Source organism: Haloferax sp. S2CR25 (genome assembly GCF_031624535.1).
Lineage (GTDB): Archaea > Halobacteriota > Halobacteria > Halobacteriales > Haloferacaceae > Haloferax > Haloferax massiliensis.
Map to the genome: position 1 here is coordinate 55,285 of NZ_JAMQOO010000012.1, position 56,183 is coordinate 111,467.

At 68.6% G+C, this 56,183-nt stretch carries 52 protein-coding genes and 1 tRNA gene (2 of these 53 only partly in view); 20 read left to right on the top strand and 33 right to left on the bottom strand.

Annotated elements, in window-relative coordinates; translation table 11 throughout:
• Positions 1-631, top strand: partial view of a phosphoglucosamine mutase gene (glmM, locus tag NDI65_RS19475; protein WP_089777096.1) — the 3' end only. Its footprint begins 734 nt before the window's first position; 631 of the gene's 1,365 nt are visible here — the last part of the coding sequence; the start codon falls outside the window, past its left edge; the stop codon is at positions 629-631.
• Between the two features lie 45 nt (positions 632-676).
• On the opposite strand, the gene NDI65_RS19480 is transcribed toward glmM, so the two are convergent.
• From NDI65_RS19480 to NDI65_RS19520, 9 genes are all read right to left on the bottom strand, one after another.
• Positions 677-928: a hypothetical protein gene (locus tag NDI65_RS19480; protein ID WP_089777097.1), complete on the bottom strand. Its 252-nt coding sequence runs from the start codon at positions 926-928 to the stop codon at positions 677-679.
• 87 nt (positions 929-1,015) lie between these two features.
• Entirely contained in the window at positions 1,016-1,396 is a 381-nt protein-coding gene (gene hisI / locus NDI65_RS19485; RefSeq protein ID WP_264371783.1) for a phosphoribosyl-AMP cyclohydrolase, read from the bottom strand.
• 70 nt (positions 1,397-1,466) lie between these two features.
• Complete coding sequence (locus tag NDI65_RS19490) at positions 1,467-2,507, bottom strand: A24 family peptidase (RefSeq protein ID WP_089777099.1); 1,041 nt, start codon at positions 2,505-2,507, stop codon at positions 1,467-1,469.
• 73 nt (positions 2,508-2,580) lie between these two features.
• Positions 2,581-3,522: a hypothetical protein gene (locus tag NDI65_RS19495; protein ID WP_089777100.1), complete on the bottom strand. Its 942-nt coding sequence runs from the start codon at positions 3,520-3,522 to the stop codon at positions 2,581-2,583.
• A 119-nt stretch (positions 3,523-3,641) separates the two neighbouring features.
• Entirely contained in the window at positions 3,642-4,031 is a 390-nt protein-coding gene (gene fer, locus NDI65_RS19500) for a ferredoxin Fer (protein WP_089777101.1), read from the bottom strand.
• A 140-nt stretch (positions 4,032-4,171) separates the two neighbouring features.
• Positions 4,172-5,293, bottom strand: coding sequence for an inorganic phosphate transporter (locus tag NDI65_RS19505; protein WP_193310925.1), 1,122 nt, complete (start codon positions 5,291-5,293; stop codon positions 4,172-4,174).
• Between the two features lie 154 nt (positions 5,294-5,447).
• Positions 5,448-6,740, bottom strand: coding sequence for an O-acetylhomoserine aminocarboxypropyltransferase/cysteine synthase family protein (locus tag NDI65_RS19510; protein ID WP_310894124.1), 1,293 nt, complete (start codon positions 6,738-6,740; stop codon positions 5,448-5,450).
• A 130-nt stretch (positions 6,741-6,870) separates the two neighbouring features.
• Positions 6,871-8,118, bottom strand: coding sequence for a homoserine O-acetyltransferase (metX, locus tag NDI65_RS19515; RefSeq protein ID WP_310894125.1), 1,248 nt, complete (start codon positions 8,116-8,118; stop codon positions 6,871-6,873).
• Positions 8,115-9,434: an O-acetylhomoserine aminocarboxypropyltransferase/cysteine synthase family protein gene (locus NDI65_RS19520; RefSeq protein ID WP_089777105.1), complete on the bottom strand. Its 1,320-nt coding sequence runs from the start codon at positions 9,432-9,434 to the stop codon at positions 8,115-8,117. Before NDI65_RS19520 ends, metX begins: the two co-directional genes overlap by 4 nt.
• A gap of 172 nt (positions 9,435-9,606) precedes the next feature.
• On the opposite strand from NDI65_RS19520, the gene NDI65_RS19525 reads away from it, so the two are divergent.
• The 4 genes from NDI65_RS19525 (at position 9,607) to ligA (ending at position 14,219) form a co-directional block, all read left to right on the top strand.
• On the top strand, positions 9,607-10,260 hold the full coding sequence (locus NDI65_RS19525) for a helix-turn-helix domain-containing protein (RefSeq protein WP_089777106.1): 654 nt from the start codon (positions 9,607-9,609) through the stop codon (positions 10,258-10,260).
• A gap of 98 nt (positions 10,261-10,358) precedes the next feature.
• On the top strand, positions 10,359-11,711 hold the full coding sequence (locus NDI65_RS19530; RefSeq protein WP_089777107.1) for a cytochrome P450: 1,353 nt from the start codon (positions 10,359-10,361) through the stop codon (positions 11,709-11,711).
• A 96-nt stretch (positions 11,712-11,807) separates the two neighbouring features.
• Entirely contained in the window at positions 11,808-12,026 is a 219-nt protein-coding gene (locus tag NDI65_RS19535) for a hypothetical protein (RefSeq protein WP_089777108.1), read from the top strand.
• A gap of 93 nt (positions 12,027-12,119) precedes the next feature.
• On the top strand, positions 12,120-14,219 hold the full coding sequence (gene ligA / locus NDI65_RS19540) for an NAD-dependent DNA ligase LigA (RefSeq protein ID WP_089777109.1): 2,100 nt from the start codon (positions 12,120-12,122) through the stop codon (positions 14,217-14,219).
• A gap of 39 nt (positions 14,220-14,258) precedes the next feature.
• Here ligA and NDI65_RS19545 read toward each other — a convergent pair whose 3' ends face one another.
• The 3 genes from NDI65_RS19545 to NDI65_RS19555 form a co-directional block, all read right to left on the bottom strand.
• Positions 14,259-15,182: an ABC transporter permease gene (locus tag NDI65_RS19545; protein ID WP_089777110.1), complete on the bottom strand. Its 924-nt coding sequence runs from the start codon at positions 15,180-15,182 to the stop codon at positions 14,259-14,261.
• On the bottom strand, positions 15,179-16,159 hold the full coding sequence (locus NDI65_RS19550) for an ABC transporter ATP-binding protein (RefSeq protein WP_089777111.1): 981 nt from the start codon (positions 16,157-16,159) through the stop codon (positions 15,179-15,181). Before NDI65_RS19550 ends, NDI65_RS19545 begins: the two co-directional genes overlap by 4 nt.
• A gap of 132 nt (positions 16,160-16,291) precedes the next feature.
• Positions 16,292-16,567 (bottom strand): hypothetical protein, encoded by a 276-nt coding sequence (locus NDI65_RS19555; protein WP_007274665.1) that lies wholly within the window; start codon positions 16,565-16,567, stop codon positions 16,292-16,294.
• Positions 16,568-16,688: 121 nt separating this feature from the next.
• Between NDI65_RS19555 and NDI65_RS19560 the strand changes: the two genes are divergently transcribed.
• Positions 16,689-17,225, top strand: coding sequence for a VIT1/CCC1 transporter family protein (locus tag NDI65_RS19560; RefSeq protein WP_310894126.1), 537 nt, complete (start codon positions 16,689-16,691; stop codon positions 17,223-17,225).
• Between the two features lie 22 nt (positions 17,226-17,247).
• Here NDI65_RS19560 and NDI65_RS19565 read toward each other — a convergent pair whose 3' ends face one another.
• On the bottom strand, positions 17,248-18,774 hold the full coding sequence (locus NDI65_RS19565; RefSeq protein WP_089777113.1) for a methyl-accepting chemotaxis protein: 1,527 nt from the start codon (positions 18,772-18,774) through the stop codon (positions 17,248-17,250).
• Between the two features lie 132 nt (positions 18,775-18,906).
• Here NDI65_RS19565 and NDI65_RS19570 point away from each other — a divergent pair, with 132 nt between their 5' ends.
• Complete coding sequence (locus NDI65_RS19570) at positions 18,907-20,646, top strand: excinuclease ABC subunit C (RefSeq protein ID WP_089777114.1); 1,740 nt, start codon at positions 18,907-18,909, stop codon at positions 20,644-20,646.
• A gap of 6 nt (positions 20,647-20,652) precedes the next feature.
• Here NDI65_RS19570 and NDI65_RS19575 read toward each other — a convergent pair whose 3' ends face one another.
• Together NDI65_RS19575 and mdh are read right to left on the bottom strand one after the other, a co-directional pair.
• Positions 20,653-21,579, bottom strand: a complete 927-nt coding sequence (locus NDI65_RS19575; RefSeq protein WP_089777115.1) for a CPBP family intramembrane glutamic endopeptidase — start codon at positions 21,577-21,579, stop codon at positions 20,653-20,655.
• A 111-nt stretch (positions 21,580-21,690) separates the two neighbouring features.
• Positions 21,691-22,605 (bottom strand): malate dehydrogenase, encoded by a 915-nt coding sequence (gene mdh, locus NDI65_RS19580; RefSeq protein ID WP_089777116.1) that lies wholly within the window; start codon positions 22,603-22,605, stop codon positions 21,691-21,693.
• A gap of 206 nt (positions 22,606-22,811) precedes the next feature.
• On the opposite strand from mdh, the gene NDI65_RS19585 reads away from it, so the two are divergent.
• Entirely contained in the window at positions 22,812-23,516 is a 705-nt protein-coding gene (locus NDI65_RS19585; protein WP_089777117.1) for an Sjogren's syndrome/scleroderma autoantigen 1 family protein, read from the top strand.
• A gap of 81 nt (positions 23,517-23,597) precedes the next feature.
• Complete coding sequence (locus NDI65_RS19590; RefSeq protein ID WP_089777118.1) at positions 23,598-23,987, top strand: universal stress protein; 390 nt, start codon at positions 23,598-23,600, stop codon at positions 23,985-23,987.
• Between the two features lie 24 nt (positions 23,988-24,011).
• Here NDI65_RS19590 and NDI65_RS19595 read toward each other — a convergent pair whose 3' ends face one another.
• The 4 genes from NDI65_RS19595 to NDI65_RS19610 all read right to left on the bottom strand — a co-directional run bounded on the left by NDI65_RS19595 (position 24,012) and on the right by NDI65_RS19610 (position 28,980).
• Positions 24,012-26,561 (bottom strand): DEAD/DEAH box helicase, encoded by a 2,550-nt coding sequence (locus tag NDI65_RS19595; RefSeq protein WP_089777119.1) that lies wholly within the window; start codon positions 26,559-26,561, stop codon positions 24,012-24,014.
• Positions 26,562-26,907: 346 nt separating this feature from the next.
• A complete protein-coding gene (locus NDI65_RS19600) occupies positions 26,908-27,891 on the bottom strand; it encodes a Zn-ribbon containing protein (protein WP_089777120.1) in 984 nt (327 codons plus the stop codon).
• A 48-nt stretch (positions 27,892-27,939) separates the two neighbouring features.
• The gene (locus NDI65_RS19605) at positions 27,940-28,332 is read right to left on the bottom strand and encodes a DUF2073 domain-containing protein (RefSeq protein ID WP_042663591.1); all 393 of its coding nucleotides are present in this window, start codon (positions 28,330-28,332) and stop codon (positions 27,940-27,942) included.
• Positions 28,333-28,338: 6 nt separating this feature from the next.
• Entirely contained in the window at positions 28,339-28,980 is a 642-nt protein-coding gene (locus NDI65_RS19610; protein WP_042663592.1) for an Era-like GTP-binding protein, read from the bottom strand.
• 1,433 nt (positions 28,981-30,413) lie between these two features.
• Between NDI65_RS19610 and NDI65_RS19615 the strand changes: the two genes are divergently transcribed.
• Positions 30,414-32,123 (top strand): ORC1-type DNA replication protein, encoded by a 1,710-nt coding sequence (locus tag NDI65_RS19615; protein WP_089777122.1) that lies wholly within the window; start codon positions 30,414-30,416, stop codon positions 32,121-32,123.
• A gap of 42 nt (positions 32,124-32,165) precedes the next feature.
• Here the strand turns inward: NDI65_RS19615 and NDI65_RS19620 are convergent, their stop codons facing one another.
• The gene (locus tag NDI65_RS19620) at positions 32,166-33,005 is read right to left on the bottom strand and encodes a S26 family signal peptidase (RefSeq protein WP_193310921.1); all 840 of its coding nucleotides are present in this window, start codon (positions 33,003-33,005) and stop codon (positions 32,166-32,168) included.
• A gap of 78 nt (positions 33,006-33,083) precedes the next feature.
• Here NDI65_RS19620 and NDI65_RS19625 point away from each other — a divergent pair, with 78 nt between their 5' ends.
• Positions 33,084-34,670 (top strand): DNA-directed DNA polymerase II small subunit, encoded by a 1,587-nt coding sequence (locus NDI65_RS19625; RefSeq protein ID WP_042663594.1) that lies wholly within the window; start codon positions 33,084-33,086, stop codon positions 34,668-34,670.
• A gap of 138 nt (positions 34,671-34,808) precedes the next feature.
• Positions 34,809-35,936, top strand: a complete 1,128-nt coding sequence (locus NDI65_RS19630; RefSeq protein ID WP_310894127.1) for an NADH:flavin oxidoreductase — start codon at positions 34,809-34,811, stop codon at positions 35,934-35,936.
• Positions 35,937-36,058: 122 nt separating this feature from the next.
• Here the strand turns inward: NDI65_RS19630 and NDI65_RS19635 are convergent, their stop codons facing one another.
• Complete coding sequence (locus tag NDI65_RS19635) at positions 36,059-36,868, bottom strand: ZIP family metal transporter (RefSeq protein ID WP_089777306.1); 810 nt, start codon at positions 36,866-36,868, stop codon at positions 36,059-36,061.
• Between the two features lie 162 nt (positions 36,869-37,030).
• Positions 37,031-37,459, bottom strand: a complete 429-nt coding sequence (locus NDI65_RS19640) for a hypothetical protein (RefSeq protein ID WP_042663596.1) — start codon at positions 37,457-37,459, stop codon at positions 37,031-37,033.
• Positions 37,460-37,646: 187 nt separating this feature from the next.
• On the opposite strand from NDI65_RS19640, the gene NDI65_RS19645 reads away from it, so the two are divergent.
• Both NDI65_RS19645 and NDI65_RS19650 read left to right on the top strand, forming a co-directional pair.
• Positions 37,647-38,825 (top strand): aspartate kinase, encoded by a 1,179-nt coding sequence (locus NDI65_RS19645; RefSeq protein WP_042663597.1) that lies wholly within the window; start codon positions 37,647-37,649, stop codon positions 38,823-38,825.
• A gap of 239 nt (positions 38,826-39,064) precedes the next feature.
• On the top strand, positions 39,065-40,411 hold the full coding sequence (locus NDI65_RS19650; protein WP_089777125.1) for a tryptophanase: 1,347 nt from the start codon (positions 39,065-39,067) through the stop codon (positions 40,409-40,411).
• 29 nt (positions 40,412-40,440) lie between these two features.
• On the opposite strand, the gene NDI65_RS19655 is transcribed toward NDI65_RS19650, so the two are convergent.
• Positions 40,441-41,100 carry a metallophosphoesterase family protein gene (locus NDI65_RS19655; protein ID WP_089777126.1) on the bottom strand — a complete coding sequence of 220 codons (660 nt, stop codon included), beginning with the start codon at positions 41,098-41,100 and terminating at the stop codon, positions 40,441-40,443.
• Between the two features lie 47 nt (positions 41,101-41,147).
• A complete protein-coding gene (locus NDI65_RS19660) occupies positions 41,148-41,720 on the bottom strand; it encodes an IMP cyclohydrolase (protein WP_042663601.1) in 573 nt (190 codons plus the stop codon).
• Positions 41,721-41,852: 132 nt separating this feature from the next.
• Here NDI65_RS19660 and NDI65_RS19665 point away from each other — a divergent pair.
• Positions 41,853-41,925, top strand: a tRNA-Gln gene (locus tag NDI65_RS19665).
• A gap of 160 nt (positions 41,926-42,085) precedes the next feature.
• On the opposite strand, the gene cgi121 is transcribed toward NDI65_RS19665, so the two are convergent.
• Together cgi121 and NDI65_RS19675 are read right to left on the bottom strand one after the other, a co-directional pair.
• Positions 42,086-42,580, bottom strand: coding sequence for a KEOPS complex subunit Cgi121 (gene cgi121, locus NDI65_RS19670; protein WP_089777127.1), 495 nt, complete (start codon positions 42,578-42,580; stop codon positions 42,086-42,088).
• Positions 42,577-45,048, bottom strand: a complete 2,472-nt coding sequence (locus NDI65_RS19675; protein ID WP_089777128.1) for an ATP-dependent DNA helicase — start codon at positions 45,046-45,048, stop codon at positions 42,577-42,579. The genes cgi121 and NDI65_RS19675 overlap by 4 nt, the downstream gene beginning before the upstream one ends.
• A gap of 109 nt (positions 45,049-45,157) precedes the next feature.
• On the opposite strand from NDI65_RS19675, the gene NDI65_RS19680 reads away from it, so the two are divergent.
• Both NDI65_RS19680 and NDI65_RS19685 read left to right on the top strand, forming a co-directional pair.
• Positions 45,158-45,403: a ferredoxin gene (locus NDI65_RS19680; protein WP_042665300.1), complete on the top strand. Its 246-nt coding sequence runs from the start codon at positions 45,158-45,160 to the stop codon at positions 45,401-45,403.
• Positions 45,404-45,656: 253 nt separating this feature from the next.
• Complete coding sequence (locus NDI65_RS19685) at positions 45,657-46,508, top strand: hypothetical protein (RefSeq protein ID WP_089777129.1); 852 nt, start codon at positions 45,657-45,659, stop codon at positions 46,506-46,508.
• Between the two features lie 21 nt (positions 46,509-46,529).
• On the opposite strand, the gene NDI65_RS19690 is transcribed toward NDI65_RS19685, so the two are convergent.
• Together NDI65_RS19690 and NDI65_RS19695 are read right to left on the bottom strand one after the other, a co-directional pair.
• A complete protein-coding gene (locus tag NDI65_RS19690; RefSeq protein ID WP_089777130.1) occupies positions 46,530-47,108 on the bottom strand; it encodes a hypothetical protein in 579 nt (192 codons plus the stop codon).
• 95 nt (positions 47,109-47,203) lie between these two features.
• On the bottom strand, positions 47,204-47,662 hold the full coding sequence (locus NDI65_RS19695) for a DUF2391 family protein (RefSeq protein ID WP_089777131.1): 459 nt from the start codon (positions 47,660-47,662) through the stop codon (positions 47,204-47,206).
• Positions 47,663-47,791: 129 nt separating this feature from the next.
• On the opposite strand from NDI65_RS19695, the gene NDI65_RS19700 reads away from it, so the two are divergent.
• Positions 47,792-48,472 (top strand): class I SAM-dependent methyltransferase, encoded by a 681-nt coding sequence (locus NDI65_RS19700; RefSeq protein WP_042663608.1) that lies wholly within the window; start codon positions 47,792-47,794, stop codon positions 48,470-48,472.
• A gap of 32 nt (positions 48,473-48,504) precedes the next feature.
• On the opposite strand, the gene NDI65_RS19705 is transcribed toward NDI65_RS19700, so the two are convergent.
• The 3 genes from NDI65_RS19705 to NDI65_RS19715 form a co-directional block, all read right to left on the bottom strand.
• Positions 48,505-49,632 carry an ABC transporter ATP-binding protein gene (locus NDI65_RS19705; RefSeq protein ID WP_089777132.1) on the bottom strand — a complete coding sequence of 376 codons (1,128 nt, stop codon included), beginning with the start codon at positions 49,630-49,632 and terminating at the stop codon, positions 48,505-48,507.
• Between the two features lie 115 nt (positions 49,633-49,747).
• Positions 49,748-51,469 (bottom strand): iron ABC transporter permease, encoded by a 1,722-nt coding sequence (locus NDI65_RS19710; RefSeq protein ID WP_089777133.1) that lies wholly within the window; start codon positions 51,467-51,469, stop codon positions 49,748-49,750.
• 9 nt (positions 51,470-51,478) lie between these two features.
• A complete protein-coding gene (locus NDI65_RS19715; protein WP_089777134.1) occupies positions 51,479-52,606 on the bottom strand; it encodes a thiamine ABC transporter substrate-binding protein in 1,128 nt (375 codons plus the stop codon).
• 129 nt (positions 52,607-52,735) lie between these two features.
• On the opposite strand from NDI65_RS19715, the gene NDI65_RS19720 reads away from it, so the two are divergent.
• Entirely contained in the window at positions 52,736-53,773 is a 1,038-nt protein-coding gene (locus NDI65_RS19720; protein ID WP_310894128.1) for an AI-2E family transporter, read from the top strand.
• A 9-nt stretch (positions 53,774-53,782) separates the two neighbouring features.
• On the opposite strand, the gene NDI65_RS19725 is transcribed toward NDI65_RS19720, so the two are convergent.
• Positions 53,783-54,559: a rhodanese-like domain-containing protein gene (locus tag NDI65_RS19725; protein ID WP_089777136.1), complete on the bottom strand. Its 777-nt coding sequence runs from the start codon at positions 54,557-54,559 to the stop codon at positions 53,783-53,785.
• Positions 54,560-54,810: 251 nt separating this feature from the next.
• Between NDI65_RS19725 and NDI65_RS19730 the strand changes: the two genes are divergently transcribed.
• Positions 54,811-55,671, top strand: a complete 861-nt coding sequence (locus tag NDI65_RS19730; RefSeq protein WP_042663616.1) for a sulfurtransferase — start codon at positions 54,811-54,813, stop codon at positions 55,669-55,671.
• 52 nt (positions 55,672-55,723) lie between these two features.
• Here NDI65_RS19730 and NDI65_RS19735 read toward each other — a convergent pair whose 3' ends face one another.
• Positions 55,724-56,183, bottom strand: partial view of a TIGR00366 family protein gene (locus tag NDI65_RS19735; protein ID WP_089777137.1) — the 3' end only. It continues 983 nt past the right edge of the window; the window shows 460 of its 1,443 coding nt (coding positions 984-1,443); its start codon lies beyond the right edge, outside the window — the gene reads right to left on this strand; its stop codon occupies positions 55,724-55,726.

Sequence of the window (56,183 nt, forward strand, 5' to 3'; positions counted from 1 at the left end):
CGTGAACGAGCGCGGCGAGTGCATCTCCGGCGAGGCGTCGCTTGCCGCCCTCGCGGCCGCCGCCCTCGAACCGGGCGACGCGACCGTCTCCGCCGTGAACGTCTCCCAGCGGCTCGTCGACGTCTGCGAGGAGGTCGGTGCCGACCTCGAACTCACGCCCATCGGCGCGACGAACCTCATCACCCGCGTCCGCGAACTCTGGCGCGAGGGCCGGAACGTCCCCGTCGCGGGCGAGGGCAACGGAGGGGTGTTCTACCCCAACTACCGCCTCGTCCGCGACGGCGCGTACATCGCGGCGAAGTTCCTCGAACTCGTCGCCGAGCGCCCGCCGAGCGAACTCGTCGCCCCGTATCAGGACTACTACAACGTCCGCATCAACCTCGAATACGACGAGGAGTCCGAGTTGACCGCGATGCTCAACGCCGCCGCCGACTACGCCGAATCCGCCGACGCGACCCCGAACACGACCGACGGCTACCGCCTCGACTACGGCGACGCGTGGGTGCTCGTCCGACCCTCGGGGACCGAGCCGAAGGTCCGCGTCTACGCCGAAGGTCGCTCCGAGGAGCGCGCGAGCGAACTCGCCGAGGACGCCGCCGACGCGCTCCGACACGCGGTTGCGACGCTATAACTCGACCGCAAAACCGACCGAAAAGAACCTCTTTTCACCCGCCGCTCACAGGCTAATCGCCGCGAACAGGAGCGCCAGCGCGCCGAACACCAGAAGCATGAAGCCGCGTTCGAGGTCGTCGCCGTCGAGTTCGTCGTCCGGCGGGTCCTCGCGGGTCGGGTCGAGGACGAACTCCGGGTCGTCGGAGCGGGCGACCCGGCGGGCGGCCGCGGCGCTCTTGAGCAGTCGGCCGCCGAGGGCGAAACAGCTCAGCCCCACGACGATGGCGACCACCGAAATCGGACTGACGTTCACCATCGCCTCGGGACCGCGGTCATCGGTCGGTCGCCACGGGGGTCGCCGTGGTCACGCCGGTCGCGCCCGTCATCGGTCGGCTCGCATCGGTCACTCGTCGTCGTAGACCGCGTCGGGGTCGAAGACGCGCTCGCCGACGTGCTCGCCCTCGACGGTGCGGTAGAAACACGACCGGTGACCGGTGTGGCACGCGCCGCCGGTCTGGTCGACGAGGTACAGCAGGGTGTCGGCGTCGCAGTCGACGCGGACCTCCCGAATCTCCTGTGTGTGGCCGCTCGAAGCACCCTTCTCCCAGAGTTCGTCTCGGCTCCGCGAGTAGTAGTGCGCCCGGCCCGTCTCGACGGTTCGGTCGAGCGCCTCGGGCGAGACGTACGCCAGCATGAGCACCTCTCCGGAGTCGGCGTCCTGCGCCACGGCGGGGACGAGGCCGTCCTCGCCGAAGTCGACATCGACGGTCATGGTTCGGGCCACGCGGTGGCGGGGGTTATCTCTTGTGCGTCGCCGCGCGGGAGGCGCGCCCGACCCGGCTCTCCGCGAGTTCTCAGACGATGCCGAGCGCGCCGAGGACGCCGAAGAGGACGTCGCCGTAGACGAACGCGACGACGAGGCCGACGAACATGGGTACGAGAAACGGGATGCCCGGCGAAATCCACACCGACTCGCGGGTCGTCACGAGTTCTAGTCCGCCGCGGAGTTTCTCGGGCGACGTGCCGTAGGCGGTGCCCTCGATGCTGTCGAGGAACCGGGCCGCGCCCCACGGGTCGTCGGACGACGCGTCCGCGTCCCCGACGCCGGGGGCGTCTCCGTCGCCGGCGTCCGCGGCCGCGTCGTCGCCGTCGAAATCGGCCGACGTGCCGCCGTCGGTCGCCGCGCGGTGGACCGCGCCGTCCGTCGGGTCGAACGTCTCGTCGATGCTGTCGGGGTCGCGGAGCGTGTCCGGGTTCGAACGCAGGTCCGAGAGCGTCAGGCCGCGCCAGCGGAGGTACATCCGGAGCGCGTCGAGGTCGAGGCCGTTCCGCGTGACGCCCTCGGGCGACTCGAACAGGCGGCCGTGGGCCGTCGAGAGCGACGCCACGGAGACGCGGCGGCCGACGAACGAGATGGGGAACTCGAACTCGCCGTCGGCGAGGTTCCGGGCGGCGAGGAAAAGCGGGTAGGCGAGGCCGACGATGACCGTGTTCGTGAGAACCGTCATCGAGAAGACGCCGAGGCGGGTGGCGGCGAGCGGGAACTCCGTCCCGGCGAGGGTGTAGCTGGGGAACGTCGGGAGCAGGACGGCGAACACCATGAGCGCCTTCGCGTCCGCGCCGCCGAAGCCGCCGAGCCGCCAGAACAGGTACGAAAGCGGGACGACGAGACAGACGCTCACGCCGACGCGAATCAGATAGAGCCGGTCGAAGACGGTCTCGGGCGGGAGGTGGCCGACCAGTTCCCACGCGAGCAGGACGAGACCCAGCGCGGCCAGCGGATACCAGACGACGTTGGGGACGCGCCGCGTGCGAACGTCGCGTACCGCGGTCCACGCGAGAATGGGGAGCACCGCCAACCGCAGGAGGTCGGGGAGCGTGCCGATACCGAACATACCCGCAGACTGGGGGCAGGGGAGTTAGGTGTTCGGGACGGGTATCAATCCTGAAACCGACCCCGCCGACGGGTCAGAACGCCGCGAGTTCCACGAAGCCGACGAGTCGAACCGAAATCGAGAACAGCGCCAGCGCGGCCGCGGGGACCCACACCGACTCCGCGCGGGCGTAGCCGAAGGCGGCGACGCCGAACGCGAGCGCTCGTAGGAGGTGCTCGACGCCGCCGGGGAACTCGGCGAAGACGGTCCCGAAGGCGACGAGACCGAGCAGTCCGAAGGCGAACAGGGGGGCGAGCGCCGGCCGCGAGACGGGGCGGAGCGACCGCTCGACCGCGCTTCGGTACGTCACGCCGGCGGCGACGCAGCCGCAGACGGTAGCGACGAGGAGAAGGGAGACGGTGGCGACACGCCACGGTTTCGGGAAGACGACCAGCGTGAAGGCGGCGTCGCGGAGCACCGAGCGAAAGAACGTCACGAGCGCGGCCGTCGCGGCGACCGCGCGAGCGGGCGAGAGGCCGACCCGCGACGAGCCGAGGTCGAACACGACCGCGACGAGGAGCCCGAACCCGAGGCCCGCGAGCGCCGCGTCTTCGGCGGCCCGAACCGCCGCCGTTGCGACCGACGCCTCGGGGTGGTACGTCCACCCGACGAGCGCGGCGTACGAGGCGTCGAAGCCGACCGCGAGGAGGGCGCTCGTGGCAACGACGGCGAGTCCCGGCGCGAGGGCCGTCGCCAGCGCGTCGGCGAGTCGGGACCGCTCGGGCGGGCCGAACGGGAGCGAGACGCCGCGATAGCTCGCGTATGCGAGCGTCGGAATCGCGAGTCCGGAGACGTTCGGCGACGAGAGCGCGCCGACTATCGGGACGCCGCGGAGCCTGAGCGCGACCCAGTAGCTGACCGCGCTCGCCACCGCGAGACAGGCGAGAAACAGTCCGAGCCGTCCGACTTCGGTCGCTTCGGACGGAAGCGAGCGGTCAGAACGGAGTTCCCGGGCGACGGTCGTGAGACTCGACACGAGCGAAGCGACTGCGTCGCGGGACAAATCGCTGTCGGCCTCGCAGTTCACGGGGCGGACAAACGGCGCACCCGCGGGTCACGGGTCGGCGCGTCGAAAGAAATGTGCGGGTGAGCGCCTCAGATGACGCGGTTCTGCAGGTAGTCGAGGTGCTTCGCGTTGTAGACGATCTTGACCTCGTCCTCGATGGGCGAACCGATGCAGGTGAGACGGACGTTCTTGTCGTTGACCTCCTCGTCGGAGAGGATCTGCTGCATGTCCATCTCGATTTCGCCCTCTTTCAGGATGGCCGCACAGTTCGCGCAGGCACCTGCGCGGCAGCTGAAGGGCCAGTCGTAGCCCTGGGCCTCGGCGGCTTCAAGGATGTACTCGCCCTGGTTGACTTCCATCTCACCGTAGTCTTCGGCGTCGAGACCGGCGTCGGCCGCCTCTTCGAAGAGGTTGTCGTCGTCGAGGTCCCAGCCGTTGTCGTCGAGAACTTCGTAGTTGAGGTAGGTTACCGTGGGCATCGACAGAGGATTCGAAGGCCACCCCATTAGACTTTGCTGTTCCGTGCGCCGAATTCGATCCGCACCGGGGCGATGGCCGCCCGTTTGTTTCATTGTTGACCGTGATGGTTTCGGAACGGCCGGCGGGTCGGGCGAGCGCTTCAGATAATGTCAGCCGAGAACAACGCGTACGACGCGATGGCCGAAAGCGAGGGCGTGAGCATCCAGAAGAAGATGACGCGCCCGGTCGTGCCGGGGTCGAACAGGTCCTGCGCGGAGAGTTCGTCCGGCGCTTCCTCGCCCATCTTCGGTACCTCGTCCTCTCGCTCAGCGGCGAGCGCGTTGACCGACACCTTCGGGGCCTCGCCGCCGCTCAGGGCCTCGCCGATGGTGACGGTGCGGGTCGCCCGACCCCAGCCGAGACCGACGATGCACATCGTCGCGCTCACGGCGAGGCTGGCGGGGATGCCGATGGCCGACAGGAAGGAGATGAGCGACGCGCTCACCGTCTCGACGATGAGCGCCGCGAGGATGGGCAGTTGCGTGAGGTCGTTGCCGACCGTGTCGAGCGTCCGGCGGGCGATGGTGAACGCGCCGAGGCCGATAGCGCCGCCGGCGACGAGGATGCCGGTGTTCATTTCGAGCGCGCCGTTGCCGACGAGCGGAGCGACCGCGTTGGCGACGTTCGACGCGCCCGCGGAGAACGCCATGTAACAGGCGACGACGACGACGAGGACGGTGCTCCCGAACTCGCGGTAGGTCGTGTTCGGCCCGAGTCGCGGGCGCGGGACGCCGCCGTCGCGGTCGAGTTCGACCAGCGCGCCGGGGCTCCGGTCGAGTTTGAGCCACGCGTCGAGGTAGGGGTAGACGTACCGCCCGATGACCGCGCAGACCCAGAAGGCGATGACGGGCGCGACGATCCACCACGAGATGATTTCGAGCATCACGCCGGCGTCGAGCGACCCGTGGGCGAGGCCGAGGCCAGCGATGGCCCCGACGGCCGTCATCGACGTGGAGGCGGGGACGCCGAAGGTGTTGGAGACCAACAGCGCGAAGCCGACGAAAAAGAGGACGGCGACGCTCGCCGCGAGGGTAAACTCGCTTTGCGGGACGATTTCGCCGCCCATCTTGGCGACGACTTCCCGGCCGAGGGTCCACCCGCCGAGGAGCGCGAACCCGGTCATCAGGGCCGCGGCGGCGAGCTTTCCGAGCACGTCGCTCCCGACCGCGGGGCCGAAGGCGACCCCCGTGGACGAGCCGCCGATGTTGAACCCGACGAACACTGCCACCAGGAGACCGACGAAGAGGAGTGCTTCTACCACGCAGTCACCTACTGGCGCAGGCACAAAAGGGACGGCGGTCGGTCGCCGACTCGTCCGCCGAGGCCGACCCGACGCGGCGACCGAGAGCGGTTCGTCCGAGGCGAGCCGACTCGGTTCAGTTCGACGCGGCGCGAATCGCCTGGTCGAGGTCGTCGATGATGTCGTCGACGTCCTCGATGCCGACCGACAGGCGGACCATGTCGGGCGTGACGCCCGCGGCGGCCTGCTCGTCTTCGGTGAGTTGCTGGTGCGTCGTGGACGACGGGTGGATGACGAGCGTCTTCGCGTCGCCGACGTTGGCGAGGAGCGACGCGAGTTCGACGTTGTTGACGGTGCCCTTGGCGGCCTCGTAGCCGTCGGTGAGGCCGAAGGTAATCATGCCGCCGTAGCCGCCGTCGAGGTACTTCGCCGCTTCCTCGTGGGTCTCGTGGGATTCGAGGCCGGGGTAGTTCACCCACGACACCTTCTCGTGGTCGTCGAGGAACTCCGCGACGGCCTGCGCGTTCTCGCAGTGCGCGCGCATCCGAAGCGGGAGCGATTCGAGCTTTTCGAGCGTCTGCCACGCGTCGAACGGCGACTGGGCGTTTCCGAGGTCGCGCAGGCCGCGGGCGATGGCGGCGTAGGTGAAGCCGGCGGGGCCGAACGTCTCGTCGAAGTTGACGCCGTGGTACGCCGGGTTCGGCTTGGCGATTTCGGGGTAGTCGTCGGCGTACTCGTCCCACGGGAAGGTCCCGCCGTCGACGAGGATGCCGCCGATGGTCGTGCCGGCCCCGTGAATCCATTTCGTCGTGGACTGCCAGACGAGGTCCGCTCCGTGTTCGATGGGGTTGCAGAGGTACGGCGTGGCGAACGTGTTGTCCACGAACAGCGGCGTTCCGTGGTCGTGGGCGATCTCGGCGATGGCCTCGATGTCGGGCGTCACGAGCGCCGGGTTGCCGATGGTTTCGAGGTGGACGAAGGCGGTGTCGTCGTCGATGGCCTCGTCGTAGGCGTCCACGTCGAGGGTGTCGACGAACCGGGTCGTGACGCCGCGGCGCTCGACGGTGTGGGTGAGGTAGGTGTAGGTCCCGCCGTACAGCGACGACGCGGAGACGATGTTGTCGCCGGCCGAGGCGAGCAGGAAGGTGGCGAGGTCGAACGCGGCCATCCCGGACGACGTGGCGACCGCGCCCACGCCGCCTTCGAGCGAGGCGAGGCGCTCCTGCAGCATCCCGACGGTCGGGTTCATCAGCCGCGAGTAGATGTGGCCCGGCTTTTCGAGGGCGAACTGCGCGGCGGCGTCGGCGGCGTCCTCGAAGACGTACGAGGTGGTCTGGTACAGCGGCGGGGCGCGCGCGCCCGTCGCCGAGTCGGGGCTCTGTCCGGCGTGGAGGCTCCGCGTGTGGAAGCCCGGGTTGTCGTCGCTCATACCTCGACCGTCGAAGCGGACGGGCGTAAATCGCGGTGGCGGTCGCAATTCCCGCCGGGTTCTGCGACGCGGTAGCGACCCACATGTGAAAACCCCGAAAACCAAGGGAAGCGCGCGACTCGCCCGCGTCTCAGCGCGAGAACAGCGAGGAGTGAACGGGCGCGAAGTCCTCGTCGTCGTCGGATTCCCCGCCGTCGGGGGCGGTGTCGGTCACCGCGCGACCCGCGACGCCCTCGTCGACGAAATCGCCGAGCGGCGGCCCGACCTTCTCGGGTTCGACGAGGAAGGCGTCGTGGCCGTGGTCGGATTCGACGACGTGGTGGGCGACCGGCACGTCGACGCGGCGGAACGCGCCCGCCAGCGACTCCGACTGCTCGGTCGTGAAGTGCCAGTCGCCGGTGAAAGAGACGAGGAGCGACTCGCCCTCGAAGGCGGCGAGGGCGGCCGCGTCGGACTCGTAGCCCTCCGAGAGGTCGAAGTCGTCCATGGCGCGCGTGAGGTACAGATACGCGTTGGCGTCGAACCGCTCGGCGAACTTCTCGGCCTGGTAGTCGAGGTAGGACTCGACCTCGCGGTACGGGAAAAACGAGGCCGCGGGGTCCGAGGGGAAGGCGTCGCCGCGGTCGCCGCGGCCCGCCGAGCGCCGGCCGAACTTGCGCTCCATCGAGTCCTTCGAGAGGTACATCAGATGGCCGAGTTGGCGGGCGAGGCCGAGGCCCGCGTCGGGCGAGGGGCGGTCCTCCCCGTAGTAGTCGCCGCCGTTCCAGTTCGGGTCCGAGGTGATGGCGCGGCGGGCGACGGCGTCGATGCCGAGACACTGCGAGTCGAGGCGGGCCGCCGAGGCGACGACCGCGAGGCGTTCCACGTCGTCGGGGAACTGCACGGCCCAGTCGAGGGCGTTCATGCCGCCGACGGAGCCGCCGACGACGGCGTGTAAGCGACCGACTCCGAGGTGGTCGAGCAGGCGGCGCTGGGCGCGGGTCCAGTCGTGGACGGTGACCGGCGGGAAGTCCGTGCCCCACGGCTCGCCGTCGGGGCCCTCGCTCGCCGGGCCGCTCGTGCCGTAACACGACCCCGGGACGTTCACGCAGATGACGTAGTAGTCGTTCGTGTCGAGCGCCTTGCCCGGCCCGACGATGTCGCCCCACCACGCGCGGGCCTGCCCGGAGACGCCCGACTCGGTTCCGTGGCCGGCGACGTGCTGGCTCCCGGTGAGGCCGTGGCAGACCAGAACCGCGTTCTGCCCGTCGAACTCGCCGTAGGCCTCGTAGGCGACTTTCAGGTCGGGCAGTATCTCGCCCGACTCGAACTCGTGTTCGCCGACGTCGACGACGTCCGATTCGACCCGGCGACCGGGCGTGGTTCGCGTGCGGCTCATGTATCCTCCGAGTCCCCGTCGGCCTGCCGACGAAGGGCGCGTTCGATTGCCTGGTCGAGGTCGGCGACGATGTCGTCGGCGTCCTCGATGCCGACCGACAGGCGGAGCATGTCCGGCGCGACGCCCGCGGCGCGCTGTTCATCCATCGAGAGTTGGGCGTGCGTGGTCGACGCGGGATGGATGAGAAGCGTCTTCGCGTCGCCGATGTTGGCGAGGAAGCTCACGAGGTCCACCGACTCGCAGACGGTCTTTGCGGCCCCGTAGGCCGCCTCGTCGTCCTCGCCGTCGAGGCCGAACGTGACCATGCCGGCGTAGCCGCCCTGTAGGTACTCCGAGGCGAGGTCGTGGGTCTCGTGGTCCTCGAAGCCGGGGTAGGTGACCCACGCGACGCCGTCGCGGTCGCGGAGGAACTCGGCGACCCGGCGGGCGTTCTCGCAGTGGGCGCGCATCCGGAGCGCGAGCGTCTCGACGCCCTGCAAGGTCTGCCACGCGTCGAACGGCGACTGGCAACTGCCGGTGCTCCTGACGGCGCGCTGGCGGACGGCCTCGGCGAAGGCGCGCTCGCCGAACCGCTCGACGAAGTCGACGCCGAAGGCGGGGTTCTCGCCCGAAAGCTCGTCGTAGTCGGCCGCGTCCCACGGGAAGGTGCCGCCGTCGACGACGACGCCGCCGACGGTCGTGCCGGAGCCGTGGAGCCACTTGGTCGTGGACTCCCAGACGATGTCCGCGCCGTGTTCGATGGGCCGACAGAGCGCGGGCGTGGCGAACGTGTTGTCCACGACGAGCGGGACGCGGTGCTCGTGGGCGACCTCGGCGATGGCCTCGAAGTCCGGCGTCTTCAGCGAGGGGTTCGCCACCGTCTCGACGTGGACGAAGGCGGTGTCCTCGTCGATGGCCGCCTCGTAGGCGTCGACGTCGAGGGTGTCGACGGTCCGGGATTCGATGCCGCGCCTGACCGCGGTCTTCGAGAAGTACGAGGCCGTGCCGCCGTACATGTCCTCCGAGAGGACGACGTTATCGCCGACGGACGCGAGGACGGTCGTGAGCGCGTCGAGCGCGCCCATGCCCGAGGCGGTGGCGACCGCGTCGACGCCCGCTTCGAGGGCGGCGAGGCGGCGTTCGAGGATGCGGGTCGTCGGGTTGGAGATGCGGGAGTAGACGTCGCCGTCGGCTTCGAGGGCGTACAGGTCCGCGGCGTGGTCCGCGTCGTCGAAGACGTACGACGTGGTCTGATAGAGCGGCGGGGCGCGGGCCCCTGTCGCCGGGTCCGGGTCCTGTCCGGCGTGGAGGCCGAGCGTGCGGAAGCCTCGATTCATGTATCAGGTGCATAATCTTCGACAGAGGAATAACCGTCAGTTACGGCAAGCGTTGCCCGTGGTTAGCGGCGGAGAGCGGCGGGGACCGACGACCGACGGGGACCGACGACCGACGGGGACCGCGTCGGAGAGTAACTTGCATACCTCGGCGGCGCGAGAGGGGAACTAACGCATGAAGTGTCTCCGGGCCCACTTCGACGCCGAGGAAAACCCGTTCGGGAGCCCGTACGACGTGTTCGCGGTCGACGGCCGCCACCCGTGCGGGGAGCTTCGCGACCTGCGGCTCCGGCCCGACGGAACCGTGGTCGAACTCTGCGTCCTCGAAGACGTGCCGCCGGACATCGAGGCGCGACTGGCCGACCACCCCGATATCGTCGACTTCGACGCCGACGAGACGGCCGACGGCGGCGTCGTCTGCCACGTCCATCTCGTCCCCGACGACGCCGTGCGGCGACTGCTCGAACTCGTCGACGAACACGACCTGCTTTTGGACATGCCGATTCGGCTCACCCGCGAGGGCGTCGTCGTCAACGTCCTCGGGAGCCACGCGCAACTCACGGGCGCGGTCACGTCGCTCCCCGACTCGCTCACAGACGCGTTCTGCGTGGACGGCCTCTCGGACTACGAGCCGGTCCGCGGCGGCGTCCGCGCGGACCTCACCGCCCGCCAGCGCGAAGTGCTCGACGCCGCCGTCGAGCGCGGCTACTACGACATCCCGCGCCGGGTGTCGGTCGAAGAACTCGCCGCCGAACTCGACTGCTCGCAGAGCACCGTCTCGGAACACCTCCGAAAGGTTGAGTCGCGCGTGATGAACCGCCTCGGGTGACCCCGCCGTCGTCGCGTCGCCGACTTGGTGGGCCACTATATAAAGGGCCGGCGGGCATCGGCAGCAGCGCCATCCCGCCTCCGCCCGTAGCTTCACCTATGTCAGAAGCGACGCAACGCGGTCGAGAACGACCGCCGAGTCCCCCGTCGAAGCCCGTGGTTCACCACACCCTCCGGTACGCGGACGACCCGCTGGCGTTCGTCACCGAGGTCGCCCGCGAGTACGGTCCGGTCGCGGAGTACGACATCGGCGGCATCTCGTTTTACCAGCTGAGCGACCCCGAACTCGTCGAACACGTCCTCGTGCAGGAGAACCAGCGGTATATCAAAGGCGAGCTGTTTCAGGAATCGCTCGGGACGGTCCTCGGCGACGGCCTGCTCACGAGCGAAGGCGAGTTCTGGCGGCGGCAGCGCCACCTGATGCAGCCGGCGTTCCTCCCGCAGATGCTCCGGCGCTACAGCGAGGTGATGGTCGACTACACGGAGCGCATGCTGTCGTCGTGGGAGGACGGCGAGACGCGCGACATCCACGGGGACATGATGAGCCTCACCGTCGAAATCGCCGCGAAGACGCTGTTCGACGTGGACATCCGCGAGGAGGAGTCCGCCGTCGGCGACGCCCTCGAAACCGTCATGGACTACTCGTCGACCTCGATGAAGCGCCCGGTGGACGTGCCCCGGTGGGTACCCACCCCGCGCAACCGCCGGTACCAGCGGGCGCTGGACGACCTCACCGAGGTCGTCGGCCGCATCGTGACCGAACACCGCGAGGACGGCCCCGACCCCGAGGCCAACGACGTCGTCTCGCTCCTGTTGACGTTCCGCGACGACGACGGCGAACCCCTGCCGGACGAGCAGATACGCGACGAGCTCGTGACCATCCTCCTCGCCGGCCACGAGACGACCGCGCTGGCGCTCACCTACACGCTCCACCTCCTCGGGACGAACCCCGAGCAGGCGGCGACGCTCCGCGAGGAACTCGACGCCGTCCTCGGCGGCGACCGGCCCGGCTTCGGCGACCTCGACGACCTGACCTACACCGAGCAGGTCGTCAAGGAGGGGATGCGCGTCTACCCGCCGGTGTGGGAACTCATCCGCGAGGCCGCCGAACCCGACACCGTCGGCGGCTACCGCGTCGAACCCGGTCAGACCGTCGCGGTCCAGCAGTGGGTGCTCCACCGCGACCCGCGGTTCTACGACGACCCCCTCGACTTCCGGCCGAGTCGGTGGACGAAGGACTTCGAACGCGACCTCCCGAAGTACGCGTACTTCCCGTTCGGCGGCGGCCCGCGGCGGTGTATCGGCGACCGCTTCGCCATGCTGGAAGCGCGCCTCGCGTTGGCGACGATTGCCCAGTCGTGGACGGTCGACCCGACCCACGACCTCTCGTTCGACCCCTCGATTACCCTCCGGCCCGAGGGGTCGGTCGAGATGGTCGTGAACCGCCGGTAAGCGCCGGTGGCAATCGCGGCGGCGCGTAGTCTCAGCCCCGGTTTCGCCCGCCGTCGTCGCCAACACCCTTATTCTCCGAGGCCGTGGACCGGTTCCATGGCCGGAGACTTCCTCCTCGTCGCCGCCGTCTTCCTCGCCGTCGGCCTCCCCGCGGCGGCGTTCCCCTACCGCGTGTCGAAACTCGGCGAGCGGGTCGACGCCATCGGGAGCAAAACACCCAAAGACGAGGTCGAACCCGCCGAGTGGAACGTGACGCTCACGCGGTTCGTCGGCGCCTTCATGTCCGCGCTCGGGGTCGCCTACCTGTTCGCGTGACGCGGGTCGGCACGAGCCGTCGCCGCCGGCCGCACCGGCCGACCCGCCACCACCCCGGAGCGTTTACCCGCCGTCCGGCCGACACCCGAACCAATGAGCGACGCCGATGTCGACGCCGAGTCGAACCCCTATCTCCGCGACCCGCCGACCGAGTTCGAGCCCGCCGAGTCGCTCTCGCGCGAGGCGGCCGAGGAGCAGGCCGCGCTCCTCCGCGAGGCCGTCCGCGAACACGACCACCGCTACTACGTCGCGGCCGACCCGCTCGTCTCCGACGCGGCCTACGACGCGCTGTTCTCCCGGCTGGTCGCGCTCGAAGGCGCGTTCGACCTCGACACGACCAACAGCCCGACGAACCGCGTCGGCGGCGAACCCATCGACGCGCTGGAGACGGTCGAGCACGTCGCGCCCATGCTCTCTATCGACCAGAGCACCGAGGCCGCCGACCTCCGCGAGTTCGACGAGCGGGTCCGCCGCGAGGTCGGCGACGTCGACTACGTCTGCGAACCCAAGTTCGACGGCCTCTCGGTCGAAGTCGTCTACGAGGACGGCGAGTTCGTCCGCGCGGCCACCCGCGGCGACGGCCGGCGCGGCGACGACGTGAGCGCGCAGGTGAAGACGATTCCGACCGTCCCGCTGTCGCTCCGCGGCGACCACCCGGACCGACTCGCCGTCCGCGGCGAGATTTACATGCCGAAGTCCGACTTCAGCGACCTCAACGCCCGGCGCGTCGAGGCCGGCGAGGACGCCTTCGCCAACCCCCGGAACGCGGCCGCCGGGACGCTCCGCAACCTCGACCCCTCGGTCGTCGCCGACCGCCCGCTCGCGGTGTTCTTCTACGACATCCTCGACGCGAGCGCGCGCCCCGACAGCCAGTGGGCGGCGCTCGACCGCCTGCGCGAGTGGGGCCTCCGCGTCGCCGACCGCATCGAGCGCGCCGCGGACGTTGAGGGGGCCATCGACTACCGCGACCGGATGCAGGCCGCCCGCGACGACCTCGACTACGAAATCGACGGGACGGTCATCAAGGTGGACTCGCGGGAGGCCCGCGAGCAGTTGGGCGAAAAGAGCCGCTCGGTCCGCTGGGCGTTCGCCTACAAGTTCCCCGCGCGCCACGAGGTGACGACCGTCCGCGACATCGTCGTGCAGGTCGGGCGGACGGGGCGGCTCACGCCGGTCGCCATCCTCGACCCCGTGGACGTGGGCGGCGTGACGGTCTCGCGGGCGACGCTCCACAACCCCGACGAGATAGCCGCCCTCGGCGTCGCGGTCGGCGACCGCGTCCGCGTCAAGCGCGCCGGCGACGTGATTCCGCAGGTGGTCGAGGTCACCGAAGACGGCGGCGGAAGCTACGAGTTCCCCGACGAGTGTCCCGTCTGCGGGAGCGCGGTGGACCGCGACGGCCCGCTGGCGTTCTGCTCGGGCGGGCTGTCGTGCCCGGCCCAGCGGGAGGCCTCCATCGGCCACTTCGCGGTCAAGGGCGCGATGGACATCGACGGCCTCGGCGAGGAGCGCGTCGCCCAACTCGTCGACGCGGGCCTCGTCGAGACGGTCGCCGACCTCTACGACCTGACGGCCGACGACCTCGCCGAGTTGGAGGGGTGGGGCGAGACGAGCGCCGAGAACCTCGTGGCCGCCGTCGAGAACGCCAAGCATCCGTCGCTCGACTCGTTTCTCGTCGGGCTGAGCATCCCCGAAGTGGGCGAGGCGACCGCCCGCGGCCTCGCCCGCGAGTTCGGCGAAATCGGGGCGTTCCCCATCGAGGCCGACGCCGAGGAAGGCGAGTTCGATGCGTTCGAAGACCGCCTGACGACGGTGCCCGACGTGGGCGGGACGGTGGCGCGTCGCGTCCGCGACTTCTTCGAGAACGCGGACAACCGCGCCGTGATTCGCGCGCTCCTCGACCGCGGCGTCGACCCCGAACCCGTCGAATCCGGCGGCGACGAACTCGACGGCCTGACGTTCGTCGTGACCGGGACGCTCGCCGTCAGCAGAGGTGACGTGAAAGAGCTCGTCGAATCGCACGGCGGCAACGTCACGGGGTCCGTCTCGGGCAACACCGACTACCTCGTCGTCGGCGAGAACCCCGGCCAGTCGAAGCGCGACGACGCCGAGGCGAACGACGTGCCGACGCTCGCGGAAACCGAGTTCGAGGACCTGCTCGCTGAGCGCGGCGTGGCGTACCCGCCGGAGTAAAACAGTCGGCGTCGCCGAGGCGGTGCTGGCGCGACCGCCTCAGAGGTCCGTCTTCTCGAACGCCCGGTAGCCGAGCAGCGGCGGGACGACAATCCACGCGAGGAGGATGGCGAGGATGAACGGCCCGGTGAAGTAGAACGGAAGCGACTCATTGAACGTCGATTGGATCACGAGTTGCTCGCCGAGACCGGCCTTGAACAGGCGGGCGGCGACCGCGGGGCCGTACAGTTCCGCGACCAGCGTCTCGTAGGCCCGAAGCGGGTTCAGATACTTGATGAACAGTCTCATCTGGACGATTTGCGGCGCGGTCAGTGCGGTGAGACCGAGCTGTTCGACGACCCAGTTGACGAGCCGCGGGACGCCCGTGGCGACCGTCGACCAGAGGACGGCGAAGATGAAGTACAGCCCGACGGTGCCGAACAGCGCCTGCCGCTGGGAGGCCGAGGTCGCCGAGAGCCAGACGCCGATGGAGACGAACGCCGTGGCGAGGAGTCCCGAGAGGGCCACCTGTCCCGCGTAGGAGACGAACATGACCTGCCCGCCGGTGAACAGCATCGCAAAGAGGGCGACGACGAAGCCGACGAGCATCGAGATGATGACGACGAGCGTGCGGCCGACGAGCTTTCCGAACACCACGTCGCGCCGGGAGTTCGGAAGCGACAGCAGGAGCTTGATGGTGCCCGACTCGCGCTCGTCGATGAGCGAGCCGTGGGCCGTCACGAGCGCGATGAGCGCGAGGACGAACCCGAGCATACCCGCGTACGAGAAGTTGAACAGCCCGCCCGGCGCGGTGGTGAGGCCGAACAGCGTCTCGGAGTTCGCGCCCGCGCCGGAGAGCAGGACGCCGTAGAACAGCGCCGTCGACCCGCCGATGAGGAGGGCGAAAAACAGCGTCAGGCCGAGGAGCCACCGCGACCGGAGGGCGTCGCGGAAGTCCTTGCGCGCGACGGATTCGAGCGTCACGCCGCCACCTCCGGTTCGTCGGCCGAGTCGTCGCCCTCGGTGTACGCGAGGAAGATGTCTTCGAGCGACGCCGAGTCGGTCTCGAAGTCGGCGACGGTCGCGCCGCCGGCCTCGACGGCCTCGATGACGCGCGTCTTCGCGTCGTCGGTACAGCCGACGACGAGGCGGTCGCCGTCGGTCTCGACCGAGGAGACGCCGTCGAGCGCTCGGACCGCGTCGAGGTCGGCGTCGCCGTCGACGTCGATGCGGAGAGTCGCCTCGGCGTCGACGCGGTCGCGGAGGCCCTCGATGGTGTCCTCGGCGATGAGTTCGCCGTCGCGCATGATGCCGACGCGGTCACAGACCGCTTCGACCTGTCCGAGCACGTGGCTGGAGAAGAACACCGTCGCGCCGCGGTCGGCCTCGGCGCGGACGATGTCGCGCATCTCGCGCGCGCCGGCGGGGTCGAGCCCGGAGGAGGGCTCGTCGAGGACGAGGAGGTCGGGACTGCCGGCGAGCGCCATCGCGAGCGCGAGGCGCTGGGACATCCCCTTGGAGTAGCCGCCGGCGCGGCGGGCGGCCTCGTCGGCGTCTAAGCCGACGCGGGAGAGCAGTTCGTCGGGGTCGTCGTCGGCTTCCTTGGACTCGATGGCGAACTCGACGTGTTCGCGCCCGGTGAGTCGGTCGTACACCTCGTAGCCCTCGGGGAGCACGCCGGTCCGACGCCGGACGGCCACGCTCTCGGCCTGCGCGTCGTGTCCGAGCACGCGGACGGACCCGCTCGTCGGGCGGGCGAAGTCGAGAAGCATGTTGATCGTCGTCGATTTTCCGGCACCGTTGGGACCGAGGAACCCGAAGACCTCCCCCTCAGCGACGGAAAACGAGAGGTCGTCGACGGCGGTGACGGTGTCGGGTTCGGACGACGGGAGGAGGGAATCGAACAGTCCCTCGTCGTCTTCGAACCGTTTCGTCACCCCGTTCAGTTCGATGGCGGCCATGGGCGGGCCTGCGTCGCACTGCCTTAAAGTGTTTTAGGTGCGAAAATCACGGGCGATAACATTCCGGGTCGAAATCGGCGGTCGCCGGACACTCACCTCGCCGCCGTCGGGCGGCTCGGACCCCTCGTCGGCTCAGACCTCGTCGTCGGGCTCGTGGGAGTCGGCCATCTTCGTCGCCTCCGTCGCGTACCGCTCGCGCAGGTCGTCGTCGGCCACGGGTTCGAGGTTCTCCGTCGGCGCGTCGATGGCGGCGGTCACGGTCATCCGGCGCTGGTGCATCACGGCCGCGGCGAGCTCCTTCCGGAGTTCGTACTCGCCGTCCGGCGTCGCGTAGATGAGGATGATGAGGTCCCGGTCGTCGTAGGACCGCTCGACCAGCCAGAGCCGCGTCGTGTCGTCGTCGCTCATGGGCCGTGGTTCGGTCGGGGCACCCTTACGCGTGCCGGCATCGAATCGGCGGGAGCGGCGCGACGCGACGCGGCCACGGCGCCCCCGCCGTTTATTCGCGCCGCGAGCGTACGATTCCGGCATGTTGGAGACGCTGCTGGGCGACGACGTGGAGTCGTCGGGCCGATACCTCCCCGAACTCATCTACGGCGCGAACGACGGCATCGTCACGACGTTCGCCGTCGTCGCCGGCGTCGCGGGCGCGTCGCTGAGTCCGGGCATCGTCATCGTCCTCGGGTTCGCCAACCTCTTCGCCGACGGCTTCTCGATGGGGATGAGCAACTACCTCGCCGAGCGCTCGGAGGAGGACTACCACGACGCCCGCGGCGACGGCCACGCCCGGACCGACGGGAAAACGCCCGTCAGAACCGCCGCCGCGACGTTCGCCGCCTTCATCGTCGCCGGGTGGGCCCCGCTGTTTCCGTACGTGCTCCGGGTCGAACCGCTGTTTCCCGTCTCCATCGCCGTCACCGCCGCGGCGTTCTTCGCCGTCGGCGCGAGTCGGAGCCTCGTGACGAACCGCTCGTGGCTCGCCAACGGGGTCGAGATGTTCGTCGTCGGAATGGCGGCCGCCACGGTCGCCTACGCGGTCGGGAACCTCCTCGCCGGCGTCGCCTGAAACGAGCGTCGTCAGCCTCGCATCAGGGAGCCGATTGGTTCCCCGTCAGTTCCTCGACCTCGGTGGCGAGCGACGACAGCGCCTGCGTGCTCTCGTCTGTCGCGGTGACGATGCTGTCGACCGCGCCCTCGGTCTCGACGGTCCGGTCGCGCACGTCCTCGATTGTCGCGGTCAGTTCCTCGACCGCCTCGGCCTGCTCGTCGGTCGCGCGGGAGACCTCGGCGACGCCGTCCGCGGCGGTGTCGATGGATGCAGCGATCTCCTCGAACGCCGCCAGCATCTCGGAGATGCGCTCGTCGGCGTGCTCGATGCGGTCGTTCGACTCCGTCGCCGCGTGGACCGCCTCGCCGGTCTGCGACTGGATGTTCTCTATCTGCGCGGTGATGTCTTCCGTGTGCTGGCGCGTCTCGTCGGCGAGCGACTTCACCTCCTCGGCGACGACGGCGAACCCGTCGCCGTCCTCGCCGGCGCGGGCGGCCTCGATGTTCGCGTTGAGCGCGAGCAGGTTCGTCTGTTCGGCCACCTCGGAGATGACCTCCACGACCGCCTCGATGTCGTCCATGCGGCCGCCGAGTTCGGTCACGCGGTCGACGAGTTCGTCGCCCATCGTGACGACGCTCTCGGTCGCCTCTCGCGCCTCGCTGTTGGCCTCGCGGCCCTCGGCGGTCGCCTGCCGCGCCTCGGTCGCCGCGGTGTCGACCTCGTCGGCGGTGGCGGCGACCTCCTCCATCGTCGCGCTGAACTGCTGCATCTGGGTCGCGCCCTCGTCGAGGAGGTCGCGCTGTTCCTCGACGTTCTCGACGATGGCGTCGGCCGCCGACGCGGCCCGCGTGACCGCCGCGGTCGCCGTCTCCGTCTCGTCTTCGACGTTCGACGCCAGCGTCGAGAGGTTCCGCGCCGTCTCGTTGACCGCGTCGACGACGAGATAGAGTTGGTCGTCGACGGTGCCGCGTTCGTCTATCGTCGCCCGCGCGTCGAGGTTGCCCCGGCTCAGTTGGGTCAGCGTCGACTCGACCTCGGAGACGAGTGCGGCGACCTCGCGGTGGCGCTCGACCTCCGTCGTCCGGTTGCGGACGGTCTGGAGGACGCCGACGAGCTCGCCGCCCTCGTAGAGCGGCATCGCCGTGTGTCGGGCGTGGCAGTCGTCGCCGTTCGCGTCCGTGAACGTCTCTTCGGTCGCGTAGAGCAGGCGGTCGGAGTCGTCGAGCTCCACGCCGTCGAGCGACGCGGCGTCGCGGGGGTTGTCGAGGACCTGCCCCGCGAGCACGCGGGCCGCGGCGTCGCCGTAGAAGGTCTCACCGAGGTCGCGGCGACCGAGCGCGGCGTCGGCGGACGTGCCGGTCAAAGACTCGACGCCCGAGTTCCACGCCGCGATGCGACCCTGTTCGTCGAGGACGAACGCCGGAAGCCCGACGCCGTCGAGAAGTACGTCGTCGTCGACGTTCAGGTCGGGCGCGTCGGCGGCGGAGCCGGCGACGATTCCGCCGTCCGGTAACGGCGTCTTCGCACCGAACCACGAGCGGGCGCGAGATAGTATACCAAGTGACATTAGAGGCCACGTTTCAGAGCATCACAGGAGTATCTTTCGAGCAGATTATCAAAGTGAATAATTAGAAGACCGCGAGGCGGCGCTGCGCCCGACGCGTTAGCCTCAAGCTCTTCGCGCGGTAAGCCACCCCAGATGGACCCTGCCGCGGTCAGCGAACGAGCCAGCGCGCTTCCCTCGGACCCCGGCGTCTACCAGTTCGTCGCCGGCGACGCGGTGCTGTACGTCGGGAAGGCGGTCGACATCCGCGCGCGGGTTCGGTCGTACGCGGACCCCCGGTCGGAGCGCATCTCCCGGATGGTCGCCCGCGCGGAGCACATCGACTTCGCCGTTACCGACACTGAGACGCAGGCGCTGCTCCTCGAAGCCAACCTCGTCAAGCGCCACCAGCCGCGTTACAACGTCCGCCTGAAAGACGACAAGTCCTACCCGCTGGTCCAACTGACGGCCCACGCGGTCCCGCGGGTCGAGGTCACGCGCGACCCCGAGGACTCGGCGACCGTCTTCGGGCCGTACACCGACAAGGGTCGCGTCGAGACGGTCGTGAAGGCGATTCGGGAGACCTACGGCCTCCGCGGCTGTTCGGACCACAAGTACGCGAACCGCTCGCGGCCGTGTCTCGACTACGAGATGGGCCTGTGTACGGCCCCCTGTACCGGCGAAATCGCAGAACGGGACTACCGCGAGGACGTGGAGTCGGCAATCCGCTTCTTCGAGGGCGAGACGGGCGTCCTCGCCGACCCGCTCCGCCGGGAGATGGAGGCGGCCGCGCAGGACGCGGAGTTCGAGCGCGCCGCCAACCTCCGCGACCGACTGGAGGCCGTCGAGTCGTTCCACGGCGCGGGCGAGGACGCCGTCTCGTCGCAGTCCGACGAGCGCGCCATCGACGTGCTCGGCGTCTCGCTCCGCGGCGATTCGGCGACCGTCGCCCGACTCCACGCCGAGCGCGGCCAGTTGGTCGACCGGACCCGCCACCACCTCGACGCCCCGGAAGGCGAAGACCGCACGGCCGCCGTCCTCTCGGCGTTCCTCGCGCAGTTCTACGCCGAGCGCGACCTCCCCGACGCGGTCGTCCTCTCGGAGCGCCCCGACGACGAGGACGTGGTCGCGTGGCTCGAATCGGAGGGCGTGGGCGTGCGCGTCCCCGGCGCGGGCCGCGAGGCGAAACTGGTCGAACTCGCGCTGAAGAACGCCCGCCGGCGCGCCGGCCGCGACGACGGCCTCGCCACGCTCGCCCGCGAACTCGACCTCGACGTGCGTCGCGTCGCCCGCATCGAGGGCTTCGACGTGAGCCACGCGCAGGGCAAGGCCGTCGTCGGCAGCGACGTGTGTTTCGTCGAGGGGAGCGCCGAGACCGCGGACTACCGGCGGCGGCGACTCCCCGAGCGCAACGACGACTACGCGAACATGCGCGAACTCGTCCGCTGGCGGGCGACCCGCGCGCTGGAGGGCCGCGACGACCGGCCCGACCCCGACTTACTCCTCATCGACGGCGGCAAGGGACAGTTGAACGCCGCGCTCGACGCCCTCGACGAGACCGGTTGGGACGTGCCCGCCGTCGGCATCGCCAAGGACCGCGAACTGGTCGTCACGCCCGACCGGACGTTCGACTGGCCGGACGACGCGCCGCACCTGCACGTCCTCCAGCGCGTCCGCGACGAGGCCCACCGCTTCGCCGTCCAGTACCACCAGACGCTCCGCGACGAGGTGAAGACCGTCCTCGACGACGTGCCGGGCGTCGGCGAGAAGACCCGCCGAGCGCTCCTCACGCGGTTCGGGAGCGTCGAGGGGGTGCGCGAGGCGTCGGTCGAGGACTTGACCGACGTGCCCGGCGTCGGCGAGAAGACGGCCGCGGAGCTGAAACGGCGGCTCTGAACGGGGCTACGCCTCGAACGCCGGTGAGCGAACCACGAGCACCCCGGCGACGACCACCCACGGAACGACGACGACCGCGCCGACGGCGGTCGGGCCGAGTAACGACGGCGCGCCGGCCGCCGCGAAGATGCTCCCGAGGCCCGCGAAGGCGTTAAACATCCCGTGGCCGAGCGCCGCGGGCCACACCGAGTCGGCGCGGAGCGCGACCCACGCGAGGAAGACCCCGACGGCCGTCGTCATCCAGACCATCGCCAGGAAGCCGGTCCACGGCGCGCCGGGGTAGCCGAAGCCGTAGTTGTAGCCGAGCGCGATGAGCGGCCAGTGCCACGCGCCCCAGACGACGCCCAGAAGGAGGACCGCCCGGCGAGGTCCGAGCGGGAGGAACTTCTGCAGGAGGTACCCCCGCCAGCCGAACTCCTCGCCGAAGGCGAAGACGGTGTTCACCGTCGCGCCGAGGACGAGCCCCTGTGCGACCTGTGCCACCAAGACGAGTTCGAGCGACGCGCCCGGCGGGAGCACCCCGCGGAGCGCCGTCGCGTCGGGGTCGAAGTACGCCGGAAGGAGCGCGAAGAACAGCGCCGCGCCGACGGCGACGACGAGACCGGGGACGAGCCACGCGAGGAGGTAGGTGCCGAGGTTCGACCGAAACGCGGGGCGAATCCGCAGGTTCGCCCATCCCTCCCCGGTGACGAGTCGCGTGACGACGTTCGCGACCGACGGCGAGAACATGTAGCACGTGCTGACGAGCACGAGCCAAAGCGGGAGGCCGAACGCGACCGGCGGCGAGTCCGTCAGGCCGCCGGTGAGAGACACGGCCAGCGCGGTCGCCGCCGCGAGACCGAAGGCGACGAGGAGAAAGACGACGACGCGGCGAGACTCGAACGGCTCGGCGCGCGCGTTCGGTTCCGCCGGACCGTCCCCAACCGTAGACATACGAGAACTATCGGTCGGCGAGGAGATAACGGTTGACGCCGCGGAGACACGCGTGTCGGCGGACGGTGACGCGGATCCGGAAAAAGTCGGTACGCCGCGAATCGGACCGAGTTACGCGATTTTGTCGTACTGGTCGCGGAGCTTCTCGGCCGCGTCGTCCATGAGGTCGGCCTCGTAGTCGTCGAGGTCCCACTCGACGACCTCCTCGATGCCGTTCGAGCCGAGCTTGACGGGGACGCCGAAGGCGGTGTCCTCGTAGCCGAACTCGCCGTCGAGGACGAGCGAGCCGGGAAGCACTTCGCCGGTGTCGTGCAGGACGGCCTCGACCATGTGGGCGACGCCGGTCGCCGGGCCCCACTGGGTCGCGCCCTTGCGCTCGATGACGTCCATGGCGGACTCCTGGAGGTCGCCGAGAATCTCCTCTTTCTCGTCGGCGGAGAAGGCGGGGTCGTTGCCGTCGACGCGGACCTTCGAGAAGACCGGAACCTGCGCGTCGCCGTGCTCGCCGAGGATGGTCGCGTCGACGTTCTTGACGGGCACGTCGAAGCGCTGGCTCAGCACGTAGCGGAAGCGCGCGGAGTCGAGGCGGCCGCCGAAGCCGATGACCTTGTGGCGGTCGCGCTCGCCCGTCTCGTAGAGGTGGCGGTTGAGCAGGTCGACGGGGTTCGACGTGGTGATAGAGACGAAGTCGTCGTTGTACTCGGCGAGCGAGGAGCCGATGTCGTCCATGATGGGGGCGTTGTCGCCCGCGAGGTCGATACGGGTCTGACCCGGCTGGCGCGGGATGCCCGCCGTGATGACGACCACGTCGGAGCCGGCGGTGTCCTCGTAGCCGCCCTGCGTCACGACCGTGTTGGAGTCGTAGGCGATGCCGTGGTTCGTGTCCGCCGCCTGTCCGACCGTCTTGTCTTCCATCTTCGGGATGTCCACGAACACGAGTTCGTCACAGACATCGCGAAGCGCGAGGTTGTACCCAGCCGCGGCGCCGACCGTGCCGGCCGCACCGATCACGCTAACTTTCGTCATGCCACATTAACGACGCTGTGGATTCCGAGTAAACGTTTCGGAACGGTCACCGTAGCGCAGTCTGTCGATTTCGTGTACGTCAGTCGTCGAATTTCGGGTGACAGCGGCGGGGTGTCGTCGGGTGCGAGAGCCGGTGAGACCGCCGGTCCCGAAACCGGTCGAGCGACGCCGTGGGGTTTTTCGACGCACGTCGCGTCCACACGCACATGAGCGACTTCGACAAGGAAGCAGAGCGCCAGCGACTTCGGGAGAAGTACGAGCGAGACGAGACGAAGCGGCAGTCGACCCAACGGATGAGCGAGTTGCTCCTCAAGGGCGCGACGATGACGAACAAGCACTGCGACAACTGCGGCGACCCGCTGTTCCGCTACGAGGGACAGGTGTTCTGTCCGACCTGTCAGGCCGGGGGAGGGGCCGCGGCGAACGCCGACCAAGACGCCGAGCGGGCCGCCGAGGCGGCCGTCGAAGCCGACGCGGGCGAAGGTGGAGTCGACGCCGGGGCCGAGACTGCACCGAGCGGGGTTGCCGAGGCCGCAGAGAGCGCCGACGCGGACGCTTCGGCGGGCGTCACCGCCGAGGCATCGGAAGCCGAGCGACCGCAGGTCGGAGCCCGGCAGTCGGAACCGGCCCGAGGAACCCGCGTCGCGGACGAGGCGCGCCGCGACGCGGCCGGGACGAACGGGCGGACCGCGTCGCCGACGCCGGCGCGAACCGCGAGCGAGCGGGGGTCGACCGAGCGTCGTGCGCCCCGCGGGGTCGGAGGCGACGTCACCGACGCGCGCGCGTCGCTCGTGCGGACGCTGACGTGGGCCGCCGAGCGCGCCGAGTCGACCGACGACCCGCGGCGGGCGACCGAGTACCTGACCGCCGCGCGCGAGGCCGCCGAGGCCATCTCGGCGCTCGACCGCTAACCGACTGGCTGCCGTCGCGTCCTCGCGCCGACTGTCGCTCCGGGCGGTAGAACTTACCGCCCCGCGGGCCCTCTGTTTCGTATGGACGTTCTCATCCCCATCGACGGCACCGACGCCAGCAAGCGCGCGCTCGACTTCGCTATCGAGATGATAGGCGGGATGGGCGGGAGCCTCCACGTCGTCCACTACACGAACAGCCAGACCGACGCGACGACGGCGATTCTCGACGACGCGCGCGGCAGGCTCGAAGCGGGCGAAATCAGCGGCGAGCCGGAGCTCTCGACCATCACGGTCGACGTGTGGACCGCCGACCGCGTCGGCGAGGAGATTCTCGACACCGTCGAGCGCGGCGGCTTCGACCACGTCGTCATGGGCCACCACGAGGACGGCATCGTCGAGCGAACCGTCTTCGGGAGCGCCGCCGAGACGGTGCTTCGGGCCGAGGCCGTTCCGGTGACTATCGTTCCCTGACGCGCTCCGGGCGGTGAACGCGGCTCAGCGGTACTCCGACCCGACGACCTCGCGGATTCGCTCGGCGGTGACTTGGCCGACCCCGCGGACCTCTTTGAGGTCGTCCTCGTTAGCGGTCATCACCGCCTCGACGCTCCCGAACGCTTCGAGCAGCGTCCGCGCCGTGACCGGGCCGATGTCCGCGATGGCGGAGACGACGTACTCCTGTTGCTCGTCGAGCGTCTTCGCGCTCTTGCCGCCGTGGACGCTCACGGTGCGCTCGCGGTCCGTCTGCTCGCGGGTGGCGATGGTCGCCAGCAGCTCCGCGGTGTCGTCTTCGTCCTCGGTGAACAGCACGCTCACGTTGAAGTCGACCGCGACCGACGACAGCGCCCCCCGAATCGCGCCGGGGTGGATGTTGCGCTCCTCGTAGAGGCCGCGCCCCTCGATGACGAGAAGCGGCCGGGCGTAGTGGCGCGTGAGGTCCGCTATCTGCTCGAATATCGACCGGTCGCCGCCCGTGAGCGTGTCGAGGAAGTCCGAGACGCTCTTTCGCTCGACCGCGACGCGGTCCGAGAGGACGTAGTCGCCGACCGCGAGCGTCTCCAACCGGGTCGTCAGGTCCTCGCGCTTCGAGAGGGTGCGGGCGATGTTGGAGTCGAGTTCGCGCTGGTCGACGACGATTTCGACGGTGTCCTCGTCGTCGGTGCCCGCCGCGGCGACGGTGGCCGGTTCGTCCGTGTCGCCGCCGCTGTCGTTTCCATCGTCGCCCTCGTCGCCGTCGTCCGCCCGCGCCAACTCCTCGTCCGAGGGGCCGAAGTCGGCGAGGCCGGACTGTCCCTCGGAGTCGGTCGCCGCGGCGGTCGCGGTCTCTCCGTTCGTGGCGGCCGATTCGGCGGTCGATTCGGCGGCCGACGCCTCGTTCGCACCGGCCTCGGCCGCGTCGTCAACCCCCCCGTTTCCGGTGGAACTCCCCCCGTTCCCGGCGGAACTGCCGTCGTCGCCCGCGAACGCCGAGAGGTCGCGCTGGGAGGGGTCGAGTTCGGCTTCGAGGTCGTCGGCCGCGCCCTTGAGGTCCCGGAGCTCGTTTTGCATCGTCTTCTCGCGGCGGCGCGATATCCAGAAGTACGCCTCGTCGCGGGTGTCCTCGGCGAGGAGGACGACCACGCGACCGTCGGCCTGACGACCGGTCCGGCCCTTCCGCTGGATGGACCGGATGGCCGTCGGCACGGGTTCGAAAAAGAGCACGAGGTCGACCTCGGGCACGTCGAGCCCCTCCTCCGCGACGGAGGTCGAGACGAGCACCTCGAACTCGCCGTTTCGGAACTTGTCGAGGGTCTCCTGCTGTTCGTTCTGCGTCATTCCGTCGGAGCCCTCGCGGTCGCCCTGCCCGACGAACCGCCGGACCGAGAAGCTCTCCGAGAGGAACTCCGTGAGCGCCTCGGCCGTGTCGCGGGACTCGGTGAAGACGATGACGCGCTCGCCGTCCTGGATGCCGAGCGTCTCGGCGAGGAGGATGCGCGTCTTCCTGAACTTCGGGTGGAGGCCGTCGAACGACTCGGCTTTCCGCATCGCCTCGCGGACCTTCGGTTCGGCGACGAGTCGCTGGCTCGCCTTCGACGCGCCCGACGACCGGGCGGCGTTGCGCTGGCGCTCGAAGTACCGCCGGACCGACTCGACCGACTGGGTCTCGACGAGTTCGACCGCCCGGCGGAGCTTCATCACCTCCGCGTGCGTGGACATGCCCTTGTAGCCCTCCGACTTGTCGGCGTTCATCAGCCGCTGGAGCTCCGCGCGCATCCGGTTGAGCTTCTTCTGGGAGATATCGGGCTTCGTCGACTTGGTGACGCCCAACTGCTTGAGCTTCTCCAGCCGGTCGGTGATGACCTCGTTGAGGGCGTCGCGAATCTCCAGAATCTCGTCGGGGAGCTGGATGCGGTTCCACTCCACGTCCGTGTCGTGGGTGTACTCCGACACGTCGGCGTCCTCCTCGGTCATCACCTCCACGTCGACGATACCGAGGTTCTCACAGACTTCGAGGATGGCCTCCTCGTCGCCGCCGGGCGAGGCGCTCATCCCCGTGACGAGCGGGTTCTCGGCGTCGGCGTGGTAGCGCTCGGCGATGTAGACGTAGGCGTAGTCGCCGCTCGCGCGGTGGCACTCGTCGAAGGTGAGGTGCGTCACGTCCCGAAGCGAGATGCGGTTGCCGATGAGGTCGTTTTCGATGACCTGCGGCGTGGCGATGACTATCTGGGCCTCCTGCCAGAGCGCGGCCCGGTCGTCGGGCCGAACGTCGCCGGTGAAAACGACGATTTCGTCGTCCGGGACGTTCAGCGCCTCGCGGTAGAAGTCGGCGTGCTGCTGGACGAGCGGCTTCGTCGGCGCGAGAAACAGCGACTTCCCGCCCACGTCGTGGAGTCGCTGGGCGGTGACGAGCAGGCTGACGGTCGTCTTCCCGAGGCCGGTGGGGAGACAGACCAGCGTGTGGCCGTTGCGCGCGGTACCGGCGAGGCGAATCTGATAGAGCCGTCGCTCGATGAACGACGGCGCGAGTAGCGGGTGGTCCACGTACGCAACGTCCTCGGAGGCCGGCATCGGTGACGATTGCTCGCCCTCGCCGATAAGCGTTCGCAGAGCGAGGTGAAACTAAAGGAGTCCGCCGGGAGACGCCGCGGCGGTCGTTACCCCGCGCTGTCGGCGGTGTCGAGGTCGGGGTCGTCTGGTCGCGCGGACGGGAGCGACGCTCCGAGGAGCGACGCCCACTCGGCGACCTTTTCGTTGTGCGGATCGGACATAGCGCTTCCCCAAGGAGATATACTCTCAACTATCGTATATAACGATTGTGCCGATTCGACGGTTGGACTCGTACGCACGGGGCCGAACGGTCAGCGTTCCACCGAAAACGGCGGGGTGAGAAGTCGGGCGGACGCGAGAACCGCGCTCAGTCCTCGCGGTTGCCGGGACCCCACGAGTCCGGGACCTCGATGACGTACCGACCGTCCTCGCGGAGTGAGATTATGTACTCGTCGCGGTCGTACAGCTCCATGAGGTTGAGTTCGTACTGACCGGGGTTGACGATTTTGATGCTCTCGAACTGGTCGTTGAGCTCCTCGCGGAGCTGGTCCAAGTTGGGTCGGTCGTCGGACGACGGCTCGATGACAGTTCCGTCCGCGTCCGCGGGTGCGGCGTCGGCGGGCTGGCCGGCCGCCGCGTCGGGGTCGGAAGACGCGCCGGGGTCGGACGGCGCTTCGGGCGGCGTCTCGGCCGCCGAACCGCGTCGGTTCGCGTCGGCCGCAGCGAGTTCTTCCGGCGTGACGACGTCGCTCCGGGCGCTCTTCTGGGAGTTGTCCTCGTCCGTCTCGCGCGCGTTGATCGAACCGGATGCGCGATTCGGGGGCGAGGCCGAGTCCGGCGAGCTATCGGGGTGACCCGCCGCGGGCTCTCCTCGGGGTTCGTTCCGCGACTCTTCGGGCTCCTGCGGGTCTGCCCCCGGTGACTCCCCGGGCGCGGACGGCCATTCGCCCCAACCGCGGGGTTTGGTTTCGGGGTCGTCGGTCGCGTCGGCCGCGTCGGTCGGCGACGGCTCGCTTCGGGTCGACCCGGCGGCGTCGCCGGTCTCGGTTCGCTGTGGGGCGTCGGCGTCCGCGTTCGCCCAGTCGCTGACGGTCATCGACTCCTCGTCGGTCGAATCTGGATGGGACTGCCGCTGCGCGCGGTCTCGGACGGCGTCGGCCGCCGAGGAGGTCAGGTCCCGCGCTCCGGCGCCGCCCGTCGACGGCGTGTCATCGCTTGCGCTCGCGGGAGCGCTCCCGCTCGACGCGGGCTTGAACTGAAACTTGTTGCCGCCGCAGCTCGGGCACCCCGAAAGCATCTCCTTCGAGCCATCGGGGAACACCTTACCGCACGTGGTGCATTGATGTGGCATTGGTGGATGGTAGCGCCGGATGGCGCGTGAGGGCGTTCGTTGGACCCCCTATTTTCGCGAGACGAGCGCGCTGATGAGGTTCTCGTCCTTGTGGAGCGTCTGAATCTGGTTCGCGGGTCCGATGACGGTGAGCTTCTGGGTCGACTGTCGGCCCATGAGCCGGTCGAGGAAGCTCTGGTCTGCGGTCTGCGAGCGCGGATACGTTTCGATTTCGATACCATTGAACTCGTCGGGGCTTATCTCGGCCATCGTGACCTCGATGAGCTTCGACTCCTCGTCGGGCGAGAGACCCTCTTCGAGGATGACGATGTTGCCGTCGCGGACGCCGTCGAGGATGAGCCGAATCTTCTCCATGCTCGTGAGGTTTGCCATCCGATTCCCGCTGAAGAGGTCTATCTGGACCCCGTCGGTGCCGTCGTCGGAGGCGGTTGCTTCAGGCATGGTGAATCACGCGAAGTACTCCGCGATTTTGGCGTACACTTCGTCCATGTTCTCACCTTCGAGCGCCGACAACTCGACTGTTTCGTGCTGTGGGTACGCGTTCGCGATGCGCTCGACGTTCGACTCTTCGAGGTCGATCTTGTTCGCGAAGATGAGCACGGGCAGGTCCTGGCTCTCGATGATGCCGATGAGCATCGTGTTGACCTGCGATATCGGGTCTTTCGTGCTGTCGAGCACGTAGATGACGCCGTCGACGTCCTCGCGGAGCCAGTGCATGGCCTCGGCGACCCCCTCGGTCGCCTCGCGGGACCGGCGGACGGCGTCGTCCTTCTCCATGTCGTGTTCGAGGAACTCCTTGTAATCGACTTTCGTCGTGACACCCGGCGTGTCGACGATGTCGATGGTGACTTTCTTGCCGTTCCGCTCGATCTCGACGTTCTCCTTCCGCCTGGCGCGGCGAGTCTCGTGAGGGATGTGGCTCTCGGGACCGATGGCGTCACCGGTCCAGTCACGGGCGATGCGATTTGCGAGAGTCGTCTTCCCGGCGTTGGGCGGGCCATATATACCGATCCGCTTCGGCTCGCTCTCCGAAAAGAGCCGGTCGACGACTCGTGAGATGCTGTCTCTTAAATCTGTGAGCAGTCCCATCCTGGGCCTCCCGCACCTCCCGAACGCGTCGTGGAGGGCGTATGGAGGTATCACCCAACCGGACTCACTTAAGCACTACGTCAGACACCAGTCAAGTTGGCGACAAAACGACAGAAAGGAACGTCGGCGACGACGGTCAGTCCGATTCGACGGACTCAAACGGTGCAATCGGGAGACCGGCGTTCGGTTACGGTGTGTCGAACAGCCGAAACGAGGGCGGGAGAAATCGATACCACGTTCTCTTGGTTGTTACTTTGGGCGTACACGTGCGTAGTTCGAACATACTTCGAGCGCTGAATCTCGAATCCGCAGAGAATCTCTCGAATCGTGCTGACCGGCTCTGAAGACGCCACGTCGACCCCGACACAACCCGCCTCCTCGGTAGCGATTGCCATTCGAGACGGTTGACACGTTCTGTGGCCGCGAGCGACTCGCGTGGGTACACCCCCACCCCTTCGTTTCGGGTGGAACGGCTCGAAGGGGTGGGTGGGGGGGACCGCTAGACGGCGGTCGGATGTTAATTGAACCCTAGACCGGTGTAATAATATCGGGTTTCTATCTACTACGGATTTGGTTAGTATCTATCAATGATAAAACCATCCCTATTCAATGACCGCCGAGACCCCCTCCCCACCGATTCACAGTTCCACCCGAAACGAAGGGGTGTGGGGGAATCGCCACCCAGGCGTTTCCCGTCGAACTGGAAAAGCGCCACTTAATTGCACAGGAAACGAGGGGGTTAGACAGAGTCGAGAAACGTCCTATCGACCGATTTCTGGGAAATCGCATTTTCGACGTTTCCACACGAAACAGAGGGGTTCGAACAACCGATTTTTCTCGTCGGGCACTCTCCCCGTGCTGGGTTCCACTCGAACTGCCTCCGATTGTCGGTTCGCGTGGACCGCGGACTCAACTCGGAACTATCGGTCGAAGCCGAGCGCAACTCGGAGCGCTCGACCCGTTTCGACTCGACGCGTCTTCGTTCGCTCCGCCGTGGTTCGAGACCACTCTCGATCGACTGCTCAACTTCGCCCACGCGTCTTCTTCATCTGGTCGCTCGATTACTCCGAAGAGGGTTCACTTGGTCGCCCCTGCGCGTTTACTTACTCGCTCTCCGCGCATTCGTCTACTCGTTTCCCGTCACCCAACGGACCACCCACTCCACCACAACCGTCACGTCTGATAGTTTCGGAGACGTTCGTGGTATCGTGGTTGTTCGTGTTGAAACGCTCCTGTCCCTCCGAGTTCCGGTCGAACGACGGCGGACGAGTCGGAGAAGTAAGATTTTTGTACCGACTGTTCGTTTGGTTCCTTTGCATCATCTGGAATCGCCTTCTTCGGCGTGATGTGAAAATGCCGACTATCTCCGGCTTCACGCACCCAATGCGCCGATTCGGGGCGACAATTCCACTTGAAACAGAGGGGTATTCACGATGGACGAGGAAGAGAATCCGCGAGACGGCACACGAGAGGGAGCCGGGAACAGCACGTCGGACGACACAGTCGCGGACGCCGACTCCGGTGTACCGAGTACCGACACGTCCGACGGCGATGGGTCTGCCGACGGCTCTCCCGTCGCGGACGACGTATCCTCCGAAGACAGCGTATCCCCCGAGGACGGCGGGGACGACGTGTCCCCCGAAGACATCGACATTCAGGCGAGCATCGGCCCCGACGCCGACGCGCCCGACGAGGACCTCGACCAGCACAAAGACCCCGACGTCGGTCTGGACAAGGTCGTGCTCAACGACGACGAGGGGTCGAAGGGACTGTTCGACGACCTCCTCGCCGGCGAGCCGATTTTCGAGAACAAGGAGGTCCTCCGGCCGTCGTACACCCCGCACGAACTCCCCCACCGGACCGACCAGATAAACCAGATGGCGACGATTCTCGTCTCCGCCCTGCGCGGGGAGACGCCGTCGAACATCCTCATCTACGGGAAGACCGGGACCGGCAAGACCGCGAGCGCGAAGTTCGTCAGTCAGGAACTCGAATCCACCTCCCAGAAGTACGACGTTCCCTGCGAGGTCGAGTACATCAACTGCGAGGTGACCGACACGCAGTACCGCGTGCTCGCGCAGTTGGCGAACAAGTTCATTGAGAAGAACGTCGAGCGCATCGAGGCCGAACAGGAGCGCCTCGACGAGATGCGAACGCGGGCGACGGAAGACCCCAACGCCCTCGCCGACACGCCGTACGACTCCATCGCCGAGTTAGACGAGCGCGCGGCGGAACTCGACGACGACGCCGACGAGATGGAGACGGTGCCGATGACCGGGTGGCCGACCGACCGCGTCTACACGACGTTCTTCGACGCCGTCGACTACAAAGAGCGCGTGGTCGTCATCATGCTCGACGAGATCGACAAACTGGTCGAGAAGTCGGGCGACGACACGCTGTACAACCTCTCGCGGATGAACTCCGAACTCGACAACTCCCGCATCTCAATCATGGGTATCTCGAACGACCTGAAGTTCACCGACTTCCTCGATCCCCGGGTCAAATCGAGCCTCGGCGAGGAGGAAATCGTCTTCCCGCCGTACGACGCCAACCAGCTCCGCGACATCCTCCAGCACCGCGCCGACGTGGCGTTCAAGCCCGGCGCGCTCACCGACGACGTGATTCCGCTGTGCGCCGCGTTCGCCGCGCAGGAGCACGGCGACGCCCGGCGCGCCCTCGACCTGCTCCGCACGGCCGGCGAACTCGCAGAGCGCGGGCAGGCCGACACCGTCGAGGAGGCCCACGTCCGGCAGGCGCAGGACAAAATCGAACTCGACCGAGTGGTCGAAGTCGTCCGTACTCTCCCCACACAGTCGAAAATCGTCCTCTTCGCCATCATCCTCCTGGAGAAAAACGGCGTCCGCAACATCAACACCGGCGAGGTGTTCAACATCTACAAGCGCCTCTGCGAGGAGATCGACGCCGACGTGCTGACCCAGCGTCGCGTCACCGACCTCATCTCGGAACTCGACATGCTCGGCATCGTCAACGCCGTCGTCGTCTCGAAGGGCCGGTACGGCCGAACCAAGGAGATCAGCCTCTCGGTCCCAATCGACGAGACCGAGGCCGTTCTGCTGACGGACTCTCGTCTCGGCGACATCGAGAGCGCACAGCCGTTCGTACAGGCGCGGTTCGACAACTGAAGAACGAAGTCCGCGAAGTCCGACTCTTTTCCTGTCTCCGCGTCACGCCGCGAGCGCGTCGGCGCTCGGCGACGCCTCGACCCGAAGCGGTGCCGTCGTCGCCGGCGCGTCGCCTCCCGCCGCGTTCGTCGTCGACACGTCGGGAGCCGTCGTCTCCATCGTCGTCACGTCGACGTACTCGACGGGGGCGGGCGCGACCGGCGTCGTCGTCGCCATCGAGTTGGCGAGCGTCAGCCGAACCCACCCGAGAAGCGGGATGCGGATTCGCGCGACGCCTTGGACCCACTCGGGGCGGACCGGGTCGGCGATGCCGCTCACCTGGTCGTACCGCGGGTTGTTGTCGCCTTTCGTGATGAAGCCGTCGTACTCGGCGGGGCAGTTAGCGAGTTCCCGGCAGTTGTCGGCGGCCATGTACTCGGAGTTCGCCCTGTCGTACCAGTTTTCGCCCTCCTCGACCCAGAGCATCGCCCGGTGGATAATCGGGGGGCCGCCGGCGCCGGGGTCGTCGTAGACGATGACGCTGCCGGGGCCGCCGAACTTCCGGTAGTCGACTTCCGCGCCCGTCTCGGCCGTGACGACGGCGGTCCCCTCGACCGCCGAGTCGGGGGCGTATCGCTCCGGCCCCGTGATGAACACGAGGTCGCCTTTGTGCATGTGCGGTTCCATGCTCCCGCTTTCGACGGCGACCATCGGCGGCCACACGCCGCTCACCGCGAACAGGAGCAACCCGACGGCCAACACGGCGAGCGCGCTCGTCAGGACTTCGCGGACGAACATAAGCGGCCCCTCTTCTGCCGTCCGGAGCCGAGTTAGAACGCCTTCGTCGGAGGCTTGACCGCGCCGCGAGTCGGGGGAGGGCGGGCGACCGTCGTCGTCACTCATCACTCCCAGTTTACCCGGACCGGGTTTCAACGTTCTGGGTTTCGGCATCCTTTTTGCCGCGTGTCGCACACTCCGGGTGTGCCACTGGAGACGCCGGCGCGCATCGTCCGGGCGCTCGTCGGTCGCGGCTACAACGCCGAACGCGAGGCCGTGACCCTCATCGCCGGCTCCGACGACCCCGGCCGGACCCTCGCCCGCGTCGTCGAAGCCGTTCCGGACGACGCGCTTCGCATCACCGCCGACCACGTCCGCGAGGTGCTCGCCTCCGCCCCCGCCGCGGACCCGCCGGGAACCGAATCGACGGGGTCGGCCGCCCCGGACGCCGCCGTATCCGATACCGCCGCCGACCCCGACCCCCCTGTTTCCGCTGCAACACCGCACGACAACGCGGACCACACCACTCAATCAGCTCCAGCTGAAGCGAAGGGCGGACCGGCCGGTCGGAACGTCGACCCATCGCTTCGGTCCCTCGAAATCGCCAACGACATGACCGGTCAGTCGACGGGGACCGGCGAGTACGGCGACTTCGTGAAGGTGTTCCGCGACCGCTACGAGAAGCTCTCGAAGATGCTCCGCGGGCGCGTCAACCACCGCCCCGCGAAGGCCATCTCGAACATGTCCGGCGGCGAGGACGCGGAACTCATCGGCCTCGTCGACGACGTTCGCTCCACCAAGAGCGGCCACTGGATTATCGACCTCGAAGACACGACGGGGACGTTCCCCTGTCTCGTGATGAAGGACAAGGACATCGCGAGCCACGTCGACGAGCTCCTCATGGACGAGTGCATCGCGGTGCAGGGGACGCTGTCGGGCGACGCGGGCATCCTCTTCGTCGACTCGCTGCACTTCCCCGACGTGCCGCGGAGCCACCGCCAAAACACCGCCGACAGGGACGTGCAGGCGGCGCTCATCTCGGACGTACACGTCGGCAGCCAGGAGTTCATGGCCGACGCGTGGAACCGCTTCGCCGACTGGCTCCACACCGAGGAAGCCGAGCGCATCGAGTACCTCCTCATCGCCGGCGACATGGTCGAGGGCGTCGGCGTCTACCCGAATCAGGACGAGGAACTCGACGTCATCGACATCTACGAGCAGTACGAGGCGTTCTCCGAGCACCTCAAATCGGTGCCCGGCGACCTCGACATCGTGATGATTCCGGGCAACCACGACGCGGTCCGACTCGCGGAGCCGCAACCCGGCTTCGACGACGAACTCCGTGACATCATGTCGGCCCACGACGCCCGCATCACGAGCAACCCCTCGATGGTCACCCTCGAAGGCGTCAACGTGCTCATGTACCACGGCGTCTCGCTCGACGAGGTCATCGCCGAACTGCCGGCGGACAAGGCGAGCTACGACGAGCCGCACAAGGCGATGTACCAGCTCCTGAAGAAGCGCCACGTCGCGCCGCAGTTCGGGGGCCACACCCGCCTCGCGCCCGAGGAACTCGACTACCTCGTCATGGAGGACGTGCCCGACATCTTCCACACCGGCCACGTCCACAAGCTCGGCTGGGGGAAGTACCACAACGTCCTCGCGGTCAACTCCGGCTGCTGGCAGGCCCAGACCGACTTCCAGAAATCCGTCAACATCGACCCCGACGCCGGCTACGCGCCCATCGTCGACCTCGACACGCTGAACATGACGGTTCGGAAGTTCTCCTGAGCCGGCCGTTCACTACTGACGTCCGTTCGACTCAGCGACCGCTCTCCCGACAGTATGCTCCCTGATAGCACGCCGGATGTGCGGCGTTCGGGACCATTCCGCCGTCGCTTTTTACCCGCGACGCACACAGAACCGGTGATGACCGACGACGCGCTGTTCGACGCGACGAGCCTGAACGACCTGTCGCTTTCCAATCGAGTCGGGCTGGCACCGATGACGCGCATCAGCGCCACCGACGAGGGCCTTGCGACGAACGAGATGGCCCACTACTACCGGAAGTTCGCCGACGGCGGCTTCGGCTTTCTCGTCACCGAGGGCGTCTACACGGACGACGCGTACAGTCAGGGCTACCTGAACCAGCCGGGGCTCGTCACCGACGACCACGTCGAGGCGTGGACGAACGTCACGGACGCCGTCCACGAGGTCGGGACGCCGATTTTCGCGCAGTTGATGCACGCCGGGGCGCAGTCGCAGGGTAACCCCCACCTCGGCGGCGACCGAACGCTCGCGCCCTCCGCGGTCCAGCCCGACGGCCAGAAGGCCGAAGCCTACGGCGGGAGCGGCGAGTTCGCCGTTCCGAAGGCGGCGGACGAGGCCGACCTCGAAACCGCCCGCGAGGGCTTCGTGCGGGCGGCGACGAACGCGGTCGAGGCCGGCTTCGACGGCGTGGAACTCCACGGCGCGAACGGCTACCTGCTGAACGAGTTCCTCGCGGCCGACGCGAACCGGCGCGACGACGAGTACGGCGGCGGACCCGAGTCCCGCGTCAAGTTCCCCGCGGAGGTCCTTTTGGCGGTCGCCGACGCGGTCCCCGAGGAGTTCGTCGTCGGCGTCCGCGTCTCGCAGGAGAAAGTGACCGACGGCGACTACGAGTGGCCCGAGGGCGAGGACGCGGCCGCGGTCTTCTTCGAGGAACTGTCGGCCGCCGGAGCCGACTACGTCCACGCGACCGAGACCGATGCCACGAGTCCGACCTTCGGCGCTGACGGCCCCTCGCTGGCCGAAGCCGCGGCCGAGTACGTCGCGGACGACACGGTCGTCATCGCCAACGGCGGACTCGGCGACCCGGACGCGGCGCGGGCCGCCGTCGACGCCGGCGCGGACCTCTTTACGCTGGGGACGAGCGCGCTCGCCAACCCGGACTGGCCGGCGCGCGTGGCCGCCGGCGACGACCTCGACGCGTTCGAGCCGACGAAGTTCCTCGCGCCGACCGCCGGGCTCTCGGACCACGAGGTGCCGTCGGAGCCGCCGCTCGCGGACGACTGACGCGCGCTCGACGCCGGACTCTCTGACGCTGAACCGACCACCGAACCCCTTCGCTTCCACTCGAACTCTCGTTTCACAGCTCCTCGACGGTCGCCGTATTCGGACGCGCTAACTCGATTCGACTACCCGAGCGTCACGTCGAGGTAGAGCATCACGACGACGCCGACCATCGTCCCGAACGTCGCCACGCGCTCGTGGCCGTTCGAGTGCGTCTCGGGGACGATTTCGTCGGAGATGACGAACAGCATCGCGCCGGCGGCGAACCCCATCGCGTAGGGGAGCAGCGCCGAGGCGTACTGGATGGCCCACGCGCCGAAGACGGCGAGCGGAATCTCCACGAGACCGGCGCGGATGCCCGCGAACGTCGCGTAGGTCGTGTTCCGAAGCCCGGCGTTGACGGCGGCGATGGAGACGGCGAGTCCCTCGGGGATGTTCTGGATGCCGATGGCGAGCATCAGCGGGATGGCGGTCCCGAGGTCGCCGGAGCCGAAGCCGACGCCGACGGCGAGGCCCTCGGGCATGTTGTGGATGGTGATGGCGACGATAAACAGGATGACCGAGGCCATCTTCTTCTCCGTTTCCGGGGCGTCCGTCCGGGTCTTCCCGGTCACGAGGATGTGGACGTGCGGAATCCACAGGTCCGCCTGGTCGAGGACGACGACGCCGATGACGAAGCCGACGAGGACGGGAATCGGACTTCCGCCCGCCGCCTCGATGCCGGGGAGGATGAGGCTCGTGAAGCTCGCGGCGAGCATGACGCCGGCGGCGAAGCCGAGGAGCGTGTCGAGCGAGCGCTTCGAGGGGTCGCGCCAGACGAGAATGAGAAGCGCGCCCAGCATGTTCATGCCGGCGATGACGATGCCGCCGAGGAGACCCTGCATCACCGGGTCCGAGCCGGCGAGCGAGACAAACAGCTCTTCGACCGCCATCACGGTCGTCTCACGCTCGGCGGTCGGTTTCCGCGTCGTTCGGTCATGGGCCACCTGACGGGCGGGAGGTATGTATTCCCTCCGTCGGTTCTCGTCGCCCGCGCCACCCGCGTCGGTCGGGACGGCGGGAGCGAGTCGAGTGGTCGCGGCCCGCGGGGGACCGGGCTACCCCGTCTCGTCGAGGACGTACCGGACCGTCGGCGACCCTTCGAACCGCGGACCGTGGCCGACCCGGTCGAAGCCGGCGTGCTCGACCGCGTCGCAAAGCGGCGTCTCGGATTCGAGGACGAGCACCTCGACCGGCAGGGATTCGGCGCTGGCGAAGCGGAGCGGTTCCTCCAGTAGTCGCCGCACCGCCGTCTCGGTCCCGCCGAGTCGGGTGACGTGGAGGACGCCGTCGCGGACGTCGAAGCCGACGAACCCGAGCACCGGTTCGTCGTCCGCCGGCGCGTCGGCGTGGGGGTCCGAGCCGGTGTCGGCGGTGGCGAGGCGAACCGTCCGGTCGCGTATCAGCCGCCGCATCGCCCGTACCGGCGCGTCGGCGACGGCGGCCAGCGCCTCGGCGTCGGCGTCCACGGCGTCTCTGACATCCATGCCCGAACGTTCCGCGGCTTCGGTGATAAATCTCCGCCCGCGAGGCGTCGGTACGGGCCGTCTCAGCGCCGGATTCGCGGGTGACGGCAACGGTTGAACCGGAGGACATAGTTATACGTCCCCCCGCGTTAGCCCCTCGCATGTTTACCAACGAAGCCCCGAAGCGACGCGACGCACCGGAGGGACGATGCGCGTAGTCGCGAAGTTCGGCGGCACCTCGCTCGGCAGCGGCGACCGAATCAACCGCGCCGCGGACTCCATCGCCGCGGCCGTCGAACACGGCCACGAAATCGCCGTCGTCGCCTCCGCGATGGGCTCGACGACCGACGACCTCCTCGACGAGATCAAGTTCGAGGCCGACGACCGCGACCGCGCCGAAATCGTCTCGATGGGCGAGCGGACCAGCGTGCGCATGCTCAAGGCGGCGCTGGCCGCCCGCGGCGTCAACGCCCTGTTCGTCGAACCCGGTACGGACGAGTGGCCGGTCATCACCAACGACCTCGGCGAGGTCGACGTCGAGGCCACGAGAGAGCGGGCCGCGAAGCTCGCGGCCGAACTCGACGGCGTCGTCCCGGTCATCACCGGCTTCCTCGCGCAGAACCACGACGGCGAAATCACGACGCTCGGTCGCGGCGGCTCCGACACCTCCGCCGTGATGCTCGGCAACTACATGGACGCCGACGAGGTCGTCATCGTGACCGACGTCGAGGGCGTCATGACCGGCGACCCGCGCGTGGTCGAAGGCGCGCGCAACGTCGGCCGCATCACCGTCGACGAGCTTCGGAACCTCTCGTTCCGCGGGGCCGAGGTCGTCGCGCCGTCGGCGCTGTCGTACAAGGACGCGGCGCTCGACGTTCGGGTCGTCCACTACCAGCACGGCGACCTGCTCACCGGCGGGACGCTCATCGAAGGCGAGTTCCACAACCTCATCGACATGCAGGAAGAGCCCCTCGCGTGTCTCACCGTCGCCGGGCGGGCGATTCGCAACCGACCGGGCATCCTCGCGGACCTCTCGACCGCCCTCCGAGAGGAGGACATCAACGTCGACTCGGTCGCCTCCGGGATGGACTCCATCACGTTCTACGTCCTCGAAGACGACTCCGACCGGGCCGAGGCCGTCCTCCACGACCGCGTCGTCGCCGACGACGCGCTGTCTTCTGTCACCGTCGAAGACGACATCGCCGTCGTCCGCGTCACCGGCGGCGAACTTCCGAACCGCCCCGGCGTCATCCTCGACATCGTTCAGCCGCTGTCCGATGCCGGCATCAACATCCACGACGCCATCACCTCCGCGACCTCCGTCGCCATCTTCGTGGCGTGGGACGACCGCGAGGAGACGCTCGGCATCATCCAAGACAAGTTCTGAGCCGGCCCCGCCCCGCAACTCGGTTCGAATCTATTTTCGCCGCCCTCGCGTCCCCGCCAGCGACGGCCAACGTCCGGTAGTACGCGACGGCCGCCGAGGTCGATTCGTGGCGGTTCGTGGCGACAGCCGACCAGCCGGCGACACCGATGTACACTCCCGTTCACGAGCGTCGAAAATCGGGCGTCGTCCATCGATTTTCTGCCTGCCGAATACTTCACATTCGCGGGCCTATTGCGGGCATGAAATCGTACAAGGCCAAGATGGTCGAACCCATCGAACTCCCCTCGCGCGAGGAGCGCGAGGCCGCCCTCGAACGGGCCGGCTACAACGCGTTCAACCTCGACGCCCGCGACGTGTACATCGACCTCCTGACCGACTCGGGGACGGGAACCATGTCCGCAGAGCAGTGGGCGGCGATGATTCGCGGCGACGAGGCCTACGCCGGAAGCGAGTCGTTCGCCCGCCTCGCCGACTCGGTCCGCGACGTGATGGGCTTCGAGCACGTCGTGCCGACCCATCAGGGCCGCGGCGCGGAGAACGTCCTCTACGGCGTCCTCTTGGAGGACGGCGACGTGGTGCCGAACAACTCGCACTTCGATACGACCCGCGCCCACGTCGTCAATCAGGGCGCGGAACCCGTCGACTGCCCGTCGCCCGCCTCGCGGGACCCCAACTCCACGGAGACGTTCAAGGGGAACTTCGACATCGACGCGGGCTACGCGCTCGTCGAGGAGGTCGGTGCCGACGCGATTCCCGTCGTCGTCCTCACCATCACGAACAACTCCGTCGCCGGCCAGCCCGTCTCGATGGCGAACATCCGCGCCACCGCCGAGTTCGCCCGCGACATCGACGCCATGTTCGCCATCGACGCCTGCCGGTTCGCCGAGAACGCCCACTTCATCAAGACCAACGAGGCGGGCTACGAGAACCACTCGGTCGCCGAAATCGCCCGCGCGCAGTTCGAACACGCCGACGCCGTCACCATGTCCGGCAAGAAGGACGCGCTCGTCAACATCGGCGGCTTCGCCGCGATGCGCGACGAGACGGTGTTCGAACACGCGAAACAGCGCGCCATCCTCTACGAGGGCTTTCCCACCTACGGCGGCCTCTCGGGCCGCGACATCGAGGCGATGGCCGTCGGCCTCCGCGAGGCCGTCACGCCGCCGTACGTGTCCGACCGCGTCGAGCAGGTGGCCGAACTGGGCGACCTGCTGGTCGAGGCCGGCGTCCCCGTCTACCAGCCGACGGGTGGTCACGCGGTCTACCTCGACGCCGGCGAGGTGTTCCCGCACGTCCCGAAAGACGAGTTCCCCGGACAGCAACTCGTCTGCGCGCTCTACCTCGAAGGCGGCGTTCGCGGCGTCGAACTCGGCGGCTTCGCGTTCCCCGGCACGGACCGCCCGGACCTCGTGCGCCTCGCGCTCCCGCGGCGCACCTACAGCCGCGAACACCTCGAACACGTCGCGGAGACGGCCGCGAAGGTGATGGAATCGGCCGGCGAGTACGGCGGCCTCGAAATCGTCGCGGAGCCGCCGATGAAGGAGCTTCGGCACTTCTCGGCGCGGCTCGAACCGGTGTCGAACTGACGGCTTCGGGATAGCTACTCGCTTTTTCCCTACTTCCCCTCGTACAGCCGACTCGCCAGCCGCTCCGGCAGGCCGACCTCGCGCACGCGCTCCGCGACGCGGTCGATGTCGTAGTTGACGCGCTCCGCCTCGATTTCCATCGCGTCGAGGTCGGCGACCGCGTAGGCCGCCCGCGGGTCGCCGTCGCGGGGTTGGCCGACGCTTCCGGGGTTCAGCACGATTCCGTCGTCGTAGATTCGGTGGCCCTGGACGTGGGTGTGGCCCAACACCAGCAGGTCCTCGCCGTCGAGGAGCGACGGCGAGAAGTCGTCGGGGTAGGTGTAGCGGTCGGGGTCGTTGGGGTGGCCGTGGGCGAGTTTGACCCGCTCGTCGGCGAGGTGTCGTGTTTTCGGAAGTGAGGATAGCCACTCCATCGACGCCGGGGAGAGCGCGTCGCGGGCGTAATCGACGCCCGCGGCCGCCATGCTGTTGAAGCGGAAGCCGGTCCCCGACGTGACCGCGCGGTCGTGGTTCCCCGAGACCGTCGGCACGTCCCGCTCGGCGAGTTCGGACACGCACTCGTCGGGCCACGGGTTGTAGCCGACCACGTCGCCGGCGCAGACCAATCGGTCGACCGGCGGCATCGATTCGAGCACCGCTTCGAGTGCCGGGAGGTTCCCGTGCACGTCCGAGATGACGCCCAGACGCATGGCTCGGTGTACGGGTGCGCGGCTGAAAAATCTCGGGCCGAGCCGAACTACTCGCCGTTGTAGAAGGCGGTCTCGACCGCGTCGCCGACGGTCGCGGCGGCGGCGCAGACGGCGTGTTCGAACTCGTGGTCGTAGAGTTCGCGGGCCGCGTCGGCGGCGGTCTCCGCGTCGAGGTCGAACGCGCGGGGGTCGTCTTCCTCGTAGGTCGCCACGAGCGTGGGTTCGGTGACGGCTTCCACGACGAGGGCGTCCCTGCGGACGATGCCGATGAAGGCCTCGTCGTCGCCGACGACGCCCGCGATTCGGGGGGTGTCGTAGTCGTCTTTCTCGTAGTCGAGCGCCAGCAGAATCTCCGCGAGGGCGTCCCGCGGCGGGTAGCCGAGGTCGAGTTTCTCCGCGATAGGGTCGACCTGCGAGCCGTTGCCGACGACGACGTAGTCGCCGCCCTCGCGGACGCAGTTGTAGGCGATGTAGGGGTTGTCAGTCTCGGGGGCGTCGGGCGTCGGTCCGACGGTCAGGGCGTCGTCCCGGTCGACGACCTGTCGGTTCGGGAAGGACCGAGAGGAGACGCGATACGCACCGATTCCGGGGCCAACGACGACGAATCGTCCGACGTACATACACGACAGTGGATAGAATAGGGGCAAATAGTTGGCGGTTTATGCACGTCTGTCCGTCACCGTGCGACGAAATCCCACGGAGGAATCGACACGCAACGTTTACAAATACCCGCGAAGTACGAACTGATGCGAAGTCCCATGGGGTAGTGGCCAATCCTGTTGCCTTCTGGGGGCAACGACCCAGGTTCGAATCCTGGTGGGACTACTTCTCAGCGTTCTACTCTCGACGAGGCCGCGCCGTCCCCCGTTCTCCAGTTGAAACGAAGGGGTAGGTCTCAGAAACCAAAGGGGCCCGTTTCGAGTGGAGTTTTTGATTCCAGACTCTCAGACTCACGAATACGGACGGTACGGGCCGCGAAAATCGTTTAGCGGTCGACCGCGAGGAGCGCGACTCGTTCTCTGACCAGCGCGGGGAGGTCGCCGTCGGCGACGCGCAACTCCGTCTCGCCCACGTCGAAGACGTCGCGGACGAGCGCTTCGTCGTAGTCGCCGAGGGTTTCTGCGGGTTCGAGGTCGAGTCGGTCGAACAGCGCGGCCTCGGCGTCGGCCTCGTCGCCGCCGTCGACGAGAATCACGACGGGGAGCGTCCCCTCCGAGACGCCGATTTCGAACGCGCGGTTGATCTGCCGGCGGCCGCTGGCGTAGAGGAGGATTTCGACCGCCCGGTCGCGGGCGATTTCGTTGCCGCGGGCGATGGCCCGGTCGGCGAGTTCGGTCGCCCGTTCGAGGTGTTCGCGGTCCACGACGTAGCGGGCGTCGAACGCCTGCACCGTCGCGCCCGTCTCGTCGGCTATCTCGCCGACGGCCGCGATGAACGAATCGAGGTCCGCGACGGTCGCGTCGGCTTCGACGAGCCTCATTCGAAATCACCCAGACTGGCCTGCTGGTCGGCGCGCTCTTTGGCCGTCTCGAAGCCGGCGTCGTCGGGGACGGCGTCGTCCGGCGCGTCGTCCTCGTCCACCTCGTCCATCGACGGATTCTTTCGACCCGCGGCTTCGAGGATGTTCTGTGCCGTCTTCCTGCGGCCCCGGAGGGCGGCGAGGATGCGCGATTTCTCGGCCTCGCGGAGGTCGGCGCGGCTCTCGACGCCGGCTTCGAACAGCCGGCGGGCGCGCTTCCGGCCGACGCCGCGGACGCCGGCGAGGTCGAGCAGTTCCTCGCGGACGCCGTACTCGACGCGCTTTTTCGCCTCGCGGACCGCGTACACCGAATCGAGGTCGAGTTCGGAGGCGAGTCGCTCGGCCGCGCCGAGGAGCCACTCGGCTGTCTCGACCTTCCCGCGGATGTCGCCGGGGCCGACGCCGTAGCGCTCCGTGATGCGGTCCTCGTCCACCTCGCCGACCCAGTCTTCGAGGAGTTTCGCGGTCTTCAGCGCCGACAGCCAGTCTTCGAACGCCACGTCCTCGTACTCCGAGGGCACGCGCCCGAGGAACTCCGGTTCGCGCTCGTAGCACAGCTCGGTGTAGGTCTCGCGGTCGCCGGACTTCAGGTAGAGCTGATACATGTCCGGCGTCCGGCAGACGAGGTGATAGAGACCGAGCGGCGTCGGATACGTCCGGTCGGTCTCGAACGCGTCGGCGTCTCCGTCGCCGCCGTCCCCGTCTTCGCCGCCTCCACTGCCGCCGTCGTCGGCGACCATCTCGCTGGCCCGCTGGAACCCGCCGGGTTCGTCGTCCGAGTCGCTCCGGTCTCCCTTCGGTTTCTCGGGCGTCTCCCCCGCGAGCGCCCGGAGCTTCTCGGCTCGGTGGTCGGCCGCCCATTCGAGGCCGTCGATGATTTCGGCGGCGCTCATCGGGTCGAGGTAGAGCCGCGAGACGGTGTGGCCGACGGGCGTCGCCCGAATCGTCTCGCCTTCGAACTCGACGAACCCGTTCACTTCGAGGTAGTCGAGCACGCGGTCTGTCACCTGTCCCAGTCGCTCGGGGTCGTCGGTCTGGGTCGCATAGAGCGTCTGGTCGAGGAATTCGAGCAGCCCCTCGCGGGTGTGGGCGAAACCCGAGGCGACCGTGGCGAGCAGGTGCATCCGCAGCGCGGGCTCGGCCGCGAGCTTCGACCGCACGTCTTCTGCGTCGGCCCAGATGTACCGCTCGAACAGTTCGTCGCGGGCGTCGGCGTCCTTCGCCAACAGCACCGCCTCGCCGTAGGGGTCGAGGCCGGGCCGACCGGCGCGGCCCATCATCTGGTGGACTTCGAGCACGTCCAGCGGCTTCATCCCGCCGTAGTCGCCGTCGTAGCGCTGCCAGTCGCGGACGACGACGCGGCGGCTCGGGGTGTTGACGCCGGCGGCGAGCGTCGGCGTCGCGCAGATACATTTGATGAGTCGGTCGCGGAAGGCGTCTTCAACGAGGGTGCGGTGCTCGGCGGCCAGCCCCGCGTGGTGGAACGCCGCGCCCTTGGCGACCGCCGCGGCGAGGTCTTCGGAGGTCTCGGTGTCGGACACGTCGCGTATCTCGGCGGCGAGTTCCGCGAGGTCGCTCCGCTCGTCGCCGGTGATGTACCGCTCCGTCACGTCGGCCATGCGGCGGGCCGCGGACTCGGCGTTGCGCCGCGAGTTCACGAAGACGAGCGAGGAGCCCTGGTCGCCGTCGTCGTCGCCCTCCAACGCGTCGGCGACGAGCGCGGGCGTCTGTCGTTCCCCGCGGCCGACCGGCACCTCGCGTTGGCTCCCGTCGGCGAAGGAGACGGCGTTGCCGTAGTGGACGCCCATCTTGAGGTCGATGGGTCGCCAGTCGGACTTGACGAGCCTCGCGTCGAGCCAGTCGGCGACGACGCCCGCGTTGCCGACGGTCGCCGACAGCGCGACGACCTGCAGGTTCGGGTTGAGCCGGCGGAGCTTCGCCAGCGTGACCTCCAGAGTCGGCCCGCGGTGGCGGTCGTCGACGAGGTGGACCTCGTCGGCGACGACGCAGGTGAGTTGGTCCATCCACGCCGCGTTGTTCCGGACGAGCGAGTCGACCTTCTCGGAGGTGGCGACGATGATGTCGCGCGAGGAGAGCCACTCGCCGTCGGACTCGTAGTTGCCGGTCGAGACGCCGACGTCGATGCCGTACTCCTCCCAGCGCTCGAACTCGGCTTTCTTCTCGGAGGCGAGCGCCCGGAGCGGGACGATGTACAGCGCCTTCCCGCCGCGCGCGACGCTCGACAGCATCGCCAGTTCGGCGACGAGCGTCTTCCCGCTCGCGGTCGGGACGGCGGCCACGAGGCTCTCGCCGTCCGTCAGGCCGGCCTCGACGGCCTCGGCCTGCGGCGGGTACAGCTCCTCGATGCCCTCGTCGCGGAGGGCCTCGGGAACCCCCGTCGGTAGGCCCGTCAGGTCCGCAGTTCGCATTGCATCCCCCTTGGACCGTCCCCCGGTTTAAGCCATCGGGTCGGGGCGGGTGCGGGCGCATCGGTCTCGCGTCGGCAGGGCTTTGTACGGCCCGGCGGTACGATTGCCCATGAAAGTCGAGTACGACCGCGACACCTGTATCGGCATGTTCCAGTGTGTCGACGAGTGGGAGGGCTTCGAGAAGAACGTCGACGACGGCAAGGCCGACCTCGTCGACGCCGAGGAGACCGACGACGGCGTCTTCGTCCGCGAGGTCCCCGAGGACGCCGAGTTCGACGCGAAGTTCGCCGCCCGCGTCTGCCCCGTCGAGGCCATCCGCGTCCTCGACGACGACGGCGAACAGCTCGTCCCCTGACCGCGACGCCGACGGGCCTGCTGTTTTCTCTCGCGTCCGCGACGCGGCCGAACCGTGTGACCGTCGACCGTGGGGCGCGTCCCCGAACCCCTCCGTTTCGACTGGAGATTCGGCCGACGATAGAGTGTAAAAGTTAAGCGGCGGCCCCCTAATCGTGCCACTATGAGCCAAGCGACGAAAATCGTGCTCGGTACCGTCGGCGTGTCGGCCCTGCTGGCCGTCGTGTTCATCGGGATGAGCATCGCCTGAGCGGATGTTCGAGACGCGCACCCTGCCGTCGGACCTCGAATCGGTCCGCGACGAGTACGCCCCCGGCGCGCTCGTCTTGGACGTGGCCGGCGACTTCGACACCATCCCCCCGGAGGCCGCGGAGAACCTCGGGCTGGTGGTCGAGTCGCTCTCCCCGGCGGCGTACCCCGCGGAGTGGCTACCAGACGACGCGCCCCAACAGCTCCGGCGCTACGCGTCGTCCGATTTCACCATCGGGATGCCCGGCGACGGCACGGTGACGTGGTCTCGACAGACCGCGCCGCCGGTCGTGCTGGTGAAGTACCGCGCGAAGGGGACGCCCGACGACTTTCTGGACTTCCTCATCGCCGAGGCGTTCGTGCAGGCCGGCAACGACGAGATTCCCGAACACTTCCTGCCCTTCTTCGGCGAGCGGTTCCCCGACCTCGCCGCGGCGACGCCCCTCGGCCCGAGCGAGACGTATCAGGTCGCCGCCGCGCTCTACGAGGGCTGGGTCGGGCTCCACACCCGCGAGGCGTTCGCGTCGTGGGAGGGGAGCCACGACCGCCTCCACGAGGCGTGGGTCGACGCCGGCGGCCGCCTCGACGACCGACTCGAAAACCTCCCGCGGCTCGTCGCGCTCGGCAGACTCTCGTTCGCCGAGGCGACCGAGTTCGCGTGTTCGGCTATCAAACACGGCCGCGACCTCCCCGCGCCGTTTTCGGCGCTGGACACCGCGGCGTACCGCGACCACGGGCCGAGCTACGCGGTCAAGTGGGCCGAAAAGACGTTCGAGCAACTCGCGGCGGACGACGATGTGGCGTCGGGCGGCGACGCCGACACCGACCCGACCGCCGACGACGCTGACTCGGCGTAGCCGGTCGCGTCGCGTTTCGCCTCAGAACTCGGTCGTGACGGTGCCGTCCTCGTTGAGGTCGACGACGCCGTCGAACAGTTCGCGGAAGCGGTCGAGCGTCTCCTGGTCGTGGACCTCCTTCGAGAGGTGGAACAGCCCCACCGCGTCGAACTCGTCGAGGAGTTCGAGAATCTGCTTCGTCGCCTCGAAGGCGCGGTCCTCGTCGGCGTAGTAGGCCATCTCAGTGACCGAATCGACGCTGAGCCGGAGCTTCCCGTCGTGGCGTTCGAGGAACTGCCGGGTCTTTTCGACGATGGCGTCGAGGTCGTCGGGGGCCGCGACGTAGTGGATGTTGTCCGAACTGCGTCGGGAGTAGCCGCGCTCGATAGAGAGCGTGTCGAGGATGGTGGCGCTGGATTCGTCGACCTCGTAGTGTTCCAGCTTCTGTTCGACCTCGCGCGCGGTGGTCCGCGTCGAGATGACGAGGAAGTGGTCGGTGTCGACCTTGAAGAAATCCGTGTCGATGCGGTCGGTCTCGCCGATGCTCGGATGAAGGAGCAAGATACCTGTGCCGCCCGGAATCGTCTCGGGCGTGTCTTCGATGGCGAGCTCGTAATCCATACCCCAAGCAGTTACCCTGCCGACTTAATCCTTCATACCGCTTGGCCGGCGTCGTCCCGGGACTGTGGTGCGTGTTGACACCTCGCTCGCTCCGCTCAGAACAGCGAGTCCGCCGTGGCCGCGCCGATGACGCTGAACACCGCGCCGACGCTCGTCGCCTTGAGCGTGATGCGGAGCACCGCGAGGTCGAGTTCGTACCCCAGCGCGGAGCCGACGACCTGACCCGACACGTCCGAGAGGAACGTCCCCGGCGCGTCGAACGCGAGCGCGAGGATGAACACGGAGAGATACGAGACGGAGATGAGCGAGATGAACCGGACGGGAATCCCGCCGACCTCGCGCTCCCTGTCGGGGTCGCGGTCGTCGGCCTTGTAGAGCGCGCCGTAGCCCACCGCGAGCACGATACAGAGCGTGAGGAGCGCCTGCGCGAACGACATGCTCCGCGCGAGCACCCACACCTCCTCGGTGACGACGAACGGCCCCGCGAGGAGGAAGCCGCCGACGACCTGCTGGGCGGTGTCGGCGAGCGCGAACCGGCGGCGGACTCCGACCATACACCGGTCGTCGTGACGGCGGTAATTAAAAGGCGCGTCGCGGCGACGGCGACACCGAGCGGCCGGGGGGTTCGACATCGCCGCGGGCCAGTTCGAACGCATTTTCACCCCGGCGCGCGAGGCTTCGGTATGAGCGTCCGCGACGAGTTCGACGCCTGGGCGGCCGACGGCCGCGACAGGGGCATGGAGGACCGACACTGGCACACCGCGAAGCACGCGCTCGCGCGGATGCCCGTCGAGGAAGGCGACACCGTCGTCGACCTCGGAACCGGGAGCGGCTACGCCCTCCGCGCGCTCCGCGACACGAAGGGTATCGGCCGGGGATTCGGCCTCGACGGCTCGCCCGAGATGGTCCAGAACGCCCGCGCGTACACCGACACCGACGACCTCTCGTTTCTCGTCGGCGACTTCGACGACCTCCCGTTCGAGGACGACAGCGTCGACCACGTCTGGTCGATGGAGGCGTTCTACTACGCCGCCGACCCGCACCACACCCTCGAAGAGGTCGCCCGCGTCCTCAGGCCGGGCGGCACGTTCTACTGCGCGGTGAACTACTACGAGGAGAACGTCCACTCCCACGAGTGGCAGGACCTCATCTCCATCGATATGACCCGCTGGTCCCACGCGGAGTACCGCGAGGCGTTCCGCGACGCCGGCCTCCACGTCGCCGAACAGGACTCCATCGCCGACCTCGACATCGACATCCCGGCGGCCGCCGAGTTCCCGACCGACGACTGGGAGACCCGCGAGGCGATGGTCGAACGCTACCGGACGTTCGGCACGCTCCTGACCGTCGGCGTCGCGCCCTGAACTGAACGGCGCGGAAAGACGACCGCCCCGCGCTACTCGACGATGTGAGCCGCCGCCGGGTCGAATCCGACCTCCATCGTCGTCCCGACCTCGAATCCGGCCGCCGATTCTTCGCCGCCGTCTTCGACCGCCACGACGAGTTCCGTCCCGTCCCAGTCGAGTCGCACCCGCGTCGTCGCCCCCTGAAACTCGGTGTCGACGACGGTCCCGCGAATCCGGTTCGTCCCCGCGTCGGCCCGGAGCCGTTCGGGCCGGACGCAGAAGGTGAGTTCGTCGCCGGGTTCGGGTCGGGGGGGCCCTTCGGCCCGCTCCGAACTTCCGTCACCGGGCTGCGTTCTCGACCGTCCGAGCACGCGCCGCCCCTCGGCCAGCGCGAACACCGCGTCGCCGACGCCGACGCGAACCCCCCCCGTTTCCGGTCGAGACTCGACGACCGCGTCGAGGACGTTGTTCTCGCCGAGGAACTCCGCGACGAACCGCGTCCGGGGTCGGTGGTAGAGTTCGCGGGGCTTGCCGACCTGCTCGACGCGGCCGCGGTTGAGGACGGCTAGTCGGTCTGAGACCGCCAGCGCCTCCGACTGGTCGTGGGTGACGTAGACGGTCGTCACGCCGAGTTCCGACTGGATGCGCTTTACCTGTCGGCGGAGCCGGTCGCGGAGGCGGGCGTCCAGCGCCGACATCGGCTCGTCGAGGAGCAGCAGGTCCGGGCCGGGAGCGAGCGCGCGAGCCAGCGCGACCCGCTGTTGTTGCCCGCCCGAGAGCGAGTCGGGGTCGCGGTCTTCGAACCCCGCGAGGTCGACGAGGTCAAGCAGTTCCGCGACGCGGTCGTCGCGGGAGCCGCCGCCCGGCGGGTCGGTAAAGCGGAGGCCGTAGGCGACGTTCTCGCCGACGCTGAGATGCGGGAACAGCGCGTAGTTCTGGAACACGACGCCGACGCCCCGCGACTCGGGCGCGACGCCGGCCATCGACTCGCCGTCGAAGCGGACGGTCCCCTCGGTCGGGGGCTCGAAGCCGGCGATACAGCGGAGCGTGGTCGTCTTGCCGCAGCCGGAGGGTCCGACGAGCGTGAAGAACTCGCCGTCGTCGACCGACAGCGAGACGGAATCGAGCGCCGTCGCCGACCCGTAGCGTTTGGACACCGCGTCGAGTTCGAGTCTCACGGGTTCGCCTCCGAAGTCACGTGCTCCCCTCGCCGGCGGACGGTCATAATTCTCACTTCCCGCGCTCCCCCGCGGCTCGCGTTCTGCGTCCGCCTCGTTTCGACCTTCGGTCCCCTCACAGTTCGCCCCATCGCCCGCCGAAGCGGTCAACGACGAGGAAGCTGGCGGACGTGACGAGAAGCAGGAGACAGCCCATCGCCGTCGCGGGGCCGAGCCGTCGCCCGAGGAACCGCTCGACTGCGACGGGCATCGTGTAGCTCCCCGCCCCCTCCGCGAGGATGATGGTCGAGTCGAACTCGCCGATGCTGATGGCGACGGCGAACGCCGCGCCCGCGACGACGCCGGTCCAGACGAGCGGCAGTTCGATGTCCACGAGCGCGCGGGTTCTGGTCGCGCCGAGCGACCGCGCGGACTCCACGAGCCGGCCGTCGAGCCGGGCGAAAAGCGGCGCGACGTTCCGGGTGACGAAGGGGTACGCGCCGACGGCGTGGGCCGCGACGATGGCGAGCGCGCCGGTGACGCGGATTCGCGTCCCCAGCACGTCGACGCCGAAGACGAGGCCGCGGAGCAGGCCGAGGCCGACGACGATGCCCGAGACGGCGAAGGGGGCCATCGAGAGCACGTCGATGAGCCCGCGCCCGCGGTACCGGCGGGTCGTGAGGACGGCCATCGTCACGCCCATCGGGACGGCCACGACGAGCGTCCCCGCGGCGAAGGCCAGCGAGTTCAGGATGGCCGGGAGGGGCTTGACCTGAAAGCTCGCGCCGGTCGCCTGTCGCTCGGCGAGGAAGGCGTAGTTGGCGAGGGTGAAGCCGCCGTCGCCGCCGGTGACGCTCGCCAGTATCATGCTGGCGATGGGGACGACGAACACCAGTCCGACGACGAGGGCGTAGCCGGCGATGCCCGCCGTCCGGAGCGCCGATTTCGGCGTCCAGTCGGACGGGACGACGGACCGGCGGGGAAGCGGGTTCGCCGCGCCGCCGGCCGACCGCTGGCCCGCCTCGTACCGGAGGTAGACGGCGGTCAGCGTGATGGAGACGGCCGTCTCGACGACCGCGAGGCTGGCGGCCTCGGCGTACGCGAGGTCTCGCACCCGCGAGTAGACGAACACCTCGATGGTCGCCAGTTGGAAGCCGCCGAGCGCGAGGACGATGGGGAACGACGCGAAGGTGAAGATGAACGTCAGCGTCGCGCCGACGCCGATAGACGGCAGGAGTTGCGGGAGGACCACGTCGCGGAAGGCCCGCCGCGGGCTCGCGCCGAGCGAGCGGGCGGTCTCGACGGTTCGGGCGTCCACGCTCTCCCACGCCGCGGTGACGACGCGGGCGACGAGCGGGGCGTTGTAGAACGCGTGGGCGACGACGATGGCTTCGAGCGTGAACAGCAGTTCGACCGGCGGGAGGCCGACGAGCGAGAGCGCGCGGTTCAGCGTCCCGTTGCGGCCGAACGTCGCCACGAAGCCGATGGCGACCATGATGGAAGGCATGACGAACGGGAGGATGGTGAGAGAGCGGAGCGTCTCGCGGCCGCGGAACTCGAAGCGGGCGAACAGCCACGCGGCGGGGAGGCCGAGCGCGAGGCTGGCGAGCGTCGAGTAGAACGCCTGCTTCGCCGTGAACCAGATGATGTCGACGAGGTAGAACTCGCTCGTCAGCACCGCCGCGATGGGTTCGACAGTGAGTCGGCCGTCGGCGAGGACGGCGTCGGCGAAGACGGTGGCGACGGGGTAGTAAAACAGGACCAGAAGGACGACGGCGGTGAGCGCCGCGACGAGGGTGAGCAGTCGCTGTTCGAGGGCGCGGGCGGCCCGTCGAACCGAGGCCGAGACGCGGCTCACCGGCTCACCTCACTTGCTGGCGAACTCGCGGGCCCACGCGTCGGTCCAGTCACTCAGGTTGTTCTGAAGCCGGTCGTAGGAGAACGTGACGGCTTCCGGCGGCTCTTGGGCGTACTGCGCGAACTCCTCGGGGAGTTCCGCGGTGGTCGTCGCCGGGAACTGGACGTTGCGGACGGCGATTTCGGCCTGCACCTCGGGCCGGAGCACGAAGTCCATGAATTCGGCGGCGAGGTCGGGGTTCGACGCGTCGGCGAAGGGGGCCATCCCCTCGGGGTTGGCGTAGCCCTCGTCGTTCAGGAAGCGAATCTGGTGTCTCGCCATGTCCTCGCCGGACTCGGCGGCGTACACCTGATCGGTCGAGTACGAGACGACCATCGGGGCCTCCCCGTTCGAGTAGGCGTTGTAGGAGTCCTCCCAGTTGCCGAGGACGCGCACGTCGTTTTCCTTCAGGCTCGCCCAGTAGTCGAGGTAGCCGTCTTCGCCCTTGGCGTCGATGGTGTGGAGTAAGAACGCCTGTCCCGTCGCCGACGACGTGGGGTTCTGCGCGAGGAGCGCGCCCGCGTACTCGGACTCCAGCAGGCCGTCGAACGTCTCGGGGGCGGCGAAGTCGCCGTCGCCGTAGGTCTCGTCGTAGACGAGCGAGATGTACCCCGTGTCGTAGGGGACCGCGCGGCCCTGCGGGTCGAAGTTCAGTTGCTCGTTCACGTCGCCGATGCGGGACAGCCCCTCGGCGGGCGAGAACAGCGCCTCGTCGAGGTTCTGGTCGATGCGGACGAGCATCTGCGCGTCGAGGCCGACGTAGAGGTCCGCGCCGGACTCGACGCCCTGGAGGGCGCGCTCGATGTAGTAGTTCACGCCCGAGTCGGGCGTCTGCCACTCAAGGGTCGCGTCGAACTCGGATTCGAACGTCTCTTTCAGCCACGGCCCGGGGCTCGAACTCGGCGCGTCGACGAACGAGCCGTAGGTGCCGACGGTGAGCGTCGGCGACTCGCCGCCCGCGGTCGTCCCCTCGGCCGTCTCGGTCGTGTCGCCCGACGCTTCGGTCGTCGTCTCTCCGCCGCCGGTCCCGGTACAGCCGGCGAGGAGCGCGGAGACGCCTCCCGCCCCCGCGGCCTTCAGGAAGCTACGTCGTCTCATTACTCGGTTGTTGTACTCTGTGGTACTTAACGAGCGTGATGTTCTCGAAGGCGGTACGCGGCCGAAACCGTCGGGTTCGAGGCTCGTCGCGGGAGAACGACTTTACCCTCTGCCGGAGTATCGTGAAAGGTGACTGCTTCTCGCCCGTACGTCTTCGGCGGTGTGCTCGCCCTCTTTGCGCTCCTCGCGGCGGTCATGCTCGCGGACGTGCTGGCGACGGTGTTTTTCGCCATCACCGTCGCCTACCTGCTCGTGCCGCTCAGGCGAGGCCTCGAAGCGCGCGGGGCCTCCCGGTGGGTCGCCAGCCTCGCCGCCACCGTCGTCGCGGCGGTCGGCGTCGCCGTGGTGCTCGCGCCGCTCGTCGTCATCCTCTTTCTCCGCCTGAACGACATCCTCGGCCTCGCGGCGCTCCTCCCCGACGTGGTGACCGTGGAGTTCCTCGGGATGGTCGAGACGGTGACGCTGGACGACGTGGTCGCGGTCGGCCTCGACCTGCTCCGGTCGGTCGGCCGCGCCGCCGCCACCGCCGCGCCCGTGGTGCTCATCAAACTCACGCTGTTCGGCTTCCTCGTGTTCGCGCTCCTCCTCAGCGGCGACGCCGTCGGCCGGACGCTCCTCGCGCTGGTCCCCGCCGACTACCGGGACGCGGCGACGGCGCTCAACGAGCGGGCCCGCGAGACGCTGTTCGCCATCTACGTCCTGCAGGCGGCGACCGCCGTCGGCACGTTCGCCATCGGCCTCGTCGTCTTCTGGGCGCTCGGCTACGACTACGTCGTCACGCTCGCCACGGTCGCGGCCATCCTCCAGTTCATCCCCATCGTCGGCCCGAGCGTCCTGCTCGCGGCGATGGCGGCCTACCACGTCGCCGTCGGCGACCTCGTCGCCGCCGCGCTCGTCGTCATCGTCGGCGGATTCGCGGTCGCGTGGCTCCCGGACATCCTGATTCGCCCGCGCCTCGCCAAGGAGACCGCCGACCTGCCGGGGAGCCTCTACTTCGTCGGCTTCGTCGGCGGCCTGCTTAGCCTCGGTCCGGTCGGCATCATCGCCGGCCCGCTCGTCGTCGCGCTCCTCGCGGAGTCGGTGGACCTGCTCGGCGCGGAGCTACGCGTCGACGATGACGGTGACGGGGCTGCGGGCGGTGACGCCGTCGACTCGCTCCAGTCGTAACCCCGCCCGTCAGTCCTCGACGACCGCACCGTCGCGGGCCTCCCACTCGGTGAGACTGCCCTCGTAGAACGCCACGTCGTCGTAGCCGAGGTGCGAGAGCACGACGTAGGTGTGGCTGATGCGCCGGGCGGTGTTGCAGTAGAGGACGACTCGCCGGTCCGGCGCGATGCCCGCGGCGTCCAGAATCGAGTCGAGTTCGTCCCGCGGTTTCAGCCCGCGCGTCTCGTCGTCGACGAGTTCGCGCCAGTCGAGGTTGACCGCGCCGGGGAGGTGGCCCTCCTCGTACTCCGCGGGGTCGCGGGTGTCGACGATGACGGTCTCGGGGTCGTCGAGCGCGGCCTCGACCGCCTCGAAGTCCACGAGCGGCGTCTCGGCCGGCTCGGTTATCTCGTAGACCGTCCCCGAGACATCGGTCGCCTCGGTCGTCGTCTCGCGCTCGCGGTTCCACGCGCTGAAGTCGCCGTCGAGGAGGTGGAGTTTCTCGGGGTCGTGCCCGTAGAGGAGCGCTGTGACGAGGAAGCGCGCGGCGAACACGCCGTGGGTGTCGTCGTAGGCGACCACGTCGTCGTCGGCGGCGATGCCCACGCCCGACAGGAGGTCGGTCCACGCGTCGCGGCCGGGGAGCATCCCCACGTCGCCGTCGGCGCTCCGGAATCTGTCGAAGGGTATCGACACCGCGCCGGGGAGGTGTCCGATGCCGTCGAACTCCCAGCCGTCCCGCACGTCCACGACGCGCACGTCGCCGAGTCGGTCCGCGAGCCAATCCGAAGAGACCACGTCTACCATGACCCCACGTTTCCGGGCCGCGGATTTAGGTCCGCCCCTCCTCGCACCCCTCGCCACGTGTCCGGGGTAGCGGATGTTGTTGCTGGTTCCGTCGGATACCGGACTCAGACAGCGCGTGACGGCTGTTCTCCGAGTCGCTTTCGGCGTCTCCCCCGCCATATCTGGGACAATATTGCCGCATCACCCGAGGTCAGGCCGTACATGCCGTCGGTGTGAGAGTTATGGGCCTTCCTGTTGTACGGAGAAACGCGATGTCAAACTCCGATTACGCGAAGGACGTACTCGTCTCTGCGGACTGGGTGGAGAGCCACCTCGACGAGTTCCAGAGCGACGACGCGGCGTACCGACTCGTCGAAGTGGACGTGGACACCGAGGCGTACGACGAGAGTCACGCCCCCGGTGCCATCGGGTTCAACTGGGAGTCCCAGCTGCAGGACCAGACGACCCGCGACGTGCTGACCAAGGAGGACTTCGAGGACCTCCTCGGCTCGCACGGCATCTCCGAGGACTCCACGGTCGTCCTCTACGGCGACAACTCCAACTGGTTCGCCGCCTACACCTACTGGCAGTTCAAGTACTACGGCCACGAGGACGTTCACCTCATGAACGGCGGCCGCGACTACTGGGTCGACAACGACTATCCGACGACCGACGAAGTCCCGTCCTTCCCGGAGCAAGACTACACCGCCAAGGGTCCCTTCGAGGACATCCGCGCGTACCGCGACGACGTCGAGAAGGCGGTCGACAAGGGCCTTCCCCTCGTCGACGTTCGCTCGCCCGAGGAGTTCTCCGGCGAGATTCTCGCGCCCCCGGGACTGCAGGAGACCGCCCAGCGCGGCGGCCACATCCCCGGCGCGAGCAACATCTCGTGGGCCGCGACCGTCAACGACGACGGCACCTTCAAGTCCGCCGACGAACTCCGCGAACTCTACGCGGACCAGGGCATCGAAGGCGACGAGTCCACCATCGCCTACTGCCGCATCGGCGAGCGCTCCTCTATCGCGTGGTTCGCCCTTCACGAACTCCTCGGCTACGAGAACGTCACCAACTACGACGGCTCGTGGACGGAGTGGGGCAACCTCGTCGGCGCGCCCGTCGAAAAGGGTAACTGAGCCGCCTCGGCTCGGTTCGAGTCGGACCCGACCGTACGGTTCTTTTTGCGGCTTACATCGGGAGAACGCTGATGCCGACGGCGACGAGCACGCCCGCGCCGAGAAGCACCATCACGCAGTAGCCCATGATGTCGCGGACCGACAGGCCGCTGATGGAGAGAAGCGGGATGGCCCAGAAGGGCTGAATCATGTTGGTCCACGCGTCGCCCCACGAGGCGGCGACGGCGACCCGCGGGATGGACTCGCCGGACGCCTTCGCGGCCGTGACGAGCGTCTCGCCGATGACGGCCCACTCGCCCCCGCCGGAGGGAACGAAGAAGTTCACGAGGCCGGCGGTGAAGAAGGCGAAGGCCGGGAGCGTCCCGTCGGGCGCGACGGCGACCATTCCCTGTGCGATCTGCGTGGCGAGGCTGACCGAGCCCTCCGGCGCGTAGGCCATGATGCCCATGATGCCCGCGTAGAAGGGGAACTGGAGGATGATGCCCCAGACGTTCTCGACGGCCTCGACGATG

What these genes read in the sequence shown, in the direction of transcription:
- NDI65_RS19480 (WP_089777097.1), bottom strand. Translation starts at nt 928, where the DNA reads ATGGTGAACGTCAGTCCGATTTCGGTGGTCGCCATCGTCGTGGGGCTG.
- NDI65_RS19490 (WP_089777099.1), bottom strand. Translation starts at nt 2,507, where the DNA reads ATGTTCGGTATCGGCACGCTCCCCGACCTCCTGCGGTTGGCGGTGCTC.
- fer (WP_089777101.1), bottom strand. Translation starts at nt 4,031, where the DNA reads ATGCCCACGGTAACCTACCTCAACTACGAAGTTCTCGACGACAACGGC.
- NDI65_RS19510 (WP_310894124.1), bottom strand. Translation starts at nt 6,740, where the DNA reads ATGAGCGACGACAACCCGGGCTTCCACACGCGGAGCCTCCACGCCGGA.
- metX (WP_310894125.1), bottom strand. Translation starts at nt 8,118, where the DNA reads ATGAGCCGCACGCGAACCACGCCCGGTCGCCGGGTCGAATCGGACGTC.
- NDI65_RS19520 (WP_089777105.1), bottom strand. Translation starts at nt 9,434, where the DNA reads ATGAATCGAGGCTTCCGCACGCTCGGCCTCCACGCCGGACAGGACCCG.
- NDI65_RS19525 (WP_089777106.1), top strand. Translation starts at nt 9,607, where the DNA reads ATGAAGTGTCTCCGGGCCCACTTCGACGCCGAGGAAAACCCGTTCGGG.
- NDI65_RS19530 (WP_089777107.1), top strand. Translation starts at nt 10,359, where the DNA reads ATGTCAGAAGCGACGCAACGCGGTCGAGAACGACCGCCGAGTCCCCCG.
- NDI65_RS19535 (WP_089777108.1), top strand. Translation starts at nt 11,808, where the DNA reads ATGGCCGGAGACTTCCTCCTCGTCGCCGCCGTCTTCCTCGCCGTCGGC.
- ligA (WP_089777109.1), top strand. Translation starts at nt 12,120, where the DNA reads ATGAGCGACGCCGATGTCGACGCCGAGTCGAACCCCTATCTCCGCGAC.
- NDI65_RS19550 (WP_089777111.1), bottom strand. Translation starts at nt 16,159, where the DNA reads ATGGCCGCCATCGAACTGAACGGGGTGACGAAACGGTTCGAAGACGAC.
- NDI65_RS19555 (WP_007274665.1), bottom strand. Translation starts at nt 16,567, where the DNA reads ATGAGCGACGACGACACGACGCGGCTCTGGCTGGTCGAGCGGTCCTAC.
- NDI65_RS19560 (WP_310894126.1), top strand. Translation starts at nt 16,689, where the DNA reads ATGTTGGAGACGCTGCTGGGCGACGACGTGGAGTCGTCGGGCCGATAC.
- NDI65_RS19565 (WP_089777113.1), bottom strand. Translation starts at nt 18,774, where the DNA reads ATGTCACTTGGTATACTATCTCGCGCCCGCTCGTGGTTCGGTGCGAAG.
- NDI65_RS19570 (WP_089777114.1), top strand. Translation starts at nt 18,907, where the DNA reads ATGGACCCTGCCGCGGTCAGCGAACGAGCCAGCGCGCTTCCCTCGGAC.
- NDI65_RS19575 (WP_089777115.1), bottom strand. Translation starts at nt 21,579, where the DNA reads ATGTCTACGGTTGGGGACGGTCCGGCGGAACCGAACGCGCGCGCCGAG.
- mdh (WP_089777116.1), bottom strand. Translation starts at nt 22,605, where the DNA reads ATGACGAAAGTTAGCGTGATCGGTGCGGCCGGCACGGTCGGCGCCGCG.
- NDI65_RS19585 (WP_089777117.1), top strand. Translation starts at nt 22,812, where the DNA reads ATGAGCGACTTCGACAAGGAAGCAGAGCGCCAGCGACTTCGGGAGAAG.
- NDI65_RS19590 (WP_089777118.1), top strand. Translation starts at nt 23,598, where the DNA reads ATGGACGTTCTCATCCCCATCGACGGCACCGACGCCAGCAAGCGCGCG.
- NDI65_RS19595 (WP_089777119.1), bottom strand. Translation starts at nt 26,561, where the DNA reads ATGCCGGCCTCCGAGGACGTTGCGTACGTGGACCACCCGCTACTCGCG.
- NDI65_RS19600 (WP_089777120.1), bottom strand. Translation starts at nt 27,891, where the DNA reads ATGCCACATCAATGCACCACGTGCGGTAAGGTGTTCCCCGATGGCTCG.
- NDI65_RS19605 (WP_042663591.1), bottom strand. Translation starts at nt 28,332, where the DNA reads ATGCCTGAAGCAACCGCCTCCGACGACGGCACCGACGGGGTCCAGATA.
- NDI65_RS19610 (WP_042663592.1), bottom strand. Translation starts at nt 28,980, where the DNA reads ATGGGACTGCTCACAGATTTAAGAGACAGCATCTCACGAGTCGTCGAC.
- NDI65_RS19615 (WP_089777122.1), top strand. Translation starts at nt 30,414, where the DNA reads ATGGACGAGGAAGAGAATCCGCGAGACGGCACACGAGAGGGAGCCGGG.
- NDI65_RS19620 (WP_193310921.1), bottom strand. Translation starts at nt 33,005, where the DNA reads ATGAGTGACGACGACGGTCGCCCGCCCTCCCCCGACTCGCGGCGCGGT.
- NDI65_RS19630 (WP_310894127.1), top strand. Translation starts at nt 34,809, where the DNA reads ATGACCGACGACGCGCTGTTCGACGCGACGAGCCTGAACGACCTGTCG.
- NDI65_RS19640 (WP_042663596.1), bottom strand. Translation starts at nt 37,459, where the DNA reads ATGGATGTCAGAGACGCCGTGGACGCCGACGCCGAGGCGCTGGCCGCC.
- NDI65_RS19645 (WP_042663597.1), top strand. Translation starts at nt 37,647, where the DNA reads ATGCGCGTAGTCGCGAAGTTCGGCGGCACCTCGCTCGGCAGCGGCGAC.
- NDI65_RS19650 (WP_089777125.1), top strand. Translation starts at nt 39,065, where the DNA reads ATGAAATCGTACAAGGCCAAGATGGTCGAACCCATCGAACTCCCCTCG.
- NDI65_RS19655 (WP_089777126.1), bottom strand. Translation starts at nt 41,100, where the DNA reads ATGCGTCTGGGCGTCATCTCGGACGTGCACGGGAACCTCCCGGCACTC.
- NDI65_RS19660 (WP_042663601.1), bottom strand. Translation starts at nt 41,720, where the DNA reads ATGTACGTCGGACGATTCGTCGTCGTTGGCCCCGGAATCGGTGCGTAT.
- cgi121 (WP_089777127.1), bottom strand. Translation starts at nt 42,580, where the DNA reads ATGAGGCTCGTCGAAGCCGACGCGACCGTCGCGGACCTCGATTCGTTC.
- NDI65_RS19675 (WP_089777128.1), bottom strand. Translation starts at nt 45,048, where the DNA reads ATGCGAACTGCGGACCTGACGGGCCTACCGACGGGGGTTCCCGAGGCC.
- NDI65_RS19680 (WP_042665300.1), top strand. Translation starts at nt 45,158, where the DNA reads ATGAAAGTCGAGTACGACCGCGACACCTGTATCGGCATGTTCCAGTGT.
- NDI65_RS19685 (WP_089777129.1), top strand. Translation starts at nt 45,657, where the DNA reads ATGTTCGAGACGCGCACCCTGCCGTCGGACCTCGAATCGGTCCGCGAC.
- NDI65_RS19690 (WP_089777130.1), bottom strand. Translation starts at nt 47,108, where the DNA reads ATGGATTACGAGCTCGCCATCGAAGACACGCCCGAGACGATTCCGGGC.
- NDI65_RS19695 (WP_089777131.1), bottom strand. Translation starts at nt 47,662, where the DNA reads ATGGTCGGAGTCCGCCGCCGGTTCGCGCTCGCCGACACCGCCCAGCAG.
- NDI65_RS19700 (WP_042663608.1), top strand. Translation starts at nt 47,792, where the DNA reads ATGAGCGTCCGCGACGAGTTCGACGCCTGGGCGGCCGACGGCCGCGAC.
- NDI65_RS19715 (WP_089777134.1), bottom strand. Translation starts at nt 52,606, where the DNA reads ATGAGACGACGTAGCTTCCTGAAGGCCGCGGGGGCGGGAGGCGTCTCC.
- NDI65_RS19725 (WP_089777136.1), bottom strand. Translation starts at nt 54,559, where the DNA reads ATGGTAGACGTGGTCTCTTCGGATTGGCTCGCGGACCGACTCGGCGAC.
- NDI65_RS19730 (WP_042663616.1), top strand. Translation starts at nt 54,811, where the DNA reads ATGTCAAACTCCGATTACGCGAAGGACGTACTCGTCTCTGCGGACTGG.